This window comes from Bacillus cereus (assembly GCF_002567495.1).
Lineage (GTDB): Bacteria > Bacillota > Bacilli > Bacillales > Bacillaceae_G > Bacillus_A > Bacillus_A cereus_AQ.
On sequence record NZ_NVAP01000048.1, the window covers coordinates 56791 to 114461 of the forward strand.

Consider the following 57671-nt stretch of genomic DNA (forward strand, 5'->3'; position numbering starts at 1 on the left):
GATATGATTAAAATGTTTACATATAATAAAAATTTAGAAGAGTTAGATATCCCGACGGCTGTTGTGGCTACTGACATCTTGAAGGGGGAAAAAGTGGTTTTTACAAGTGGGCCAGTTGCAGATGCGGTGAGGGCTAGCATATCTGTTCCTGGAGTGTTTGTACCAGAAAAAATAGATGGACGATTATTAGTGGATGGTGGAGTTATTGATCGCATCCCGGTATCGGTTGTGAAAGAGTTAGGAGCCGATATTGTTATCGCTGTTGATGTATCTCCAATTAAGGTCAATGGCGATGTTACATCCATTTATGACGTAATCATGCAAAGTATTGAAATTATGCAGCATGAGCTTGTAATGAATCGGCAAATTGCATCGGATTTAATGATGCGACCAGCTGTAGAGCAATTTAGTTCACGTGCTTTTACAAACATTGAAGACATTATTCGAGTTGGAGAAGTAGAAGCGGAAAAACACATTTCAAATATTTATTTATTAATTGAGCAGTGGAAGGAGAAACATAATGTTTAAGCGTTTTCGGTTTATATATGCAATCTTAATAGGGGTTATATTGGCGATGTTACTTGTTTACGTACGTTTACCGTATTATGTAACAAAACCAGGAATGGCTGCCAAATTAGAGCCTTACGTTCAAGTTGAGGGTGGAACGAAGGAGTCTGGTGATTTTATGCTTGTTACGGTTTCAATGGGACCGGCAAATGTGGTGAATTTAATAGCGGCACAGTTTAATAAATATACACATATTTCGAAAGCAGAAGAAATATTGCAAAAAGGTGAGAGTGATGAAGAATATCAATTTCGCCAAAATTATGCGATGAAAGATTCGCAAAATGCAGCAATATATAATGCATATAAACGTGCAAATCGTACTGTTTCTTTTGAAAATAAAGGTGTATTAGTTGCTGGTGTGGCAAAGGGAATGCCGTCAGAAGGAAAGCTTAAGCTTGGTGATGTTATTATAGCTGTTGACGGAAAAACATTTGAAAAGACGGAGCAATTTATTGAATATATGACTGGGAAAAAAGAAGGCGATGTTGCAAGTATTGAGTACATGAGAAATGGAAAACAATTGAAAGAAAATTTAAATGTAAAGACGATTCCTAACGGGAATGGACGTGTCGGTATAGGTGTTTCTATTGTTACGGAAAGAGAATTAGTGGTCGATCCGAAAGTGAAAATTAATTCTCATGAAATTGGTGGACCATCCGCAGGTTTAATGTTCACATTAGAAATATATAATCAACTTGTGGAAGAAGATTTAACAAAAGGACATGAAATAGCTGGAACAGGTACAATTAATGAAAAGGGAGAAGTTGGCCCGATTGGTGGTATAAAGCAAAAAGTGGTGGCTGCTAGCGATGCTGGGGCTGAAGTGTTCTTTGCGCCAAATGAAAAAGGTGCGGAGAAATCAAATTATAAAGATGCACTCGAAGCTGCGAAAGATATTAAAACAAAAATGAAAATTGTACCAGTGGATACGCTGGATGATGCGTTAACGTATTTAGAAAAGATGGATAAGGAAAAAACCTCTCTGAAATAGAGAGGTTTTTTTATAGAAATTTTGTAGCTGTTTCATCATAGCGAACAGGATGGTGTGTTATGTCCTGTTTTAATAGTTGCGTGCGTAATGGTTCGTGCATGATGGAGAAATATACAGCGTTTGCTTTTTTCTCTATATCTAAAGCGGTATGGTCAAATGTTTTTGTATGAGTAAGGATTGGAAGCTCGATTTTTTTCTTGTTTTTTGAAAGATAAGTTTGTCCTTTTTGTGACATGCCTAGCAGGCGGATATATGGTGCGTGTTGTTCTATACTTGCGCTATGTATTTCCTCTTTTGTTGTGTTTGTTAAAATGTGTGTACAAGCTCTTTGTAATCTAGTCCATGTATAACGTTTTGTTTTTAATGCTTCCATGAATGAATAGAAGGAGGAACTGTTTTGTATTTTTGATAAAATACGATGCTCTAAACCTTCTTCTATTTCATATATATGTCGTAAGTCCCCTGGAGACATCGTCATGAGTTTATATTTAAAAAATGAAAAGTATTGTTCCCAATTATGTAATATCCCGTAGTTTTGTTTGTAATTTGCTAAAAGCGAAGTGGTTGCCTGTGGGAGAAAAGGTTCAATTGTTGTAAATGATCCTTCTTCGCTAAAGAGTTGCTTCCGAATACTTGTCGCGCTTGCAATATGTTGGTCATTAAATGTTTCATCATGATAATGAGAGGCAAATCTTTTTATAGTTTGAGCTTGTATAGAGCTATTTTGTAACAGAATTGCTTTAATATATTGGAAGCCTAAAATATTATTTGGTTGTGACATATCTATGTTTTTTTCGGATGTTAAAATGTGTGAGAAGGCATCAGATGTTGCTTTTGCATAACTATTACCAGCGTCCATGAATTGTTTTACAAGGTAGTTAAAAGTCTCTTCTTCGTTTTTTTGTACGGAGATTGTATTATAAAAATTTTCGATTTGTCCATCCTCACTACCGAAACAAATTTCAGAAACACGTAGGGCATTTAAAATGGAAATAGCACCATTTGCGAAGGTTTCAGCCTTTTGCGTTGCAAAGACGTATGGAAGCTCTACAACAAGGTCTACGCCGTTTGCTAAGGCCATTTTAGTGCGATACCATTTGGAAATGAGTGCGGGCTCACCACGCTGTAAAAAAGGACCGCTCATAACGGCAATTATTATATCGGATTGTGTTAACTTTTTTGTCTGTTGCACATGATAATGATGACCGTTATGAAAAGGGTTATATTCAACAACAATACCACCAGCTTTTATGGTAATCTCTCCTTTCGATGTAGCATCTTTTTGAAAAACATGATACTCTATATATTATTTACTATGATGACTTCATTATAGTGTAAAGAAAAAACATTGACAAATATAAAATGGCTAGCTATAATTTTGTTTGTTGCCTTGAGGTGATATGATATGAAATGGTCCATCCATCAATTGAATAAATTGAGAAATAAAGGATTGACATTGGATGAGATGGTAGATGTAAGTGAGCTAAAAGAGGTCGAGAAAGATATTCGTGAAATTAATCCTGTTCATGTAACGGGAAGAGTTGATTTTGGCTCCGGTAAGTTTACGTTTCATCTACATATAACTGGAAGCATGGTTTTACCATGTTCTCGCTCTTTAGTAGATGTGACATTACCATTTGACATTAAAACAACTGAGGTGTTCCAAACTTCACAAGAAGAATTTGAAACTGAAGCTGAAATTCATTGTTTAGAAGGAGAAGTACTTGACTTACTGCCCGTAATCAAGGAAAATATACTTTTGGAGATTCCAATGCAAATTTTCAGTGATGATGTTTCTGGTGGAGCACCGACGCAAGGTCAAGACTGGCAAGTGATTTCGGAAGAAGACAAAGAAAAGACTGTTGATCCAAGATTGGCAGGACTTGCAAAGTTTTTTGACAAATAATCGGAAGACTGGTTCAGGCCTTCATATGAAAATAACTATTTCTTTATAAGGAGGTGGGAAGAATGGCTGTACCTTTTAGAAGAACTTCTAAAACAGTAAAAAGAAAGCGTCGTACGCATTTCAAATTATCAGTACCTGGTATGGTAGAGTGCCCAAGCTGTGGTGAAGCGAAATTAGCTCACCGTGTATGTAAAGCATGCGGTACTTACAAAGGTAAAGAAGTAATCAGCAAGTAATTGCCAAAATAAACGCAGAAGATATCTTCTGCGTTTATTTTTTTTGTCTAAATCTTTAGTTGTTGTATTCTATCTTTTCTAGTAACTGCATATGTTTAATAAAAAATGCATAGGGAGGACTAGAGAGATGGCGACAACAAGACAAGATGCTTGGACTGATGATGAAGATTTGCTTCTGGCAGAAGTAGTACTCCGGCATATTCGAGAAGGTGGAACGCAACTTTCTGCCTTTAAGGAAGTTGGAAAAAATTTGTCTCGTACACCAGCAGCATGTGGGTTTAGATGGAATTCTTACGTAAGAAAGCAATATAAAGAACGTATTGAGGAAGCAAAGCAACTTCGTAAAGTAGAAAATTATGAAGTGCAAGAGACAAAGGTGTTAGAACCTATATCAATTACGTTGAATGATGTTATTGATTTCTTGCAAAATTATAAAGATGAAAACTCTTTAACTGTGTTGCAACAACAAGTTGAATCATTACAAACAGAAAGAGAGCGTCTTCTGGAGCGATTATCAGTATATGAGGAAGAGTATAGAACATTACTTGATTATATCGATCAAAAAAGAAGTGTAATGGTAGCGGAAAGAAACAATGTTCGCTCGAATGAGAAGTTAGAGAAGCTTAAGAAATAAAAAACAGCTGTTATACAGCTGTTTTTTTATTTCTTAAGCCGATTCTTCGTTTGTAACCGCATTCAAATTTGCTTCTGGATGCCAAATATAAAAATCTCCATCAGTTACTGATACGGGTTTGAAATTTAATTTATCCCAAAAACCAGCTGAATGAATACGTGCTATCGTTTTAATAGGGAATTGCAGTTGTTTCGCATGATTTACAAGCATTTGCCCGAATCCTTGTTTTTGAAAAGTTGGTAATACTTCAAGTTTATAAAGTTCTAGGTAAGGACCTGTAATTTCGAATGGTTCTCCGCCGTTTCTTTTCATGTATAGACTCATACGTGCGATTAGTGATCCGCCATAATAAATACCGTAAAATGGAGATTCACTGTCGTTTTCAATAATGTTTGCTTGCAATTCTTCCAGCATAGATAGTTCCTGGGCTCCGCACCCTTTAAATTTTTTGAATTCATCTAACGTTTTATAATTGATGAGCAAGCGCTCAACTTTTGGGAATCCCATTACATCACATCCTTTTCTTATCTTGTTGAATGCAGAAAAGTAAAAATATTTATAATAATAGTATAACTCATTTTTTTATTTTTATGAAGAAGATAGTATATTTCTTTTTTTATTTTTTTTGAGGATTTGCTAAACTAAGAGTAGAAGCGTATTAATAGGTAGTATATACATAGTGAAAAATGAGAGTATATTTGTTGGGCAGAGGACAGCGAAATTATAGGGCGTGCTCACGTGCTTTAAAAAGATATAAAGGGGGGGAAGGCAAGGGCGCTGAATGTGAATTCCTTGTGTGAAAATGAAAATTGGAATTGTCGGACCAGGTGCTATTGGTCTATTGTATACATTTTATTTACAAAAAAGTAACCAAGATGTTACGTTGTTTACTAGGACGGCTAAGCAGGCGGAAGAATTGAATGAAACAGGTGTAACTTGTATTAGAGACGGAAGATGTGAAACAGTATATCCATCTGTTTTACCGATAGAAAGTATGGTAGCGCAAAATTTAGATTATATATTTATTGCTGTGAAGCAATATCATATAGATGACATACTACCGTTTGTAGAAGGTGCATCATCATTAATCTTTTTGCAAAACGGAATGTCGCATCTTCAAAAGGTGCTGAAAATAGGGAGTGAAAATATAGCTGTTGGTATTGTAGAACATGGTGCAAAAAAAGAGGAAGGGCATATCGTTCATCATACTGGGGTAGGGGTAACGAAATTTGGAGTGGTTTGTGGCCAATCTATACATTTTAAAAAAATATTTCATTATTTTCCTGTTGCTTATTTTCCGGTACAAATAGAAACGGATTGGAAAGAGATTATGCACAAAAAATTAGTTGTAAATGTATGTATCAATCCGTTGACAGCGCTATTGGGAGTCAAGAATGGTGAATTAATCACGAATCGTTTTTTTTATCAAATGATGGAGCAAGTGTTTCAAGAGGTCGCATTTCTTATTAGAGAAGAAAAAGAAATGGTGTGGCAAATGGTACGAAATGTGTGTGAAGGAACGTCTCGTAATACATCATCTATGTTAGCGGATGTAAGAGCGAATAGACAGACGGAAATTAATGCGATTGTTGGGTATGTATTAGAAGAAGCTAAGAAACAGAAACGAACAGTTCCGACACTTCAATTTTTGTTCGATGCAATAAAAGGGTTAGAAACAAGAGTATAAGTGTTATTCTTTGCTTTTACGTGAAACATTGACTACAATGTGGATTGGTGAGAGAACTGGATACGAAAGGAAGAATTATATGGAGATAAAAGAAATCTCTGTTCCGCAACAAGGTGTTGTAGCGGACTATATGAACGGTAAAAAAGAGATACAGTCATGTTTTGATTATATGTTAACAGAAGATGCTTTTAAACAACGTTTACATGATTTGCGTGAAAGGGAGTTTTTCCGCCAAGATTTAGTAGCGCATTTATTAGAATATAATACAAAATTACAAGCGGGAGAATCTACACTTCAAAATGTAAAGGCGCTTGGAGATGAAAATACATATGTTGTTATAGCTGGACAACAAGCGGGGTTATTAACTGGACCGCTTTATACAATTCATAAAGTTATTTCAATTTTACAGCTTGCAAAGGAAAAGGAAGAAAGTTTAGGGGTTAAAGTTGTTCCTGTCTTCTGGATTGCTGGTGAAGACCATGATATGGATGAGATTAACCATACTTTTGTAACGAAAAATAAAAAAATGAAAAAGACTATTTTTTATGATCGTAATCCGAAAAAGGCGAGTGCTTCTGAGTCTGAGCTTTCTCCTGAAGACTGTAGAAATTGGATTGAAGAGATTTTTAAAACATACCCAGAAACGAATTTTACAAAGGATGTATTAAGATTTGTTGATGATGCTTTGAGTAAATCGAATACGTATGTAGATTTCTTTGCTCATCTTATTACGAAAATCTTTGCTAATTCTGGTTTAATTCTTGTTGATTCACACCATCCTGAATTAAGAAAGTTAGAAGTTCCGTTTTTCAAGCGAATTATAAGTAAGTATAAAGAGGTACAAGAGGGGCTTCGTAATCAGCAGGAAGTAATTAAAGAACTAGGATACAAACCGATTATTGAAACGAAGACTCATGCAGTACATGTATTCATGGAAATAGATAATGAACGAGTATTGCTTGAAGAGCATCAAGGTAAGTTTGTTGGAAAGGATGGGACGCATTCCTTTTCGTACGAAGAGTTGATTGAAGAAATGGAGAGAAATCCAGCACGTTTTAGTAATAATGTTGTAACACGTCCTCTTATGCAAGAGTATGTATTTCCTACGCTCGCATTTATTGGAGGTCCAGGGGAATTAGCTTATTGGAGTGAATTACAACAAGTATTCCATACTGTCGGTTTTCAAATGCCACCTGTCGTTCCTCGTCTTACAATTACGTATGTGGAGAGAGATGTAGCGACAGATTTATTCGATCTGCAATTGGAGGAAAGTGATCCGTTCTTCAATGATGTCGATAAACTGCGTGAAAACTGGTTGTCTAATCAAATAGAGGAACCGATTGATGATCAGTTTGAAAAGGCGAAAAAAGAAATTGCCGATATTCATACATCGTTACAACAATTTGTAAAGAAAATAGATTCGGGATTAAGTGCGTATGCAGGAAAAAACGAATTGAAAATTAATGAACAGATTGAACTATTAGAAAGAATGTTGAAAAGAAATGTTGAGAAAAAGCATGAAGTTCAGCTAAATAAATTCCGTCGTATACAATTCGCGCTTCGTCCATTAGGTGCACCGCAAGAGCGTGTATGGAATGTATGTTATTATTTAAATCAGTTTGGTTTGGATTTCGTTGATCGTGTAATGGAAAATCCTTTTTCTTGGGACGGAAAACATCATGTTATAAAACTATAAAATCTTGCTCTTTGGAGCAGGATTTTATTTTTATTCCGTTGAATTTACTGTGAAGTGATTTTTTTCTGAATTGTCAATCTACGAGTGTTGGATATTGTAATTGTGCAGGATACTTTAATATATGACAAAATAGCACAAAATGTAAACGTATTATTCGCTTTTTCGACAGTTTTTTATTTAAATTCCCGCAAAAGATGATAAAATTTAGTATATAATAAAAGAAAATAGCGATTTGTATAGTATGTTGCCTTTGTTGGTAAGTTAAATGAGTCGTTCTTTCGTAATTATTTCATTCTCTAAGCGTGAAATATGTGTTTAGAGGAAGGGATACATTCAACATAATTAATTGGAAAAAGAGTAGGTGCAACAATGTTTAAACACGTAACAGTGCTTTTAAAAGAAACAGTAGACGGCTTAGATATAAAGCCAGATGGTACATATGTAGATTGTACACTGGGGGGAGGAGGACATAGTTCTTATTTATTATCCCAATTAACTGAAGGTGGAAAATTAATAGCGTTTGATCAAGATGAGATAGCGATTCAAAACGCGAAAGAAAAGTTCTCTTCATACGGTGAACAGTTTATAACAGTAAAGAGTAACTTCCGTTATTTAGCTGAAAAACTGCAGGAATTAGGTATAACAGAAGTAGACGGTATTTTATTTGATTTAGGTGTTTCATCCCCACAATTAGATACACCAGAACGAGGCTTTAGTTATCATCATGATGCACCGTTAGATATGCGGATGGATCAAGATGCCCCATTAACAGCATATGATGTTGTGAATAGCTGGTCATATGAACAACTTGTAAGGATTTTCTTCCAATACGGTGAAGAGAAATTTTCAAAACAAATTGCAAGAAAAATTGAAGCTTATCGTGAGAATAAAGCTATTGAAACGACAGGGGAATTAGTAGAGCTAATTAAAGAAGGTATTCCGGCTCCTGCTCGTAGAACTGGTGGGCATCCTGCTAAGCGAGTGTTTCAGGCAATTCGTATAGCTGTAAATGATGAATTAAAAGTATTTGAAGAAGCATTGGAATCTGCCATTGAGATGGTTAAGCCGGGTGGAAGGGTTAGTGTTATAACATTCCATTCATTAGAAGATCGTATTTGTAAAACAACGTTTAAGCGAAATAGTACAACGCCGCAATTGCCGCCAGGATTACCGATTATTCCTGATGAATTTAAGCCGAAATTAAAGCTTATTACAAGAAAACCGATTTTACCTTCTGATATAGAGCTAGAAGAAAATAATCGTGCGCGTTCTGCGAAGTTGAGAATCGCTGAAAAACGATAAAAGGGAGAGAGAGGTATGACTAATTTAGCTGTAAAGTACAAACAACAAGCGCAAGAAGAGGTGCAAATTCAAACGCCCCCACAGCAGATGGTTAAGCCGAAAGTTAAAGCGAAAATTACAAGAATCGAAAAAATGTTGTATGTAGCGTTTATTGGCTTTTTATTGTATGCCTGTGTAGCGTTTATTGGAAATAAAGCGGGCCTTTATCAAGTTAATGTAGAAGCAGCGACGATAGAAGAGAAAATTGTACAGCAGCAAAAAGAAAATCAAGAATTACAAGCTGAAGTAGAGAAGTTAAGTCGCTATGAACGAATCGCTGAAGTTGCAAAAAAACACGGGCTAGAAATTAATGCGAATAATGTGAAAGGCCTCAAATAAGGCAATAGGTGTGATGGAAAGATGAAGAAGAATATGACTAAATTTCATACCAATAAGGGAGCAGGTTATTTTATGATATTTTTCCTCCTGCTCTTTTTGCTATTATTAGCCCGATTTTTTTACATACAATCAACAGGAACAGTGCATAATCAAGATTTAGATGCACTTGCTAAACAAAAGCATAGTAAAACAGGAGTTCTTGAAGCGAACCGAGGCACCATTTATGACCAAAACGGTCATGTATTAGCGCAAGACGCAAACTCTTATAAAATAGTAGCTGCGCTAAAAGGTGCTAAATCTGTTGAGAATAAAGAAGATACTGCAAAGAAAATTGCAGGAGTACTTGGAAAAGGCGAAGAGGATATTTTAGCTGCGTTAAATAAGGAAGGTAGAAGTCAAGTCGAATTTGGAACGTTAGGTAAGGATTTGACGAAAGAAAAGAAGGAACAAATAGAAGCGTTGAAGTTGCCGGGAATATCTTTTATTACAGAAAATGCAAGGGTGTACCCAAACGGTGATTTTGCATCTTACGTCATAGGTCATGCAAAACCAAATGATAATGGAACCTCGGTAGGTCAATTTGGCATAGAGAAAAGCTTGGATAAATACTTAAGTGCTTCTAACGGAGAAGTAGCTTATACAGGCGATCGCAAAGGTGTATCTCTCGATGGTGGAAAAGTGAATGTAAAGGCACCTAAAAATGGAGATAATGTATACTTAACAATGGATCAACGCATTCAAAGTTATTTAGAAGATGCGATGAAAGCAGCAAGTAAGCAATATGAACCAGAAAGTTTAATAGGGATTGTTGCAGATCCGAAAACTGGAAAAATATTAGCTATGTCTACTAAACCTAGTTATGACCCTAATGATCGTCAGATTAAATATTTCTTCAATGATGCGATTTCAAATGCATTTGAACCTGGATCAACAATGAAAATTTTTACATTAGCGGCAGCTATTAATGAAGGTGTGTACAAAGGACAAGATTATTATCAGTCTGGGACATATCAAGTCGGAAATAGGAAAATAAAAGATCATAATGGCGGTGCTGGTTGGGGTTCTATCACCTTTGATGAAGGGGTAGAGCGTTCTTCGAACGTAGCGTTTGCAATTTTAGGAGATCAAAAACTTGGTCCAGAACGTTTCCGAAAATATATTCATAGTTTTGGATTAGATGAAAAAACGAACATTGATTTATCAGATGAAGGATCAAATACAATTTTATTCGATCAGCAAATACAACAAGTGACAACAGCTTTTGGACAAGGTTCCACTGTAACACCAATCCAGCTTGTACAAGCTGCAACAGCTATTGCAAATGACGGGAAAATGATGAAACCTTATGCAATTGATAAAATTGTAGATCCGATAACAGGGAAAATAAAATTAGAACATAAGCCAGAAGAAGTAGGGAAACCTGTTACAAAGGAATCAGCAGCGCAAGTAAGACAGTTATTAGAACGTGTTGTTACATCTCCTAAAGGTACAGGGACAGCATATAAAATTGATGGATATTCAGTTGGTGGTAAAACAGGGACAGCGCAAATTCCTGATGGAAAAGGCGGCTATATGACAGGAAGACAGAATTATATATTCTCATTCTTAGGTATGGCACCGATGGACGATCCACAACTTGTTGTGTACGTAGCTGTTAAAAAGCCGAAATTAAAAGATGATGAGAACGGTGCACAGCCTTTAGCTGATATTTTTAAATATGTAACAAAAAATAGTTTAGAGTATTTAAAGATTAAGCCAAATGAAGTGAAAGATCCGAAAAAACATCTGAAAGAGCAACAAACTACTGTTCCGGATGTAACTGGTAAAACGATGGCTGAAGCTGGGAAAGCAATTGATAAAGCAAAACTTCGCCCAATCGTATTAGGTGAAGGGAAAGTACAGCAACAAGTACCAAAAGCGACTGAACAAACATTGAAAGGCGACCGAGTCTTTTTAGTGGGAGATAAGCCTACAATGCCAAATATACAAGGATGGGCACTGCGTGATGTTATGAATTTAGCGAAGACATTACAGCTTAACTTGAAACCTTCTGGTACTGGATACGTAACAGAACAAAGTGTGGCGGAAGGAACATTGTTACAGCCTGGTACAGAACTAGGCGTCACACTTGTACCGCCACTCGAACCACAACAAGAAGCAGAAAAACCGTAATGGTAAAAGAGAAGAAGTTCTAATTAAATAAGTACAAGCATATATTGGAACAAGCTAGGCGTAAGGGAGGCTTGTTCCAATATGCGTGTATCAAATGTAACAGTTAGAAAAAGACTTATTTTTATACTTATATCAGGTATACTTATTTTCACTATTATCGATATTCGTCTTGGATATGTGCAATTTTTTCTTGGGAATATGTTAACGGATCGTGCGAAAGATTCATGGAGTCGTAACATTACTTTTGAACCAGAACGTGGGAAGATTTTAGACCGAAATGGTGTGGAACTTGCCACGAATAAAAGTGCTCCAACTGTCTTTGTTGTACCGAGGCAAATTGAAAAACCAGCAGAGACTGCAGAGAAGTTAGCTGCAGTATTAGGTGTGGAAAAAGATGAGATTTATAAGAGGATTACAAAAAAAGAATCGATTGTAAGGTTAGATAAAGGCGGAAGGAAAATATCACATGACAAAGCGAAAGAGGTACGAGGATTAAGTTTGAAGGGCGTGTATATCGCAGAGGATTCTATCCGGTACTATCCATTTGGGAACTTTTTATCACATGTATTAGGTTTTGCAGGTAGCGATAACCAAGGTCTTATGGGACTAGAAAAATATTATGATAAAGAGTTAAATGGGGACAAAGGTCATGTGCGTTTTTTTGCAGATGCGAAAGGGCAAAGGATGCCTAATGTTGGTGATGATTTCAAAAAACCAGAAGCCGGTTTAAATTTAGGATTAACAATCGATGCGCGTATTACAAGGATTATGGAAAGAGAAATGAATATTGCGGAGTCGACGTATAATCCAGACGGTATGATTGCAATTGCAATGAATCCAAAAAATGGTGAAATTCTAGGTATGTCTAGTCGACCGAGTTTTGATCCAGCGGATTTTCAAAGTGTCTCTCCAGAAGTGTATAACAGAAATCTACCTGTGTGGAGTACGTATGAGCCTGGTTCAACATTTAAGATCATTACATTAGCTGCAGCATTGAATGAAAATTTAGTAGACTTAGAGAAGGATACGTTTTATGATGATGGAGCAGCTGAAGTCGGTGGAGCTAGATTGAAATGCTGGAAAGCAGGAGGCCATGGCAGTCAAACGTTTTTAGAAGTCGTTCAAAACTCATGTAACCCGGGATTTATTGAACTTGGTGATCGCCTTGGTAAAGACCGATTATTCAAATACATTCGTAATTTTGGTTTTGGGCAGAAGACTGGAATTGATTTGCAAGGTGAAGGTAGCGGGATTTTATTTAATTTAGATAAAGTTGGTCCAGTCGAGCAAGCAACAACTTCATTCGGCCAAGGGGTTTCTGTTACACCAATCCAACAAGTAGCAGCTGTAGCGGCGGCTGTAAATGGTGGAACATTGTATCAGCCGTATATAGCTAAGGAGTTTATTGATCCGAAAAATAATCAAGTTGTAAGTAAAAAGACACCTGTTGAGAAAAGAAAAGTTATTTCCAAGGAAACTTCAGAAAAAGTTCGTTATGCATTAGAGAATGTTGTAGCGAAAGGTTCTGGTAAAGGAGCTTACATTGATGGATATCGTGTAGGTGGAAAAACGGGTACTGCTCAAAAGGTGAAAGATGGTAAATATTTAGAGAATAATTATATAGTATCTTTTATCGGATTTGCTCCAGCGGATGATCCAGAGATTGTTGTGTATGTTGCTGTTGATAATCCAAAAGGGGTTACACAGTTTGGCGGAGTGGTAGCAGCTCCAATTGTCGGGAATATTCTTCGAGATGCGCTTCCTGTTATGGGAGTGAAACCGAGAAAAGAACAAGTTGAGAAAGAATATAAATGGGGCGATACACCAACTGTGGAAGTTCCGAATTTAATTGGAATGAAAAAGAAAGACTTACAAACACAACTCGTCGATTTGAAGCTTGATATAAGTGGAGATGGAGAGAAAGTAATTAAGCAATCACCAGAAGCGGGAGCTAAAGTAAAAGAAGGCTCAAAAATTAGAATTTACTTCGGGAATTAAAGGTAACATAGTACGTTTTATGGTACAATTGGTGGAAGTGAGTTCTTTATAGAACAGTTACTTAACTTGAGACAGTAAGTGTCTCATTCATAAATAGGCTAGTAGCACTTACCTCCTTATATAGGAGGTAATGTGTTGCTTACTGAAAAAAAGATAAATAAACAATGTAGAGAGGGTTTAGTGAAATGAAGTTGCATACACTTTTATCATGTTTGCATGATTTTCCAGTTGTTCCAAAAGAAAATCCAGAAATCACATCTATTGAAGCTGATTCACGTAAAGTGAAAGAGGGAAGCTTGTTTGTATGTATGAAAGGATATACGGTTGATAGCCATGATTTTGCTAAGCAAGCAGCGGCACAAGGAGCGGCTGCTATTGTTGCGGAAAGACCAATTGATGTTGACGTTCCAGTTGTACTTGTGAAAAATACTTTTCGTTCGTTAGCGGTTTTAGCTGATTATTTTTATGGTCAACCAACACACAAGTTACATTTAATCGGAATTACAGGTACAAATGGAAAGACAACAACATCGCATATTATGGATGAGATTATGCGAGCACATGGTCATAAAACAGGGCTAATTGGAACGATTAATATGAAAATCGGTGATGAAACATTTGAGGTGAAAAATACAACACCAGATGCACTAACACTTCAACAGACGTTTTCAAAAATGGTTGAACAAGGTGTGGACAGCACGGTAATGGAAGTTTCGTCACATGCGTTAGATCTTGGTCGTGTACACGGATGTGATTACGATGTAGCGGTGTTTACAAATTTAACACAAGATCATTTAGACTATCATAAAACGATGGAAGAATATAAACATGCAAAAGGGTTACTATTTGCACAGCTTGGCAATAGTTATAACCATAATCGTGAAAAGTACGCTGTGCTGAATAGCGATGATAATGTAACAGAAGAGTATATGAGAAGTACTGCAGCAACAGTTGTAACATATGGTATTGATACAACAAGTGACATTATGGCAAAAAATATTGTTATGACGAGTGGCGGGACTACATTTACGCTTGTCACACCGTATGAAAGTGTAAATGTTACGATGAAATTAATAGGTAAATTTAATGTATATAACGTACTTGCAGCAACAGCAGCAGGACTTGTTTCGGGTGTGAAATTAGAAACAATCATTGCAGTTATAAAAGAACTAGCTGGGGTTCCGGGGCGTTTTGAAGTTGTTGATGGCGGACAAAATTATACAGTTATTGTTGATTACGCACATACGCCGGATAGTTTAGAGAATGTATTAAAAACTGCAAAACAATTTGCAAAAGGTGATGTGTATTGTATCGTTGGTTGTGGCGGCGATAGGGACCGAACAAAGAGACCGATAATGGCAAGTGTTGCAACAAAATATGCAACTCATGCAATTTATACATCAGACAATCCAAGAAGTGAAGATCCAGCGGCTATTTTAGATGATATGGTACATGGTGCAAGTGGGAATAATTATGAAGTGATTATTGATAGAAAAGAAGCAATACACCATGCAATCGCTAAAGCGAAAACAGATGATATCATTATTATTGCTGGTAAGGGTCATGAAACGTATCAAATTATTGGTAAAGAAGTGCATCATTTTGATGACCGTGAAGTTGCTAAAGAAGCAATTACGGGGCGTTTAAACAACGAAGAGTAACAACGTGAGAGGAGGACTACATGTGCTTGAGCAAGGTTTATTAGTAACGGCTGGGGTAGCATTCTTAATTTCTGTTGCCCTTTCGCCGTTGTTTATTCCATTTTTAAGAAAATTAAAGTTCGGACAGAGTATTCGTGATGAGGGACCGAAGTCACATCAAAAAAAATCAGGAACACCAACAATGGGTGGTATTGTCATATACGTATCTATGATGGTGACAACTTTAATAATGGCAATTAAGTTTAATAAATTAGGTGCAGAGGTTTCATTATTATTGTTAGTAACATTTGGTTATGGATTGATTGGGTTTTTAGATGACTACATAAAGGTAGTTAAAAAAAGAAATCTTGGTTTAACATCAAAACAAAAACTAGCAGGGCAGCTTGTTATTGCAATTGCGTTCTTTTTAATTGGAAAAGGGCAAGCGTTTCACACATATATCATGATTCCAGGTACGGATGTTAAGTTTGAATTAAGCTGGGCTTATTTTGTTCTAGTATTATTTATGCTAATCGGTGGCTCGAATGCGGTTAACTTAACTGATGGTTTAGATGGTTTATTATCAGGAACAGCAGCTATTGCATTTGGAGCGTTTAGTATTATCGCAGTAGCACAAGAACAATTTGCAGTTGCGATATTCTGTATGGCAGTTGTCGGAGCAGTACTTGGATTTTTAGTATTTAACGCGAATCCAGCAAAAGTATTTATGGGAGATACAGGTTCCTTAGCTTTAGGTGGAGCTATCGCAGCTGTAGCAATTTTATTAAAACAGGAATTGCTACTTGTAATTATTGGTGGAGTATTCGTAATGGAAACTTTATCTGTTATTATTCAAGTTATTTCGTTTAAAACAACAGGAAAACGTGTCTTTAAAATGAGTCCATTACACCATCATTATGAATTATGTGGTTGGTCAGAATGGCGCGTTGTTGTAACGTTTTGGTCTGTAGGATTTTTATTAGCTGTGTTAGGAATTTATATCGGGGTGTGGATGTAATTGAAAACTGTAACTGAATTTCAAAATAAAAATATTCTTGTATTAGGCATTGCAAAGAGTGGTTATGCAGCGGCTACTTTGTTACAAAAATTAGGGGCGAATGTCATTGTAAATGACGGGAAGCCTTTAGCAGACAATGTACTTGCTGCAGAATTACAAGCAAAAGGAATGGACGTTGTATGCGGTGGCCATCCTTTAGAATTATTAGAGAGAAATATTTCTCTTGTTGTTAAAAATCCAGGAATCCCGTATTCTAATCCAATATTAGTTGCTGCGAAAGAAAAGCAAATTCCAATTGTTACGGAAGTTGAATTAGCATATTGTATTTCAAAAGCACCATTTGTTGGAATTACAGGGTCTAATGGTAAAACGACGACAACAATGCTGACATTTGAAATGTTAAAAGAAGGACAAAAGCATCCTGTTATTGCAGGGAATATAGGAACTGTGGCTTGTGAAGTAGCACAGGATGCAAAAGAAAATGAAGTTGTAGTTACAGAACTTTCATCGTTCCAATTGATGGGAGTAGAATCGTTCCAACCTAAAATTGCAGCGTTCTTAAACTTATTTGAAGCCCACTTAGATTATCATGGGACGAAGAAGGAATATGGTTTAGCAAAAGCAAATATTTTTAAAAACCAAACAGAAAACGATTATAGTGTAATAAATGCGGATGATGCAGAGGTGATGGCTTTATCTGCGGATACTAAAGGCCAAAAAATCCTGTTTTCGACAACGAAAGAAATTGAAGATGGCGCGTGTATCAGAGATAACGCTCTTTATTTCAAAGGAGAAAAAGTTGTTGAAGTAAGCGATATCGTTTTACCTGGTCAACATAATCTAGAAAATATTTTAGCTGCGGTGAGTATTGCGAAGTTATTAGGTACTTCTAATGAAGCAATTACGGTCGTGTTAAAACGTTTTACAGGTGTAAAACATCGTTTGGAATATGTAACAACGATCAACAACCGTAAGTTTTATAATGATTCAAAAGCAACGAATATGTTAGCGACTGAGAAAGCACTATCTGCGTTCACACAACCGATTGTGTTACTAGCAGGTGGGCTTGATCGCGGAAATGAATTCGATGATTTAATTCCGTATTTCAAAAATGTAAAAGCGATTGTAACATTTGGACAAACAGCTCCAAAACTAGTAAGAGCGGCAGAAAAAGCGGGATTAGATATAATTGAAAGTGTCGATACTTTAGATGAAGCAGTGGTGAAAGCTTATGCTCATTCTAAAGATGGTGATGTTGTTCTTCTTTCTCCAGCATGTGCAAGCTGGGATCAATTTAAAACATTTGAAGAAAGAGGAGACATTTTTATACAAGCTGTGCATAAACTTATATAAAGTAAATCAAAACATCAGTAGGCTAACACCTACTGATGTTTTGTTACATAGGGCAAAAGGTTCTGCCTAAAGAGGTGGTGTTTGTGGGTAATGAAGAAAACGCCTGATTTTATTCTCATCATCGTAACACTTTCATTGTTGACAATCGGAATGATTATGGTTTATAGTGCGAGTGCAGTTTGGGCCTCTTATAAAATGGGGGACTCATTCTTTTTTGCAAAAAGACAATTACTGTTTGCGAGTCTTGGTGTAGTAGCTATGTTTTTTATTATGAAAATTGATTATTGGGTGTGGCGTACGTATTCAAAAGTAATTTTGCTAGTTTGCTTTATTCTTCTTATTCTCGTTCTTATTCCTGGAGTAGGTCTTGTTCGAGGAGGAGCACGAAGTTGGATTGGAATCGGAGCATTTTCGATTCAACCGTCAGAATTTATGAAGTTTGCGATGATTATTTTCTTGGCAAAATTTTTAGCGGAACGGCAAAAATTAATTACATCTTTTAAACGTGGTTTATTACCGGCTCTTAGTTTTGTGTTTCTTGCTTTTGGGATGATTATGTTACAGCCAGACCTTGGGACAGGAACGGTAATGGTTGGGACATGTATCATTATGATATTTATTTCGGGAGCGAGGGTCTTTCACTTTGCAATGTTTGGTTTGATTGGTGTAGCAGGATTTGTAGGGTTAATTGCATCAGCACCGTATCGAATGAAACGCATTACATCATATTTAGATCCGTGGTCAGATCCGCTTGGAAGTGGATTTCAAATTATCCAATCATTACTCGCAATTGGACCTGGTGGATTATTTGGGCTTGGACTTGGACAAAGTAGACAAAAATTTCTTTATTTACCCGAACCACAAACAGACTTTATATTTGCGATCTTATCCGAGGAATTAGGTTTTATTGGTGGTTCATTTGTGTTATTATTATTTAGTCTATTATTATGGCGCGGGATTCGTATCGCATTAGGAGCGCCAGATTTATATGGTACGTTTTTAGCAGTAGGTATTGTGGCGATGATTGCGATTCAAGTAATGATTAATGTTGGTGTTGTAACAGGACTGATGCCCGTTACGGGTATTACCTTGCCGTTTTTAAGTTATGGTGGATCAAGTTTGACATTAATGTTAATGGCAGTGGGTGTATTATTAAATATAAGTCGCCATTCTCGCTACTAAACCCTGTTTATAAGACAGGGTTTTTCGTATGTGTGTAAAAATGCAATATGTATATAGAAATAAATACAATGGAAATAAGAAAAGAGAAGCGGAGGAGTTAGTAGTGCGTGTATTAGTAAGCGGTGGGGGTACTGGTGGTCATATTTATCCAGCTCTTGCTTTAATTAGAGAAATAAAAAAGTTAAATCCAGAAGCAAGATTTTTATATATTGGTACGGAAAATGGATTAGAGAGTACAATCGTTCCAAAAGCAGGTATACCATTTCAATCTATTGTTATAAGTGGATTTAAACGAAAAATATCACTAGATAATGTGAAAACGGTGATGCGTTTTCTAAAAGGTGTACAGGATAGTAAACGATATATTCGTCGTTTTAATCCAGATATCGTAATTGGAACGGGTGGATATGTATGTGGACCAGTTGTATACGCTGCAGCAAAATTAGGTATTCCAACTATTGTACATGAACAAAATAGTGTACCAGGTGTAACGAACAAATTTTTAAGCCGTTATGTTGATAAAGTTGCTGTTTGCTTTGAAGCAGCTGTAGAACATTTTCCAGAGTCAAAAGTGGTAATGACAGGTAATCCACGAGCATCAGAGGTAATGGATCAAAATGGAATGAAAGGGAAACGTTCAGTTGGGCTTTCTCTTCCTAAAAAGTCTGTACTTATATTTGGTGGAAGTCGTGGGGCTAGACCGATTAACGATGCCTTCGTTGAAGCAATTGAACAGTTTGGGAACAAAAGCTACGAAATACTATATGTAACAGGTGAAGTACATTATGACAAAGTGATGGAAGCCGTGAAACAAAAAGGGAATCCAAACAATGTTATTATTAAGCCGTTCATTCATAATATGCCAGAGGTACTAACTGGCGTAGACCTTGTTGTTTCAAGGGCTGGAGCAACAACACTTGCAGAATTAACAGCGTTAGGAAAGCCAAGTGTGTTAATACCGAGTCCGTACGTAACGAATAATCATCAGGAAAAGAATGCACGTTCAGTTGTTGATAAAGGAGCGGCAAAAATGTTACTCGAAAAAGATTTAACAGCTGAAACGCTTATTCGTGATATTGATGAAATTTTATTAGATGCACAAACGTTACAAAATATGAAGCTAGCTGCTAAACAACTAGGTATTCCAGATGCAGCAAATAAGCTGTATGAAGTAATGAATACACTTGTGAAAAAATAATGTCTAGCTTTAATCAGTGGGAAGTGATCCTTTCCCGTTGATTATTATCCTTCACCAATCGAGTGTTTACGGGCAGCCCGACTTTAGCCTAATTTCTTTGTTGTCGCCTAATTTTGATTTAGGAGTCGTACTGCCCGCAAATAGAGGGATAACGTTAGGTGAACGCCCTGCATATTATTGTCATAAGGAGACTTAATATGGGGGAGATTGTCTATGGAACAATTAGTAAATGAGCTTATAGAAGCAGATGTTGGTCGCGTTTTAGTTAACGAGTCGTTAGCACGTTATACAACTATGAAAATAGGTGGACCAGCGGACATTTTAATTGTGCCAAAGCATGTAGCCGGTATTGAAAAAACGTTACAGTTAGTAAAGCAATACAAAACGAAGTGGACTGTAATTGGTCGCGGTTCAAACCTTCTTGTATCTGATCAAGGTATAGAAGGTGTTGTTATTCGTCTAGGAGAAGGATTAGATCACTTAGAGGTCGAAAAACATAAGGTAAGAGTTGGTAGTGGATATCCTCTTATTAAATTGTCAACTTTACTTAGTCGTCAAGGGTTAGCTGGATTGGAGTTTGCAAGTGGTATTCCAGGAAGTGTCGGTGGTGCAGTATATATGAATGCAGGTGCACATAAATCAGATATATCCAATGTATTATCGAAGGCTCTTATTCTGTTTGAAGACGGTACAATTGACTGGTTAACGAATAAAGAACTGGAGTTTTCTTATCGGGCATCTGTATTGCAAACGAAACGTCCTGGTATTGTTTTAGAGGCGGAGTTTCAATTACAGGCGGGAGAACGTGAAGAAATTGTACGTAGCATGCAAAATAATAAAGATTACCGCCGTGAAACGCAACCATGGAACCACCCTTGTGCAGGAAGTGTATTTCGGAATCCAATCCCACATTTTGCAGGAGATTTAGTTGAAAAAGCAGGGCTTCGCGGTTATAGAATAGGTGGAGCTCAAATTTCTGAAATGCATGGCAATTTTATTGTTAATACCGGGGGAGCTTCAGCACAAGATGTATTGTCCTTAATTGAATTAATAAAACATACAATTAAGGATAAATTTGATTTAGATATGCACACAGAAGTAGAAATCATTGGAAGATAACGGTTATTCGTTCCGCTCATTATCATTTATGTTATAATAAGAAGATAAGAACGGCATGAGGAACATGCCGTTCTTTATGTTACATAGGGGGATCGTACATGAATAATAGTAAAGTGATTAAACTACAAGATCGTGTACCAAAATTAAAAAATCAAAAGAAAAAGAACAAAAAAAATGTTAATCATCGATTGATTTTATACATATCAATTTTATTTTTATTAGTGCTCTTTTTAATTTATTTTCGGTCGCCGCTTAGTAATATAAAAAAGATTAGTGTGTTTGGAAATCACTATATGACGGATGAGCAAGTAATGAAGGATTCCGGCGTAACATATGATACAAGTTATTTCCGAGTGACAGCACATAAAGCTGAAGAAAACTTAACGAAGCGAAAAGAAATTAAAGCAGTAAATGTAAAAAAACGTTTTCCAAACAAGATTGATATTCATATCGAAGAATATGTAACGATTGGTTATATAAATAAAGAAGGAAAATTACAACCGTTATTAGAGAATGGAAAAACGCTTGATATACTACCGAATGGAAAACTTCCTGTGGCAGCACCGATTTTCGAACCTTTTAAAGAAGAGAAAATGAAGGAATTAATCGCTGAACTAGAAAAATTAACACCAGCTATTTTAAAATCTATTTCGGAGATTCGCTATTCACCAACGAATGCGAATGAAGACCATCTTACTTTATATATGAATGAAGGTTATGAAGTGAGCACTACGATTCAAAATTTCGCAAAACGTATGGAAGCCTATCCGCTTATTTTAAAAACAATTGAGCCAGGTAAGAAGGTATTAATTGACTTAGAAGTAGGTGCATATACGAAAGAATTAGGTGCGGAAGAAAAAAAAGAATAGAACGGTAGTTTTCGCTGCTTATAGTAGAAAAAACGAAACAAACGTTCTATTATGTGTATACGAATTTAGAAGAATGGTTCATTTGATGAAAAATATGTAAAAATTCTTAGATTCATACTAGTATTGGTACAAGTTTCACTTTTCTATGAGTACATCTTAGTGTAGACTTATACTTGGCGGTAAACTTTACACTCGAAATAGAATTATTTCAAGATAAGCAGTTATTCACAGTTTACTGCGATATTCTTAATTGAATGTTAAATAAAAATAAGAAAAATATAGGGTTAAAAAAGGGAAACGTATAAAGACGTTGAATATTTTTCTTATAAATAGTAAAGTTGCGATTGTTGTTCCATATATTGAGTTGTATGGTATAAATAAAGAAGGAGGTGCCAAAGAATGAACAGCAATGAAATATATGTTAGTCTTGACATCGGTACATCCAATGTTAAAGTCATCATTGGTGAAATGGTTAATGACAGCTTAAACATTATTGGTGTTGGAAATGTAAAATCAAATGGTTTAAAGAAGGGATCGATAGTTGATATAGATGAGACTGTTCGATCAATTAAAAAAGCAATTGAACAAGCTGAGCGCATGGTGGGAATCCACATTGAGCAAGTTGTAGTAGGTGTCAATGCAAACCAGGTACAGCTACTTCCATGTCACGGAGTAGTCGCTGTTTCAAATGAAGATCGTGAAATCGGAAATGAAGATGTCTTACGCGTTCTAGATGCAGCACAAGTTGTGTCAATTGCTCCTGAACGTGAGTTTATTGATGTGGTACCTCGACAGTTCATCGTAGACGGTCTTGACGAGATTAACGATCCACGTGGGATGATCGGTGTAAGATTAGAAATGGAAGGTACACTTATTACAGGATCGAGAACTTTACTACATAACCTACTTCGTTGTGTAGAGAAATCAGGTCTTGAAATTGTTGATATTTGTCTTCAACCTTTAGCAGCTGCGACAGTTGCCTTGTCTTCAGATGAAAAAAACAGAGGTGTAGCCCTTGTTGATATTGGTGGAGGTTCTACAACTTTATCTATTTTTAAAGATGGAGAGTTACAAGCGACGAGCGTATTGCCATTAGGTGGAGACCATATAACGAAGGATATTGCGATTGGATTGAAAACTTCAACAGAAAATGCAGATCAAATTAAGTTGAAATATGGACATGCTTTTTATGATACAGCATCTGAAGAAGAAATGTTTACAGTTCCTATTATGGGAAGTGACCAAACAGAACAATATTCACAATTGGAATTATCCGATATTATCGAGGCTCGTGTAGAGGAAATTTTAATGTTTGTTCAAGAAGAAGTGCGTAAGCTAGGTGTAAAACAAGTTGCTTCTGGTTATGTACTAACTGGCGGAATTGCTTCTATGCCAGGTGTTCTTGATCTTGCATATGATATTTTACATGAAAATGTTCGTATAGCAACTCCTGATTATATTGGTGTGCGTGAGCCTCAATATACAATTGGCGTTGGATTAATTAAGCACTCTTATCAAAAGGCTAAATTACGTGGGAAAAACGTGCAGGAAAAGCAGGAGCATTTTGAACCAGTCCCTGCGCCAATGCCGGTACAACAGCAACCTGCGAAACAAAAAACTCGTAATCAAAGCAATGATAATCAAAATGATGACCGCATGATGTCAAAAGTAAAACGTGTATTCCGTTATTTATGGGATTAAAATTGGACACGAAAAATGAGGTTCTAGGGGGATTTCGACATGTTAGAGTTTGATACTACTCAAGATCAATTAGCAAATATAAAAGTTATCGGTGTCGGCGGTGGCGGAAACAATGCTGTAAACCGTATGATTGAACACGGCGTACAAGGTGTAGACTTTATCGCTGTGAATACTGATGCACAAGCATTAAATCTATCAAAAGCTGAAACGAAAATGCAAATTGGTGGAAAATTAACGCGTGGACTTGGTGCAGGCGCAAACCCTGAAGTAGGGAAAAAAGCTGCAGAAGAAAGTAAAGAACAGATCCAAGAAGCACTTCGTGGTGCGGATATGGTCTTCGTAACTGCTGGTATGGGTGGCGGAACTGGAACTGGTGCGGCTCCAGTTGTTGCTCAAGTTGCAAAAGAATTAGGTGCGTTAACAGTTGGTGTGGTAACACGTCCATTTACATTTGAAGGACGTAAACGTGCAACGCAAGCAGCATCTGGTATTGCAGCATTTAAAGAAAATGTAGATACTCTTATTGTAATTCCAAACGATCGCTTATTAGAGATTGTTGATAAAAATACGCCAATGTTAGAAGCATTCCGTGAAGCTGATAACGTATTACGTCAAGGTGTTCAAGGTATTTCGGATTTAATTGCAACACCAGGTTTAATTAACTTAGACTTTGCAGACGTAAAGACAATTATGTCTAATAGAGGTTCTGCTTTAATGGGTATTGGTTCTGGTAACGGGGAAAATCGTGCCGCTGAAGCTGCGAAAAAAGCGATTTCTAGTCCATTACTAGAAACATCTATTGATGGAGCTCAAGGTGTTATTATGAACATTACGGGTGGAGCTAACTTAAGCTTATATGAAGTACAAGAAGCGGCAGATATTGTAGCTTCAGCTTCAGATCCAGAAGTAAATATGATCTTCGGTTCTGTTATTAATGAAGGATTAAAAGATGATATCGTTGTAACTGTAATTGCAACTGGTTTTGATGATAGCATTGCAACTCAACCACCAAAACCAATTATCCGTCCGAATTCGAACCACACGCAACAACAGCAACAACCAGTAGCTCAACCTTCAAAACAACGTGAAGTAAAACGTGAAATGAAGCGTGAAGAGCCAGTTGTACATGAGCGTCATTCAGATTCAGATGATATCGATATTCCAGCATTTTTACGTAACCGTCGTAGACGATAAAAGAAAAGGAGCTTTCATGCTCCTTTTTTGTTTTCTAAATGGAAAAGACCTGCTAAGCAGGTCTTTTTTTTCGTATATTTCAACGTATCTGGTCAAAGCTTAGTTAATGTTTCCGAATAGGGAAACCCACCAATTAAAATTTCAAATTATAAGCTGTAGTGTATGTTCATTCATTTTAATTACAAATATTTTAGTTGATCTTGTTGGTGAAAATAAGAGTATATCATTCTATGAATTTGTACTTTTATTTTTACCGACAGATTATGTCTAGAAATCACAAAATAACAAAAAAACACCTCCGCAAATTGACACACTTTCCTATTGGATATGCATTATACTAGTCTCAACTTGAAAAAAGAGGTGAATTGTTTGGTTGTTTACGCCGACGTTGTTTGGTTGTTAAACGCCTGCATTGATTTTCTTTTGCTTTTATTAACAGCTACCGTGTTAAAAAAGAAGATCAAAAGATGGAGGCTTGTGTTAGGGGCATTTATAGGTTCAACTATTGTTATTTTTGCCTTTACTCCTTTTGCTTCTATGATGACACATCCAATTATGAAACTACTGTACTCGTTACTTATTGTGTATACAGCATTTGGGTTTACAACGTTTAGAAATTATGCACAAACTGTTTTTACTTTTTACTTTGTAACCTTTATGGTTGGCGGAGGATTAATTGGAACTCATTTCTTTTTGCAAACAAATGAAATGGTAAATGGATTGGTTCAATCTCAGTCAGTTTCTTACGGTGATCCAATTAGTTGGTTATTTGTTATTTTTGGTTTTCCGGTAATTTATTATTTTTCTAAAAAGCGTATTGAAAGCGTAGAGGTCACGAAAATACACTATGACCAAATTGTGAAAGTGAAAATTCAATTAGCCGAAGAACAACTAGAACTGGCAGGTTTAATTGATAGTGGGAACCAACTTTACGACCCATTAACAAAAACACCCGTTATGATTATGCATGTTTCATCATTAGAACATTGCTTACCAGCTTGGTTAACAGAACAAATTTATTCCAAAACAGAAATTCCTCAAATACCAGAAAATGATTCTGGTTGGGCGACAAAGTTACGCTTAATTCCTTTCCGTGCAGTAGGAGTAGAGAGTCAATTTTTGTGGGCGATTAAGCCTGACAGTGTGCAAGTTGACTATGAAGGTAGTTCTATTGTTGTAAACAAGGTATTAATTGGATTAAATACACAACAACTGTCTACCAATGGAGAGTATCAATGTATTGTTCATCCAAAAATGTTGATTTCACAAAAGATGGTAATTGCTTAATAATGAGAGGCGGGATAATATGATGAAATTAAAATTTTATTTAGTATACCTTTGGTATAAAGTATTGCTGAAATTAGGAATTAAGACCGATGAAATTTATTATATTGGTGGAAGTGAAGCGTTGCCACCACCGTTAACGAAAGAAGAAGAGGAAGTTCTTTTGAATAAATTGCCAAAAGGGGATCAGGCAGCAAGGTCATTACTGATTGAACGTAACTTAAGGCTCGTTGTATATATAGCAAGAAAGTTTGAAAATACCGGGATAAATATTGAAGATTTAATTAGTATAGGAACAATCGGCCTTATTAAAGCGGTAAATACATTTAATCCAGAAAAGAAAATAAAATTAGCAACATATGCATCGCGTTGTATAGAAAATGAAATTTTAATGCATTTACGCCGGAATAACAAAAATCGTTCAGAAGTTTCTTTTGATGAACCGCTAAACATTGATTGGGATGGGAATGAACTGTTGTTGTCTGATGTGTTAGGTACAGATGATGATATTATTACAAAAGATTTAGAAGCTACTGTAGATCGTCACCTTTTAATGAAAGCATTGCACCAATTAAATGATCGTGAAAAACAAATTATGGAACTTCGGTTTGGGCTTGCTGGAGGAGAGGAAAAGACGCAAAAAGATGTGGCGGATATGCTCGGGATTTCACAGTCATACATTTCGCGTTTAGAAAAAAGAATTATAAAAAGATTACGAAAAGAATTTAATAAAATGGTGTGAAGAATAAGACCAGCCGTTATGTAGGCTGGTCTTATTCTATTTGGTTGTATTAGGAAAGATGATTTAAATGAAAAATGGCGAAAAAACCACATGCATAAAATCCCCTTCAAAGGAAATACTTTACACTGTACAGCAACTCCCGATAGGAGGGAACACTTTGACGAGAAACAAAGTAGAAATTTGCGGTGTTGATACAGCTAAACTTCCAGTATTAAAAAATGAAGAGATGCGTAAATTATTTCGTGAAATGCAAAGTGGAGAGATAAGCGCAAGAGAAAAATTAGTGAATGGAAACTTACGTCTTGTACTGAGCGTCATCCAAAGATTTAATAACAGAGGAGAATATGTTGACGATTTATTTCAAGTTGGTTGCATCGGACTTATGAAATCAATTGATAATTTTGATTTAGGTCAAAATGTAAAATTTTCAACGTATGCTGTGCCGATGATTATTGGGGAAATACGCAGATATTTGCGTGATAATAATCCGATTCGCGTATCGCGCTCACTGCGAGATATTGCGTATAAAGCGTTGCAAGTAAGAGAAAAGTTGATTGCAGAAAATTCAAAAGAACCAACAGCAATGGATATTGCAAAAGTGCTAGAAGTAACTCATGAAGAGATAGTATTTGCTTTAGATGCGATTCAAGACCCAGTTTCATTATTTGAGCCGATTTATAATGATGGGGGAGATCCTATCTTTGTTATGGATCAGTTAAGTGATGAAAAACAAAAGGACGAGCAGTGGGTTGAAGAACTAGCATTGAAAGAAGGAATGAAGCGTTTAAATGATCGAGAGAAAATGATTATTAGAAAACGTTTCTTCCAAGGAAAGACACAGATGGAAGTCGCAGAAGAAATTGGGATTTCTCAAGCACAAGTATCGCGTTTAGAGAAGTCAGCTATTAAACAAATGAATAAGACGATTCAAGGATAAGGTCTCACCAATTATGGTGAGACCTTTTTATATGTAATATGGTTTGCGCTCATAGTAGGGGGTTAATGTTCATATAATGAAATTAGCATAGGTTTTTAGTATAGGTGGCTTCGTAAATACGAGAAACAGCTTCCAATTCGTCATATAAGGGAGAGGATAAAAGTGATACGAATTTCGGAGTTACAGATGAAGGATGTTATAAATGTTTCAGATGGAAAAAGGATTGGGAATATTGGAGATATTGAAATTGATATGAACACAGGGAAAATCTGTTCTGTTATTATTTCCAAACAGACACGTATGCTAGGTATTTTTGGAAAAGATGTTGAAATTGTAATTCCTTGGAAGGAAATTGTGAAAATTGGGGAAGATGTCATACTTGTAAGAGTAAATCCTATTAATTCTGTAACAGAATCAATACAAACACCGACAATTTCATAAAGAATATTACAAATTCCTCTTTTTTTTCTGTTGGTATTATGAAAAAATAAAAGTATGGTAAAATAGACAGGAAGTACCATACTTTTTTCTGTTATTTTAATTAAAAGGAGCCGCTTTGTTATGAGAGAACCATTTAAATATGTGGACGGTATACTATATTTACAAGCGTGGAAAGAACTTGGAAACATTACTGCTGGATTTACGACAAAAGATGGTGGGATAAGTACGGGCTCCTTTCATACGATGAATTTAGGATTACATGTGAATGATATCGTGGAGAACGTTCATGAAAACAGACGCATTTTAGCAAATAAGTTACAAAAACCATTAGAAAACTGGATTTGCTCTGAACAAGTTCATGATCATCATGTTGAAAAAGTAGGACAACAGGAAAAGGGAAGTGGCGTCTATTCATATGAGGATGGCATTTCAAAAACAGATGGCATTTATACGAGTAATGAAGATGTTCTTTTAACGTCTTGTTACGCGGATTGTGTCCCGCTCTATTTTTATGCACCATCACATGGTATGATAGGACTTGCGCATGCTGGGTGGAAAGGCACTGTAAAAGAGATTGCAAAGGAAATGATTCAAAAGTGGAATGCAGAAGGTATTTCAAGTGATGAAATTCATGTTGCAATTGGGCCGTCGATCGGATCTTGTTGTTACGTTGTGGATGATCGTGTATTAACAGCAGCACAGGAAGTAGTTAACGGTGCTGTTCCTCATCAAAAAATTTCTGATGGACAGTACGCAATTAATTTAAAAGAAATTAATCGTATATTATGTGTACAAGCAGGCATAAAAGAAGAGCATATTGTAATGTCATCTCTTTGTACAAGCTGTGAAGAGCAACTATTTTTCTCTCATCGTCGTGATCAAGGTAAGACAGGAAGAATGTTGAGTTTCATAGGTTTTAAGGAGGAAGGAAGCAAGTGACAGTACAAGAAAATTTAGTAATTGTAAACGAAGCTATTAAAGAATCTTGCGCTCGAGCTGGACGCTCGTTGTCAGATATTAAACTTGTTGCAGTTACAAAAACTGTAGGGATTGAAAAAACAAACGAAGTAATTGAAGCTGGAATTACCGATTTAGGTGAAAATAGAAATGAAGGTTTCTTACAGAAATACGAACATTTCGGTTCAAAACCAAATTGGCATTTTATTGGATCTTTACAAACAAGAAAAGTAAAAGAAATCATTAATGAAATTGATTATTTACATTCGTTAGATCGTCTTTCTTTGGCGAAAGAAATTCAGAAACGTGCTGATAAGAAAGTGAAATGCTTTATTCAAGTGAAAACCTCATCTGAAGAAACGAAGCAAGGATTGGCAATAGAAGAGGTTGTTTCTTTTATTCAAAGTTTGCAAGAATTCGATAAAATTGAAGTGGTTGGACTAATGACGATGGCTCCATTTACAGAAGAAGAGGAAGAAATCAGACGCTGTTTTAAAGAATTACGTATGCTACAAACAAAGGTGCAGGAGCTAGAGTTATTACATGCGCCATGTAAAGACTTATCAATGGGAATGTCCAACGATTACACGATTGCAATAGAAGAAGGCGCTACATATATTCGTTTGGGAACGATTTTAGTAGGAAAAGCGTAAAAGGAAGGAGAATCTTATTATGAGTTGGTCAAAAGTAAAATACTTCTTTTTTGATACACCGGAAGAAAAAGAAGCAGCTCAATATGGTTATGAAAAGGAGCAAACAGACATGAAAAAGCAGCAAGATCCACCAGAACAACAAGATGTTACGTTTCCGAAAGCGCAACCGAAGCAAAATGTTGTGAGTATTGAAACAGCAAAACAATCTTCAAAAGTTGTTTTATTAGAACCACGCACATATTCGGAAGCACAAGGGATTGCGGACCACTTAAAAGGTAGACGAGCTGTTGTAATTAATTTGCAGAGAATGTCTACTGATCAAGCGGTACGTATCGTTGACTTTTTAAGTGGTACTGTATACGCTATAGGCGGGGACATTCAAAAAATAGGACCGAAAACATTTATGTGTACACCTGAAAATGTTGATATTGTTGGTGCAATTTCAGAGTTATTCGGTGAAGAAGAAGAAACAAATATAAAGAGGTGGTAATACGCCATGACAACAGTATTTATGGTGTTAAGTTATGCTATCGAGATTTACTCGTGGGCACTGATTATTTACATTCTCCTATCATGGTTTCCTGGTGCAAAGGAATCATCGTTTGGAGAGTTCCTTGCGCGTATTTGTGAACCGTATTTAGAACCATTCCGCAGATTTATTCCGCCGCTTGGTATGATTGATATCTCTCCAATCGTTGCGATTTTTGCGTTAAAACTTGCTAAAACTGGTTTGTTCAGTTTATTCGCCTATTTCTTATAGTAAGAGGTTAAATACATGAGCATTTACGAACATTTTAGGCCTGATGAGGAGGTCTTTGTGGATAAAGTGCTAGAGTGGAAGCGATCGGCGGAGTATCATCAAGTGAAATTAACGGATTTCCTTGATCCTAGGCAGCAACAAATTGTTTCTATGGTAATAGGGCAAGGTGATGTTGCTGTGCAATTTGGTGGTGCAACGCCTAATGCAGAGCGTAGAAGAGCACTCATTTATCCAGACTATCTAGAATTAAATGAAGAAGAATTTCAAGTAGAAGTATTAGAAATTGACTATCCTTCCAAGTTTTATACGCTAGAACATAGGCAAATATTAGGTACATTTATGTCACTTGGTTTAACGAGAGAAAAATGTGGTGATATTTTGCTGCAAGAAAATCGTGCCCAAATTGTAGTTGCGAAAGAAATCGTATCGTATATTGAGATGAACTTACAATCAATAGGGAAAGTAAAAGTCTCTTTAGCATCAGTGCAAGGAGAACAAATTCTACAGATACATGAAACGTGGGGAGAGAAATCTGGAACGGTTTCTTCACTTCGTTTAGATGTTATGCTAGCTGAAATGTTACATATATCCAGACAGAAAGTACAACCTTTAATAAAAAATGGTTTAGTAAAAGTCAATTGGAAAACAGTGGAGCAAACCTCTTATGAATGTTATCCAGGAGATGTTTTTTCTGTTAGAGGATATGGACGAAGTAAATTATTTTCTGTAGAAGGTAGAACAAAACGCGACAAATGGAGAATTTTGTATGGTATACTAAAATGATTGGTTTTTTAGAAGGAAATCCTCCTATTTTGTCGAAGAAAAGATATAATTGAAAGAGGAAATTTAGATAACTACTTGGAGGTGGCGTTGTGCCGTTAACACCATTAGATATTCATAACAAAGAATTTGGTCGCGGATTCCGTGGCTATGATGAAGATCAAGTAAATGAGTTTCTTGATCAAATTATCAAAGATTATGAATTGGTCATTCGTGAGAAAAAAGCTTTAGAAGAAAAAGTTGCGCAATTAGAAGGAAAGTTAGATCATTTCTCTAATATTGAAGATACGTTAAATAAATCTATCGTTGTTGCACAAGAAGCAGCGGAAGAAGTAAAACGTAATGCGCAAAAAGAAGCGAAATTAATTGTGCGTGAAGCTGAAAAGAATGCAGATCGTATTATTAACGAAGCATTAGTAAAATCAAGAAAAGTTGCTTTTGATATTGAAGAGCTAAAGAAACAAGCGAAAGTATTCCGAACTCGTTTCCGTATGTTATTAGAAACACAGCTTGAAATGTTAAACAACGATGATTGGGATAAACTAATTGAGTTAGAAGACGAAGTAGATGAGCTGTTGAAAAAAGAAGAAACAGTGTAAGCTTGACGTTTTTCTCATTATTACATATAATTTTAAACAACATATTTATTAAGAAAAACGAAGATAGGGATAAGTACCTTTTCAAACCTTATATAGCGAACTGAGGATGGTGTAAGCTCAGGATAAGGAGATAGTGGGAATATCACCCTGGAGTTCCTCGCTGAACAAATAAAGTAAGCGTAGGCGTGTATTCGCGTTAAGAATATAAAGAGGATTTTATACATATGTATATGATCTACTAGGGTGGTACCGCGGGAGACTTTCTCGTCCCTTTTTGGGATGAGAAGGTCTCTTTTTTATTCCGTTTTTTAAGTATTTCTTTTATACATGTAAGGAGGAATTGAGCATGGAGTACAAAAATACATTACTGATGCCAAAAACAGAGTTCCCAATGCGTGGGAATTTACCAAAACGTGAGCCTGCAATGCAAGAAAAATGGGCTGAAATGAATATTTACGAAAAAGTACAAGAACATACAAAAGGTCGTCCTTTATTTGTATTGCATGATGGACCTCCATATGCGAATGGTGACATTCACATGGGACATGCATTAAATAAAGTATTAAAAGACTTTATTGTTCGTTATAAATCAATGACTGGTTTCAGTGCGCCATATGTTCCAGGATGGGATACGCACGGTTTACCAATTGAACAAGCTTTAACAAATAAAGGTGTAAAACGTAAAGAAATGACAGTTGCTGAGTTCCGTAAGTTATGTGCAGAGTATGCATATGAACAAGTAGAACGTCAACGTGAACAATTTAAGCGTCTAGGTGTACGTGCAGATTGGGATAATCCATATATTACTTTAGAGCCAGCTTATGAAGCACAACAAATTAAAGTGTTTGGTGATATGGCGAAAAAAGGTTATATCTATAAAGGGCAAAAACCAGTTTACTGGTCTCCAACAAGTGAATCTGCTTTAGCAGAAGCTGAAATTGAATACCAAGATAAAAAATCAGCATCTATTTACGTAGCATTCCCTGTAAAAGATGGAAAGAACGTATTAGAAGGTGATGAAAAGTACATCATTTGGACAACAACACCTTGGACATTACCTGCTAACTTAGGTATTTCTGTTCACCCAGAGCTTGAATATAGCATTGTAAAAGTAAATGATGAAAAATATATTATTGCTTCTGAGCTATTTGAGACAGTTGCAAAAACGTTAGAGTGGGAAAATGCTGAAGTTGTAAAAACAGTAAAAGGTAGCGAACTTGAGTATACAGTTGCAAAACATCCATTCTACGATCGTGATTCATTAGTAATGCTAGGAGATCACGTGACAACAGATGCAGGTACAGGTTGTGTTCATACAGCACCAGGACACGGGGAAGATGACTTCGTTGTTGGTAAAAAGTATGGATTAGAAGTACTTTGCCCAGTTGATGATAAAGGTGTATTAACAAATGAAGCACCTGGATTTGAAGGCTTATTCTATGATAAAGCTAACAAGCCAATTACAGAAAAATTAGAAGAAGTAGGCGCGTTACTGAAATTAACATTCATTACGCATTCATACCCACATGATTGGAGAACGAAAAAACCAATTATTTTCCGTGCGACAGCACAGTGGTTTGCATCTATTGAAGCATTCCGTAAAGAATTAATAGAAGCTGTAGCGGAAACAAAATGGGTACCAGCATGGGGAGAAACTCGTCTTCATAATATGGTTCGTGACCGTGGTGACTGGTGTATTTCTCGTCAGCGTGCATGGGGTGTGCCAATTCCGGTATTCTATGCTGAGAATGGTGATCCAATTATTACGGATGAAACAATTAACCATGTAGCAGATTTATTCCGTGAACACGGTTCTAACGTATGGTTTGAGCGTGAAGCGAAAGATTTATTACCAGAAGGATTTACACATCCAGGTAGCCCAAATGGCGAATTCCGTAAAGAAACAGACATCATGGATGTATGGTTCGATTCAGGTTCTTCTCACCAAGCTGTATTAGAAGAGCGCGAAGATTTACAGCGTCCAGCTGATTTATATTTAGAAGGATCTGACCAGTATCGTGGTTGGTTTAACTCTTCATTATCAACAGCAGTTGCTGTAACAGGTAAAGCTCCATATAAAGGTGTACTAAGCCATGGTTTCGTATTAGATGGTGAAGGCCGTAAAATGAGTAAGTCGATTGGAAACATCGTCGTACCGAAGAAAATTATGGATCAATTAGGCGGAGACATTTTACGTTTATGGGTATCTTCTGTTGACTATCAATCTGACGTGCGTATTTCAGATGATATTTTAAAACAAGTAGCAGAAGTGTATCGTAAAATCCGTAACACATTCCGTTTCTTATTAGGAAACTTAGATGACTTTAAGCCAAGTGAAAATACTGTGGCAACGGCTGAACTTCGTGAAGTGGACCGTTATATGTTAGTGAAGTTAAATGACTTAATTACAAAAGTAAAAGAAGCATATGAAACATACGACTTTGCTGCTGTGTATCATGCAATTCATAACTTCTGTACAATCGATTTAAGTTCATTCTACTTAGATTTTGCAAAAGACATTTTATACATTGAAGGTGCAAACCACGAAGATCGTCGTGCAATTCAAACTGTATTATATGATGTGCTTGTTGCATTGACAAAACTTGTAACGCCAATCTTACCGCATACAGCTGATGAAGTATGGCCATACATTCCAGGTGTAACAGAAGAAAGTGTACAATTAACTAATATGCCAGAAGTTGTACAATTAGATGATGCGGAAGCATTAAAAACAAAATGGGATGCATTTATGACATTGCGTGATGACGTATTAAAAGCGTTAGAAGTAGCTCGTAATGAAAAGGTAATCGGTAAGTCATTAAATGCAAGCATTACGCTATATCCAACTGTAGAAATGAAAGCTATGTTAGAGTCTATTAGCGAAGATTTAAAGCAACTATTCATCGTCTCTGAGTATAAACTTGGTGGTATGATTGAAGAAGCGCCAGTAGAAGCGCCGAAGTATGAGCATACAGCGGTTGTTGTTGCTCAAGCAACTGGTGAAACATGTGAACGTTGTTGGGTAGTTTCAGAAACAATTGGTAAAGATGCTGAACATGAAACATTATGTGAGCGTTGTGCAACAGTTGTGAAAGAAAACTATGTAAAATAATAAAAAATGACTGCGCGTAAAGTGCAGTCATTTTTTTATTGACGATATATTGAAATAACATTCACTCTCTTTCCTATGAAGGAAAAATGTGTGTGAGGTAAGCTTGGAAATTTCGGACACACTAATCGTACATTGCAGCTGGGAGGAATGTACACGTGAATGAAATTTATATGGAAATAAAAGATGAATTACAATTGATGAGAAAAGAGTTGCGAGAGAGATTAGCAAAAGAGGTTATGCACAAATATGATACAGAGTTTAGCCAAGAACTTGGCTATGAAATTAAGGAAGAGATAAAGAAAAAACTGTTATTACATGATATAAAAGAGGATTTAAAGGATGTAGAACGTGCGCTATTTAAAATGGAAATAGATATGTATGGCATTTGTGAAGAAACAGGGAGAGTCATCTCAGCAAAACAAATGAAAATTATGCCGACTGCCCGAACAATTCATGAATTTTTCTATGAAAAGGTAAATGTATGAATACGCACAACGATATTATAGTACCTTTTTTTAATTTATTTTATTCTTCTATAAAGGTTCATTGTGAAAAGGTAGCAGCTATGCTAAAATTTTGAGGTACACTGTCTTTGTGGGGGAAATGAAAATGATATATTATGTAATAGCGTTATTTGTCATTGCTATCGATCAAATATCGAAGTGGTTAATTGTAAAGAACATGGAATTGGGTACGAGTATACCGATTATCGACAATGTATTATACATAACATCACATCGAAATAGAGGAGCTGCCTGGGGTATTTTAGAAAATAAAATGTGGTTCTTCTACATTATTACAGTTGTTTTTGTAGCGTTTATCGTATTTTATATGAAAAAGTATGCGAAAACAGACAAGCTTCTAGGTATTTCGTTAGGCCTAATTTTAGGCGGGGCAATTGGTAACTTTATTGATCGTGTATTTAGACAAGAAGTAGTGGATTTCATTCACGTGTATATTTTCTCGTACAACTATCCAGTATTCAATATAGCGGATTCAGCATTATGTATTGGTGTTGTATTAATTATTATTCAAACATTATTAGAAGGCAAGAAAGCGAAGGAGTAATTGAATGAGTGAAGTAGTACAAGTAACAGTTGCAGAAGAGCAAAAAAATGAGCGAATTGATAAATTCGTTGCAGGGATAAATAATGAGTGGTCACGTTCACAAGTACAGCAATGGATTAAAGATGATGTTGTGACAGTAAACGGGAAAGCAGTAAAAGTGAATTATAAAGTAAAAGAAGAAGATGAAATTACAGTAACGATTCCTGAACCGGAAGCGTTAGATATTCAACCAGAAGATATGAATTTAGAAATTTATTATGAAGATGCAGATGTGCTTGTTGTAAATAAGCCACGTGGTATGGTTGTACATCCAGCACCAGGGCATACAAGTGGTACGCTTGTAAACGGTCTTATGCACCACTGTACAGATCTATCAGGTATCAACGGTGTAATGCGTCCAGGTATCGTGCATCGTATTGATAAAGATACATCTGGATTATTAATGGTTGCTAAAAATGATATGGCGCATGAATCACTTGTGAATCAACTTGTAGCAAAAACAGTAACAAGACGTTATAAAGCAATTGTGCACGGTGTTATCCCGCATGATAAAGGAACTATTGATGCGCCAATTGGTCGTGATAAGAAAGAGCGTCAAAGTATGACAGTTGATGAAAATGGTAAGAACGCTGTTACTCACTTCCAAGTGTTAGAACGTTTTAAAGACTTTACACTTGTAGAATGTCGTCTAGAAACGGGACGTACGCACCAAATTCGTGTTCATATGAAATATATTGGCTATCCACTTGCTGGAGATCCGAAGTATGGTCCGAAGAAAACGTTAGATATGAATGGGCAAGCACTTCATGCAGGTATTTTAGGCTTTGATCATCCTCGTACTGGTGAATATATTCAGTTTGAGGCACCGATTCCAGAAGTGTTTGAAGAAGCATTAAATATTTTACGGAAATAGTATTGACAAATCATAAGAAAACTGAGATACTGACAACAGTTAAATAATGATCCTTTAACACAGCCCCGTGAGGTTGAGAAGGTAACGGTTTGAAATACTTAGGGTATGATGTACCCTTTTTTCAAAAGTCCTCTCGCACACGCTGAGAGGACTTTTTTTATACCATTACTCTCACGCAAGAAAAAAAGCTTGGAGGTGTAGAGCATGCAAGAGAAAGCTGTCGTTTTAGATGACCAAATGATTCGCCGCGCTTTAACACGAATTAGTCATGAAATCGTGGAACGAAATAAAGGTGTCGATAATTGTGTTCTTGTCGGAATTAAAACTCGTGGAATTTTTATTGCACAACGTTTGGCAGAACGAATTGGTCAAATTGAAGGAAAAGAAATGGAAGTTGGAGAGTTAGACATTACATTATATCGTGATGATTTAACACTACAATCAAAAAATAAAGAACCACTTGTAAAAGGTTCTGATATCCCTGTAGATATTACGAAGAAAAAAGTTATCCTCGTGGATGACGTATTATATACAGGAAGAACAGTTCGAGCAGCAATGGATGCTCTTATGGATTTAGGTAGACCATCTCAAATCCAACTGGCGGTTCTTGTTGATAGAGGTCATCGTGAATTACCAATTCGCGCTGATTACGTAGGAAAGAACATTCCAACATCAAGTGAAGAGCGTATCGAAGTTGATTTGCAAGAGACAGATCAACAAGATCGAGTAAGCATATACGATAAGTAAAGCCCTTTTAAATGTAGTCCTGTGAGGCTGCCAAAGGGTCTTGGCTTTCATATGTCAAATTTGGCATACGAAAGTGTAGGACTCTTTGTGCACAGGCACAAAGAGTTTTTTTATTGCAAAGATTTAAACTGAAGGAGGATGTAACAATGGAACAAAAGCCAGTGTTAGACGTTAATGAAGTACCGAAACCGGGAAAATGGTTATTTTTAAGTATACAACATTTGTTCGCGATGTTTGGATCAACAGTGCTTGTTCCGTTTTTAACAGGATTGAATCCGTCAGTAGCATTAATATCAAGTGGATTAGGAACGCTAGCGTTTCTTCTTATAACGAAAGGTCAAGTACCAGCATATTTAGGATCATCATTCGCCTTTATTGCACCGATTATAACAGCGAAAACAGCAGGTGGACCTGGAGCAGCAATGCTTGGTGGTTTGCTAGCAGGACTTGTGTACATCTTAATCTCACTCGGAATTAAGAAATCAGGGTCAGAGTGGATTATGAAATTACTTCCGCCAATCGTAGTTGGTCCAGTCGTAATGGTAATCGGTTTAGCACTAGCGCATACAGCGGTTAACATGGCAATGAACGGTGCGGATGGTAAGTACAGCTTTACACACTTTTCAGTAGCCTTAGTAACATTAGCAATTACGATCATTTGCTCCATATTCGGAAGAGGGTTCTTCAGTATCATACCAGTTTTACTAGGAATTATCGGGGGTTACATCTTCGCATACTTCCAAGGGCTAGTCGATTTAAAACCAGTAGCTGAGGCGAAATGGTTTGTCGTACCTGATTTCACAGTACCGTTTGTAACATATACACCGGAGTTTTCATGGAAGATTGTACTCTTAATGGTACCCGTTGCGCTTGTAACAATTTCAGAACATATTGGACATCAAATTGTACTTGGAAATGTTATTAAAAGAGATTTAATTGAAAAACCAGGTTTACACCGTTCAATCTTCGGTGATGGGATAGCAACATTAATCGCATCACTAATCGGTGGACCGCCGAATACAACATACGGTGAAAATATCGGTGTACTAGCAATTACGAGAGCATATAGTGTATACTTATTCATCGGTTCAGCAGTATTCGCGATCATGTTCGGATTTATCGGTAAGATTTCCGCACTGATTCACTCCATACCAACACCGGTTATGGGTGGTGTATCAATCTTACTATTCGGTGTAATTGCATCAAGTGGGTTACGCATGATGGTTGACGAAAAAACAGACCTAAGTGACAAACGAAACTTAATGATTGCATCAGTTATACTAGTAATTGGTATTGGTGGAGCAGTACTTCATGTAGGAGATTCATTCCAAGTAGAAGGAATGGCGCTTGCAGCGATTGTAGGTGTACTGTTAAATCTACTACTACCAGAAACAAAACAAATTAAACAAACTAAGCAGATTGCTTCATAAAAATAACCTTTTAATTCAGTCCAGTGAGACAGAAAAGGGTGGCTTCTTCCTTGCACCCTAGTCTCACACGGCTAGGGTATTTTTATGCAGATATTGTTATATAAATACAAAAGTGATAACATAAAAATCAGAAAGATGAGGGATGACGATGAACCATTTGTTAACGATGAGTGAATTATCGGAGCAAGAAATTTCAGAAATCCTAAAAGACGCAGAAGATTTTGCGAATGGAAAAGAAGTTAAAACAACAGAGCAAACATTTGTAGCAAACTTGTTCTTTGAGAATAGTACGAGAACGAGGTTTAGCTTCGAAGTTGCTGAGAAGAGATTAGGACTTGACGTTTTAAACTTTTCAGCAGATTCATCTAGCGTACAAAAAGGAGAAACGTTATACGACACGATAAGAACACTGGAATCAGTCGGAACAAAAGCGGTTGTCATCCGCCACGAGCAAGATCGCTACTTTGATGAATTAAAAGATCAGGTGAATATCCCAATCTTAAACGCAGGAGATGGCTGTGGAAACCATCCAACGCAGTGTCTATTAGACCTCCTTACAATTAAACAAGAGTTTGGAAGCTTTGAAGGTTTAAAGATTGCAATAGTAGGAGATGTTCGTCATAGCCGAGTAGCACGATCTAATGCAGAGGCATTAACGAAACTGGGTGCGACAATTTACTTCGCAAGCCCAGAAGAGTGGAAAGATGAAGACAACACATTTGGAACTTACAAAGACTTAGATGAACTTGTTCCAGAAGTGGATGTGATGATGTTACTGCGTGTACAGCATGAACGTCATGATCATTATGAAACAGACATTATGAAAGAGTATCATGAGAAACACGGATTAACAGTGGAAAGAGAAAAGCGTATGAAAGAAGGAAGCATTATTATGCATCCAGCTCCAGTAAACCGTGATGTGGAAATTGCAAGTGAACTTGTTGAGTGTGAGCGTTCACGTATATTTAAACAAATGGAAAATGGAGTTTACGTAAGAATGGCTGTACTAAAACGCGCCTTACCAAATGTATTAGGAGGAATGAAACATGAATTATTTGTTTAAAAATGGTCGTTATATGAATGAAGAAGGAAAAATCGTAGCAACAGATCTTCTCGTACAAGACGGTAAAATCGCTAAGGTAGCAGAAAATATTACGGTAGATAATGCTGAAGTAATCGATGTGAACGGAAAGTTAATCGCACCTGGATTAGTAGATGTACACGTACATCTTCGTGAACCAGGTGGTGAACATAAAGAAACAATTGAAACAGGTACATTAGCAGCGGCAAAAGGTGGATTCACTACAATTTGCTCAATGCCAAATACACGCCCAGTACCAGATTGCAGAGAACATATGGAAGACCTGCAAAAACGTATTAAAGAAAAAGCGCATGTCAACGTACTACCATACGGAGCAATTACAGTACGTCAAGCTGGTTCTGAAATGACAGATTTCGAAACGCTAAAAGAACTTGGAGCATTTGCTTTCACAGATGACGGTGTAGGCGTGCAAGATGCGAGCATGATGTTAGCGGCTATGAAACGTGCAGCAAAATTAGATATGGCAGTAGTTGCGCACTGTGAAGAGAATACGCTTATTAATAAAGGTTGTGTACATGAAGGGAAGTTTTCTGAGAAACACGGATTAAACGGTATCCCATCAGTATGTGAATCTGTACATATTGCAAGGGATATACTGCTTGCTGAAGCAGCAGATTGCCACTATCACGTATGTCACGTAAGTACGAAAGGTTCTGTACGTGTAATCCGTGATGCGAAACGCGCTGGAATTAAAGTAACAGCAGAAGTAACGCCACATCACTTAGTGTTATGTGAAGATGATATCCCATCAGCTGATCCTAACTTTAAAATGAACCCACCGCTTCGTGGAAAAGAAGATCATGCAGCATTAATTGAAGGTTTATTAGATGGAACGATCGATATGATTGCAACTGACCATGCACCGCATACAGCAGAAGAGAAAGCACAAGGAATTGAAAGAGCACCATTCGGAATTACTGGTTTTGAAACAGCATTCCCGCTTCTATACACAAACCTTGTGAAAAAAGGAGTTATTACGCTAGAACAGTTAATTCAATTCTTAACAGAAAAGCCAGCTGATACATTCGGCTTAGAAGCAGGTCGCCTAAAAGAAGGTAGAGCAGCTGATATTACAATCATTGATTTAGAACAAGAAGAAGAGATTGACCCAACAACATTCTTATCAAAAGGAAAAAATACACCATTCGCAGGTTGGAAATGCCAAGGATGGCCGGTAATGACAATCGTTGGTGGTAAGATCGCATGGCAAAAGGAGAGTGCATTAGTATGAAAAGACAACTTATCTTAGAAGATGGAACAGTATTAATTGGAACAGGTTTCGGAGGCGAAATCGAAAAGTCAGGTGAGGTTGTATTTACAACAGGAATGACTGGATATCAAGAAACATTATCTGATCCATCATATTGCGGTCAAATCGTAACATTCACGTACCCATTAATCGGAAACTACGGCATTAACCGTGACGATTTTGAATCCATTCACCCATCTGTAAATGGTTTAATCGTAAACGAAATTTGTGATCACCCATCAAACTTCCGTAATGAAATTTCGTTAAATGATTACTTAAAAGAAAGAAACATCCCAGGATTAGCAGGAATTGATACGAGAAAATTAACAAGAAAAATTCGTCAATATGGTACATTACGTGGACGCCTTTGTAACATGGATGCAGATGTAGAGTACATTGTGAGCCAATTAAAAGCGACAGTATTTACAGATCATGTGAAACGTGTATCAACGAAAGATCCATACCCAAGTCCAGGTCGTGGTCATAGAGTTGTACTAGTAGACTTCGGAATGAAGCATGGTATTTTACGAGAATTAAATAAGCGTGACTGTGATGTAATTGTAGTACCTTACAATACAACAGCAGAAGAGATTTTACGCCTTAGCCCAGATGGAATTATGTTAAGTAATGGACCTGGAGACCCGAAAGATGTACCAGAAGCAATTGAAATGTTAAAAGACATTATCGGTAAAGTTCCTTTATTCGGGATTTGCTTAGGACATCAGTTATTCGCACTAGCATCAGGTGCGAATACAAGTAAGTTAAAATTCGGTCACCGTGGTTTAAATCATCCAGTAAAAAATCTTGCAACTGGAAAAGTAGCAATTACATCTCAAAACCATGGTTACGCAGTAGAAGAAGAATCAGTTGAAAATACAGAACTTGAAATTACACATGTTGCTTTAAACGATGGAACAGTAGAAGGTCTTCGTCATACGAAGTTCCCAGCATTTACAGTACAATATCATCCAGAAGCTTCAGCAGGACCAGAAGATGCAAATGATTTATTCGAAGATTTCTTAGCAATGATTGAAAACTTCAAGAAAGAAGGGGAAGAGTTATGCCAAAACGCCTAGACATTAACACAATTTTAGTAATCGGATCAGGACCAATTGTAATTGGGCAAGCAGCAGAGTTTGACTACTCTGGTACACAAGCTTGTCAATCTCTTAGAGAAGAAGGTTACAAAGTAATCCTTGTTAACTCTAACCCAGCAACAATTATGACAGATACTGCAACAGCAGATAAAGTATACATTGAGCCTTTAACATTAGAATTCGTAAGCCGAATCATTCGTAAAGAACGTCCAGATGCAATCTTACCAACATTAGGTGGTCAAACAGGTTTAAACATGGCTGTTGAACTTGCGAAATCAGGCATACTTGAAGAGTGCGGAGTTGAAATTTTAGGAACAAAATTATCAGCAATTGAGCAAGCGGAGGATCGTGATTTATTCCGTACATTAATGCAGGAATTAAATGAACCAATTCCATCTAGTACCATTATTCATACGCTAGAAGAAGCACATGAATTTGTAAAAGAAATTGGATATCCAGTTATTGTTCGCCCAGCATTTACAATGGGGGGAACAGGTGGCGGAATCTGTAGTAATGAAGAAGAACTAATTGAAATCGTATCAGGTGGATTAAAACATAGTCCAGTAACACAATGTTTATTAGAAAAGAGCATTGCTGGTTGTAAGGAAATTGAATATGAAGTAATGCGTGATTCAAATGATAACGCGATTGTAGTATGTAACATGGAAAATATCGATCCAGTTGGAGTTCACACAGGTGATTCTATCGTTGTAGCACCGAGCCAAACGCTAAGTGATCGTGAGTATCAAATGTTGCGTAACACTTCATTACGAATTATTCGAGCATTAGGAATTGAAGGTGGATGTAACGTTCAGCTTGCACTTGATCCACATAGCTTCCAATACTATGTAATCGAAGTAAATCCACGTGTAAGTCGTTCATCTGCACTAGCATCTAAAGCAACTGGCTATCCAATTGCAAAATTAGCAGCGAAAATTGCAGTCGGCTTAACATTAGATGAAATTATAAACCCAGTAACGCAAAAAACATACGCTTGCTTCGAGCCAGCATTAGACTATGTTGTTTCAAAAATTCCGCGCTGGCCATTTGATAAGTTTGAATCAGCGAACAGAACACTGGGTACACAAATGAAGGCAACTGGTGAAGTTATGTCAATTGGACGTAACTTAGAGCAATCATTATTAAAAGCGGTTCGTTCTTTAGAACTTGGTGTTTATCACTTAGAATTAGACCACTTAAAAGAACTTGATAAAGAAACGATGAAAAAACGTATCATTAAAGCAGATGACGAGCGACTATTTATTGTAGCAGAAGCAATTCGTCAAGGTGTAACGAAAGAAGAAATCAACGAATGGTGTGAAATGGACTTCTTCTTCTTACAAAAAGTTGAAAACATCGTAAACATGGAACGTGAAGTAAAAGAAAATGTAGGAAATATAGAAGTATTACAATCAGCGAAAGAAATGGGCTTCAGTGACCATTACATCGCCAATGCTTGGAACAAAACAGAGCGTGAAATTTACGATATGCGTAAAGAAAGCAATATAACTCCTATTTATAAAATGGTAGATACTTGTGCGGCAGAGTTTGAATCTGCAACACCATACTATTACAGCACATATGGTGACGAGAATGAATCGGTTAGAACAGATCGTAAGAGTGTTGTCGTACTAGGGTCTGGTCCAATCCGTATCGGTCAAGGTGTTGAGTTTGACTACGCAACAGTTCACTCTGTATGGGCAATTAAAGAAGCTGGGTATGAGGCAATCATTGTTAATAACAATCCAGAAACAGTTTCAACAGACTTCAGTATTTCTGACAAATTATACTTTGAACCATTAACAATCGAAGATGTAATGCACATTATCGATTTAGAAAAGCCAGAAGGTGTTATCGTCCAATTCGGTGGACAAACGGCAATTAACTTAGCTGCTAAATTAGAAGCTCACGGTGTGAAAATCTTAGGAACATCACTTGAAGATTTAGACCGTGCAGAAGATCGTGATAAGTTTGAAGCAGCTCTAACACAGCTTGGTATCCCGCAACCAGTTGGTAAAACAGCAACGACTGTAGAGCAAGCAGTAGCAATCGCTGACAAAATTGGCTACCCAGTATTAGTAAGACCATCTTACGTACTAGGTGGACGCGCGATGGAAATCGTATATCGTCAAGAAGAACTGCTGCACTACATGAAAAATGCGGTTAAAGTTCACGCAGATCACCCAGTATTAATCGATCGTTACATGGTTGGTAAAGAAATTGAAGTAGATGCAATTTCAGATGGTGAGAATGTATTCATTCCAGGTATTATGGAACACATTGAACGCGCTGGAGTTCACTCTGGTGACTCAATCGGAGTATATCCACCGCAAAGCTTATCTGCAAAGCTGAAAGAACAAATTATTGAACATACAATTGCACTTGGAAAAGGTTTAAATATTGTTGGATTACTAAATATCCAGTTTGTAGTATTTGAAGATCAAGTGTATGTAATTGAAGTAAACCCACGTGCGAGCCGTACAGTACCATTCTTAAGCAAAATTACAGGTGTACCGATGGCGAATGTTGCAACGAAAGTTATTTTAGGTCAAAATCTTGTAGAGCAAGGATACGGAACTGGTTATCATCCAGAAGAGAAAGAAGTGTATGTAAAAGCACCGGTATTCTCGTTCGCGAAACTACGTTCAGTTGATACAACATTAGGACCTGAAATGAAGTCAACAGGGGAAGTAATGGGGAAAGACTTAACGCTTGAAAAAGCATTATACAAAGGATTAGTTGCTTCTGGAATTAACATCCCAACGCACGGATCAGTAATCATCACAGTAGCGGATAAAGATAAAGAAGAGGCGATGGAAATTGCAAAACGTTTCCATGAAATCGGCTATAACTTATTAGCAACAGCTGGAACAGCACAAACATTAGCAGAGCAAAATATTCCAGTGCAAGTTGTAAACAAAATTGATTCTGAAGACTACAACTTACTTGATATTATCCGTCAAGGAAAAGCACAGTTTGTAATCAATACATTAACAAAAGGTAAACAACCAGCGCGTGACGGTTTCCGCATTCGCCGTGAATCAGTAGAAAATGGTGTGGCTTGCTTAACATCACTTGATACAACGAGAGCAATCTTACGAGTATTAGAATCTATGACATTCTCAGCTCATTCAATGAAAGAAATTACGCAAACAAAGCGTCACGAGGTGGTACATGCATGATGCAAAAGCAAAATATGATCGTCGTTAACCAAAAAGAAATCGCAAAAAACATTTACGAATTAGTGCTTCAAGGAACGTTAGTACAGCAAATGAACGAACCAGGGCAGTTTGTACACATTAAGGTAGCAGAGGGCATTGCGCCCCTTCTGCGCCGCCCAATTAGTATTTGTAATGTAGATCAAGAGAAGAACGAATTTACAATGCTATATCGTGCCGAAGGACAAGGGACAAAAACATTAGCAACTAGAAAACAAGGTGAAATGGTAGATGTACTAGGACCATTAGGACACGGTTTTCCTGTAGAAGAAGCAGAAGCTGGTCAAACAGCTTTATTAGTAGGCGGGGGAATTGGTGTACCACCACTTTATGAATTATCACAGCGCCTTGTTGCAAAGGGTGTACGTGTTATTCACATCCTAGGTTTTCAAACGAAAGATGTTGTTTTCTATGAAGAAAAATTTGCAGAACTTGGTGATACGTACGTTGCGACAGTAGACGGTACACACGGTACAAAAGGATTTGTCACAGATGTAATTGATAATTACGGAATTGACTTTGATATTCTTTATTCATGTGGTCCGTTAGCGATGCTTCGTGCATTAGAAGGACGTTACAAAGAGAAAAAAGCCTATATTTCATTAGAAGAACGTATGGGTTGTGGTATTGGAGCTTGTTTCGCATGTGTATGCCACTTACAAGAAGATCCAAGTGGACATTCTTACAAGAAGGTGTGTAGCGACGGACCAGTATTTCCAATCGGGGAGGTTGTACTATGAACAGATTGCAAGTTGAATTACCAGGATTATCATTAAAAAATCCAATTATACCGGCATCTGGATGCTTTGGATTTGGTCGTGAATATGCACAGTTTTACGATTTAAGTGTACTAGGATCAATCATGATTAAAGCGACGACAGAACAACCACGTTATGGAAATCCAACGCCTCGTGTTGCTGAAACACCAGGTGGCATGTTAAATGCAATCGGACTTCAAAACCCGGGATTAGACAAAGTCATGAATTCTGAATTACCATGGTTAGAACAATTTGACCTTCCAATTATTGCGAACGTTGCAGGCTCACAAGCTGAGGATTACGTAGCGGTTGCAAAGGAAATTTCTAAAGCACCTAATGTCCATGCACTAGAATTAAACATTTCTTGTCCGAACGTAAAAACAGGTGGTATCGCCTTCGGTACAAATCCTGAAATTGCTGCTGATTTAACGAAGCGAGTAAAAGAGGTTTCTGAAGTACCTGTATACGTGAAATTGTCACCGAACGTGGCAAACATAGTGGAAATTGCAAAAGCGATTGAAAATGCAGGTGCAGATGGTTTAACGATGATTAATACATTGCTTGGTATGCGTCTAGATTTAAAAACAGCTAAACCAATTTTAGCAAACCGTACAGGTGGGCTATCAGGTCCTGCGATTAAGCCAGTTGCAATTCGTATGGTACATGAAGTAAGCCAAGCGGTTAACATTCCAATTATCGGAATGGGTGGTATTGAAACGGCAGAAGATGTAATTGAGTTCTTCTATGCTGGTGCAAGCGCAGTTGCAGTAGGTACAGCGAACTTTATCGATCCGTTCGTATGTCCGACAATTATTGAAGAGTTACCAGCATTATTAGATGAATTAGGATTTGATCACATTTCGGAATGTCAAGGAAGGAGCTGGAAGTAAACATGTCACAGTCGTTAATCGTTGCATTAGATTTTCCAGGGAAACAAGAAGTAGAACAATTCTTACACCATTTTGAAGGGGAAGAGTTATTTGTCAAAGTAGGTATGGAGTTATTTTACAAAGAAGGCCCTGCAATTATTACGTACTTAAAAGAAAAAGGACATAAGATTTTCCTAGATTTAAAACTTCATGATATTCCGAATACAGTAAAAAGCGCTATGCGTAGCCTAGCTAGTCTAGATGTTGATATGGTAAATGTTCATGCTGCTGGGGGAAGTAGCATGATGAAAGCCGCGATTGAGGGATTAGAGGAAGGTAAGCAAGAAGGAAAAGAGAGACCGATTTGTATTGCAGTTACACAACTAACAAGCACTTCGGAAGCTATGATGAAAAAAGAGATTGGCATTGAGAAAACGTTAGAAGAAGCGGTTGCTCATTATGCAAAATTAACGAAGGAAAGTGGACTTGATGGCGTTGTTTGTTCAACACTTGAAGTTCCAAAATTACGTGAAGTATGTGGAAATGAATTTGTAACAGTAACACCGGGGATTCGTCTTGCAAGTGATGATGTTAATGACCAAGTGCGCGTAGCAACACCGAAACGTGCGAGGGAACTTGGCTCAAGCTACATCGTAGTTGGACGTAGTATTACAAAAGCAGAAAATCCGCTTGAAGCGTATAAAACAGTAAAACAACAGTGGGAAGGTGTAACAGTATGAAAAAAGAAATCGCATCGCATTTATTAGAAATTGGAGCAGTATTTTTACAACCGAATGATCCATTCACATGGTCTTCTGGTATGAAATCACCAATTTATTGTGATAACCGTTTAACTTTATCTTATCCAAAAGTACGTCAAGCAATTGCAGCTGGATTAGAAGAGCTAATTAAAGAACACTTCCCAACTGTAGAAGTTATTGCAGGAACAGCAACTGCTGGTATTGCGCACGCTGCATGGGTAAGCGATCGTATGGATTTACCAATGTGCTACGTACGTAGTAAAGCAAAAGGCCACGGTAAAGGGAACCAGATCGAAGGAAAAGCTGAAAAAGGTCAAAAAGTAGTAGTAGTTGAAGACTTAATTTCAACTGGTGGTAGTGCAATTACATGTGTAGAAGCACTTCGCGAAGCTGGCTGTGAAGTATTGGGAATCGTATCAATCTTCACATACGAGCTTGAAGCAGGAAAAACAAAACTAGAAGAAGCTAACGTAGCATCATATTCTTTAAGTGATTACAGTTCATTAACTGAAGTTGCAGCAGAAAAAGGTATGATCGGACAAGCTGAAACGAAGAAATTACAAGAGTGGCGTAAAAATCCAGCTGACGAAGCTTGGATCACAGCGTAACACGAAAAAAGACGACTGCGGGGGAACGCGGTCGTCTTTTTATATCATTGTTAAAATTTCATGTAAAGAATATATAGTAGGAACATCACACTTACGTTGCGAGTTATCTCGATTTAACCATATCCCTTGCATTCCAGCTGCTGTACTACTAATTGCATCAGTCTCTAATCGATCGCCAATATAATAGCAATCTTTCATTTCAAGATTCGATTGTAATACGGCTCTGTGAAAAATTTCAGGGTCTGGTTTTGATATACCGATTTCACTAGAAGTGAAAATATATTTGAAATATTGTAGAATGTTTAGAGCTGTTAATTTTTCGATTTGTTGCTCATAGTCTCCATTACTGATGATACCTAATGAGTGTCCTCTTCGCTGCAAGCTTTGTAATGTATAGAGTACATCTTCAAACGCGATCCAGTTTTTCTTGTATAGTTCTATATATTGATTGAATCTATGCTGAGATTCCCGGGGGGATAAGTCAACTCCATATACTTTAAATAAATGGGACATTCGCAATCCTTGTTGTTCTTGAAAAGATAATTCTTTGGATAAAAATTTGTTGAAATATTGTTCGGATAATTCATGCCATAGTTTTATATTCTCTAATTCGTTTCCTGAAAAAATATCATTATACTCTTGGAAGAAATATGAGATACCATTTTTCTCAGCAGTATCGTAATCAAGTAAAGTTCCATCAATATCAAAGAAAATCATATTACAATCTCCTCGCTAATAACTATTTAGCGTTTTCTGCAACTTCATATCCTCTTACAAACAATAAAGTCATATAAGAAACAATAAATGAGAAGATGCTATACATGCCAACCCAAAAGAAAAATTTTGGAGTGAAGGCGATAACACCTATTATTAAAAAACTAGCAAACGTTACAATCGGCATTACGTAATACGTTTTCGTCTTGCGCGTTCCAATAACAGAAACGATAAAGATAAGTAATGGACAAATTAATAAGACGAAAATCAATTCATTCATAGTTATGTCCCCTTTTCTAATTGCAGTAATCGGTTTCTCGTAAATGTTTTGAAATAAATACTCTCCTAATATAATTTCGCTAAGTGATAACGAATCCCTCTTAAAAATCAGTAATTCATGATGAATTTTACAATGAAAAAACGTAAGCAAGATAACACTTACTTACGTTATAAAATAAACATCGCAACGATTGTGGTGACAAGTAAGCCAATCACAACTGGTAAAAAGTTTCGGCGTGCAAGTTCAAATGGATCTACCTTGCAAATCGCAGCAGCAGGAATAAGCGCCCATGGAATTAACGTCCCGCCCCCAGTCCATATAGCTGCAATTTGCCCGAGTGCTGTTAATGTAGCTGTTCCATGTCCGAGTGCTGTGCCGAAAAGGTTTGCAATCGAACCAGCAAGCGATATACCGGAAAAACCAGATCCATCTAAGCCTGTTATGACACCAACAATAGTTAATGTTCCCGCCGATACATATTGATTTAAAGGAACAGTTTGAGATAAGGCGATTCCTAAGTCATTAATGATTCCATGTGAACCTTTCGGTAAATAGTCTCCAATAATCTTTACAAATCCGCTATCTCCTAAATAAAAGAGTGCAGCAATTGGGATAACTGGACCGAAGATTTTAAATCCGAATTGAAGCCCTTCTATAAAATAATCGGTCGTTTTATTCAGTCCATTCCCTTTATAGGTGATGAGAGAAATGATGATAATCATAATAACAGTCGTCCCGCCGATAAGTGCAGTTGCGTCGCTTCCTTGTAGTTTAAAGTGAATCATGCAAAGGATATCAATGATATATATGATAGGAATACATATAGCGAGCCATTTCTTTATGCGAGGAGATAATAAAATAGTAGTTTTAGATGGTTCCGTTGATGAAGAGGTGTCTTGCAATGATAATCCTGTATGAAATTCTTTTCGTAAGAAGAAAAAAGCGACGGAAGTTGTAACAACGCCCATAACGATAACGAGGGGAACACTGGCAGAAACGACGCTGGAAACAGGAAGGCCAGCTGCGTCTGCGGTTAATTTCGGTGCACCTTGAATAACGAAGTCACCAGATAAGGCAATGCCGTGTCCAAATAAGTTCATAGCAATCGCAACTCCAATTGGAGGAAGACCGACGCGTACAGCGACTGGTAATAAAATAGCCCCCATTAAGGCGACAGCTGGAGAAGGCCAAAAGAAGAAAGAAATGGTCATCATTAAAAGGCCGATAATCCAGTAGGCGAGTGTAGGGGTACGAATCATCTTTGTAAATGGTGAAATCATCGTATCATTTATGCCAGTATGAACGAGTAGGTTACTCATCGATACGATAATGGAAATGATTAATATAGTTGGTAATAGTTCAGTGATAGCGTAAATGAAGCTTTGAAAGATCCCGCTAATGGCAAGTGGGATAGAACTTGTAGCGGTTAATGCTAATAAAAAGATAAAAACGATACAAATGATCGTCGTGTCTTTTCGGAGAATAAAAAAGGTAATAATAGTGAGTAAACAAAGAATATAGAGGGCGTGTAAAAGTGTTAATTCAACTCCCATCACATTCACATCCTTTAGGCATTCGTGTAGTTTATTGTATGAAAGCAGTGAAAGTATGTGAGTATAGGAAAAAAGAAAAAGTGAAATTTCATGTACTGTAATGGCAAGGATGGAAAATGGATGTTACAATACAATTAATCCTAAAAATGGAATTCAAGGAGGGCTTATGCGCAAAAAAATTGGATTTTGGGGATTTATCATATCTTGTAGTCTATTAATCATTTTAAATCTGTTTACAAACAATGAATGGATCAGTATCATACCTGTTTTCGGGTTTGTTTTTGTACTGTTATATAACTGGGATGATATGAAAGAATATAGTAAGAAAAGTATTGGAATTATGCTAGGTATCATTGGTGTTTGCTCACTTTCTGTAGGGTTTATTTTAATAGAAGGGCAGAAACAGATGGAGAAAATATCTATTTTTCAAGAATGGATGTCGTCTGCAAAAGGTCTTTATATTGTAATTGTAGTAGTTATTTTTCTGAAAATTGTTATAAGTATAGCAAGTTACATATTAAAGGAGAGGTAGAATGGGGGAGTACGAATGAGAGAGAAAATAGGGTATTATGGTGTGCTCGTTTGTTTACTATTATCAGTTATTTCAGGGCAATTTCTTAAAAGTGAATGGATACCGATTATATTATGTATAGGAGTATTGATTTTTGCACCTATGTATCGCTGGAATGAATGGAAAGCATATAGCCGAAAAAGGAAAATTGTTTTCAGCATCGAGTTTGTCATTATAATTAGCACAATTCCGTTTTTGTTATTGAAAGGAAATGAGATCATAGACGGAATTGTAATGTTTCAAGGGTGGTTATTTATTGCGAAATTGATATATTTAATATGCATTTTAACGTTGGTAGCGGTAGTCGCCAAAAAAGTAAATGAAAAGCTATTCGCTAATGAATAAAAGAAAATGCCACCTTATTCGGTGGCATTTTCTCATTTTACTGAAGGAGCTTTTTGCATCTTTTTAATTAAACGAATTTGTCCGCGATGATTGATCTCATCTTCAAATACGTGAAACCATTTAAAATAGTTATTTGCTGGTTTGTCATACCAAAAGTCTGTCGTTTTAAATAGCCATTCATCAGGTAACGATTGAAAAGTCTCAATCGTTTTGGAACGTACTTCTTGTAATGTGTTTATGTAAAATTCTATAGAGTTGCCTTTTATTTTCTCGCGTCCAAGATCTCCTAACTCAATCGCAGGTAACCACCGTTCTAACTCAGCCTCCGTTGGTTCACGGTCTTCAAAAGTATGAATCTGGTAGTAAAATTCAATAGCGGCCATATGGTACAATAACATGCCGACTGAATTTGCTTCTTCATCATACAAATAATCAAGTTCTTCAATTGTTAAACCCTCCACCGCTTGCATTGTTGTATAGCGAGCGTAATTCATCATGGAAACAAGTTTGGAAAATTCAGGCTGTAAACCATCTATTTTATCAATTACAAAGTTCAATTAAAATTCCCCCTCTTTAAACGATGACTCCAGAGAAAGAATTCTATGTGCAGCGAAAAACTCCTTTTAAAAAGGTCATGATTTTAACAAGGTATGACAATTAGTTCTCGATTTGATTTTGTAATAACTTCATATCCATCTTTTGTGATGACAATATCATCTTCAATTCTACAACCGCCCCAGTCTGGTATATAAATGCCTGGTTCCACTGTAACAACCATACCTTCTTCTAAAGTAGCTTTACTTTCTTGGGATAAGCGGAGAGGTTCATGAATTTCTAACCCAAGACCATGACCAGTAGAGTGTCCAAAATATTGGCCGTATCCATGCTCAGTAATGTAATCTCTCGTTATATCATCGATACTTTTCGCAGTTTCCCCAGGTTTAATCGCTTCCGTCCCACGTTTTAACGCTTCTCGTACAATATTGTATATCTTTTTGAATTCTTCTGATGGTTCCCCAATTGCTACAGTACGTGTTATATCAGAACAATATCCATCGTAAAGTGCACCGAAATCTAATGTAACGACGTCGCCTCGTTCGATTATTTTATTTGATGCAACTCCATGAGGAAGTGAAGAACGGACGCCAGAAGCTACAATGATTTGGAATGAAGAGGATGTAGCCCCTTTTTTTCGCATGAAAAATTCTAACTCATCTCGTACATCATTTTCACTTATTCCTGGTTTTAGAAACGTAAGGATGTGGTGAAATGCTTCGTCAGCAATATTAGCTGCGATTTTCATTGTTTCTATTTCAGGCATGTCTTTAATGATACGAATATTTTCGATGATTTCGCACACTTGAACTATTTCCGCATGTACGTATTTTTGTAAGTTTTTATATTGTTGCAATGTCATGTTGTTTTCTTCAATTCCGAGTTTTTGAATGTTTAATTTCGATACTTGATTTGCAATTTCTTTTTCTAAATTTCCTGTATGCATAATAATTTCAGCATCTTTTATTTGTGATTTCGCTTGATCTACATAGCGAAAATCAGTGATAAAAACAGCTTTATCCGCAGAGATTAAGACGACGCCAGCACTACCTGTAAAGCCTGTTGCATATTGGCGATTTTCTTTTTTTGTAATCAGTAATCCGTCAATTTCATAGTTTTGAAGTTGATTTTGGATTTTATTAATTTTCAAAGTCATATTAATTCCCCCTATTCACAGTATTGAATAAAGCAAATAGCGTGCCAAAATGTATATTTGAAGAAAAGATAGTAGGGAAGACATGTATTTTAGGGGGAGGTAAAAAAATAGCCCGCCATTTGCGGGAGATGGTTTGTTCATAAAATCCAGATTGCTTCAATAAATAGTAGGGGGATGAAAAAATATTGATTGGAGTTACACTTGTACTTTATTTACATACTGTAAAAAAATTTATACAAATGTGAAATGACACTGTCAATTTTTTTGACAATATTGAATGGATATAGCAACTAAATTGAAAATAAATAAAAAATGCGCTGCTTATAAGCAACGCATTTTTATATTTACGCTTTTAATTTCATTACAGTATCAGCATCAGGTGTTACATATACAGTTTGCTGATTGTCATATGTAACAAATCCAAGTTTTGCACCACTCGGTTTTTTTACATGACGTATTTTTGTGAAATCAACGGGTACAGAACTAGACTCTTTTGCTTTACTGTAATAAGCGGCAATTTTTGCAGCTTCTAACACAGTTTCTTCAGCAGGTTCTAAAGAACGAATGACAACATGAGAGCCAGGTATGTCTTTCGTATGTAACCAAATTTCATCACGACGGGCAAATTTTGTTGTTAAATAATCATTTTGCTTATTGTTTTTCCCAACGAAAATCTCTGTACCGTCACTAGCTACATATTTATCCAATACTGGTTTTGTAGGTTTTTTCTTTGCATTTTTCGTCTTACGATTACGCACATATCCTTCTTCTGCTAATTCCTCACGAATTTCTTCAATATCTTTTGAAGAAGCAGCTTCCATTTGTTGAAGTAAGCTATCAAAATAAAGAATTTCCTCATTGGTTTTTTCGATTTGTTCTTCTACAACAACAACTGAATTTTTTGCTTTTTGGTATTTTTGGAAATAGCGTTGTGCATTGTCAGATGGTGTTTTTAAAGGATCTAATGTGATTTTTACAGTTCCGCCATTTTCATCGTAATAATTAACGACCTCAATATCTTTATCGCCTTTTTTTAAAGCATACATATTAGCTGTAAGTAGCTCTCCAAATAGTTGATATTTATCTGCTTTTCCAGCATCTTGTAATGTTTTTTCAAGTTTAATAAGTTTTTTCTCATTTTTATTTTTTTCGTTTTGCATAAAGCGTTCTAAATCATGAGCTTGTTGTTTTACACGGTCTCGCTCCGCTTTTCCGAAAAAGAAACGGTCTAACAATGTACTAACAGATGAGAATGTTTTTTCTTCTCCTTGCAAGTGTGTAAGAGGGAAAAGATAAAAGAATTCTTTCCCGTTTGCAGTAATCATTGTTGGCGAATATGTATGAGTTAGCAATGGTTTTTGTATGGAGAAAAACGCTGCACATAATGCTTTTTCATTTGCCATACCTGCTTTATTTACAACTTCTTTTGCAAATAATGGAGAAACTCCCATAAATGCTCCGACAATTTGTTTGTCCATGTTTCCAGATAAAAAGTCTAGCGGTCTAATAAAATCATCTTCTGTTTCGATAAGAAGCGGATTAACCTTATGTTGTGCTGGTGGGGCAACATATTCAGCTCCAGCATACACAGTACGATGGCGGTTTACCGCTAAAGATATGTGTTTTAAGCTATCTAAAATAACATTTGTTTTCGTATCTACTAAGATAATGTTACTGTGTCGTCCCATTATTTCAATTACTAATGTTTTTAATGATTCGTCTCCGATTTCATTACGACTGCGAACTGTAATTTGAATAATACGTTCTAAGTCGATTTGTTCAATCTTTTCAATAAACCCACCCTCTAAATGTTTACGAAGAAGCATACAAAACATCGGCGGTATTGCTGGCGAATCGTAGTTTTGATTCGTTAAGTGCATACGCGCATATGTAGGATGAGATGAAAGAATTAGTTTTTGATTCTTTCCATTCGCTCGAATATGTAATAAGATCTCGTATTTTGAAGGTTGATATATTTTGGAAATTCTTCCTGTGTAAAGAGAATTTGCAATTTCATGTGTAATCGCTCTTGTAAATAATCCATCGAATGCCATAAATGAACACTCCTTTCTAACTAAAAGTTAATTATAGCATTTTTTTGGACGAGGCTGAATAAGCTTTCAATAGAGTATGTCTGGAATCAGGAGGTCGATAGCAGGATGAACTGGTATGGAATGCGAGCACATGAAGTGGAAGAAAGAACGAATACAAATGTAAAGGTTGGTCTTACAGAGAAAGAAGCAGAAGGGCGAATAAAGAAATTTGGTACAAATGAATTAGAAGAAGCAAAAAGGCCTTCTGCACTAATGGTATTTTTAGCGCAATTTAAAGATTTCATGGTACTTGTTTTGTTTGGAGCAACAATTGTTTCTGCATTTTTAGGTGAATACATTGATTCTATTGCTATTGTTGCCATTGTTATTATCAATGGTATTCTCGGCTTTTTTCAAGAAAGAAAAGCTGAAAAATCATTGGAAGCTTTAAAGGAACTAGCCGCCCCGCAAGTTACTGTAATGCGGAATGGGAAGTGGGTAAAAGCACCATCTAAAGCACTCGTTTTAGGTGATATTATTAAGTTTTCCAGTGGTGATCGTATTGGGGCTGATGTGCGTCTTGTTGAGGCATCAAGTTTGTATATTGAAGAGTCTGCTTTGACAGGGGAGTCCGTACCTGTGCAAAAGAAGGTAGAAGCATTGCAAGGGCAAGAGGTTGCAATTGGTGATCAAAAAAATATGGCTTTTATGGGGACAATGATTACGCGAGGATCTGGAACAGGCGTTGTTGTAGCAACTGGTATGAATACAGCGATGGGTCAAATTGCAAATATGTTACAAAATGCAGAGCAAATGGAAACGCCACTGCAAAGAAGGTTAGAGCAACTCGGAAAAATATTAATTATTGTGGCTCTTATTTTGACAGCACTCGTTGTATTAGCTGGCGTGTATCAAGGGAATGAAGTATATCATATGTTTTTAGCTGGCGTGTCGTTGGCTGTTGCGGCTATTCCAGAAGGATTGCCAGCAATTGTTACAGTAGCTTTATCGCTTGGTGTACAGCGTATGATAAAAAAGAGAGCAATTGTAAGGAAGTTACCAGCCGTAGAAACATTAGGCTGTGCTTCTGTTATATGCTCTGATAAAACGGGAACAATGACGCAAAACAAAATGATGGTAACACATATGTGGTCAGGCGGAGAATTGTGGAAAGTGACAGGGCAAGGGTATGAACCTAATGGCTCTTTTATGAAAGGTGAAAAAGAAGTAAATCCAGCTAAGACAAAAGCACTTTATCAACTACTTACATTTGGTTCACTATGTAACAACGCAAATATTATTCAAAAGAAAAAGACGTACGTATTAGATGGAGATCCAACAGAGGGAGCGCTTGTAGCTGCAGCAATGAAAGCTGGGATAACACGTGAGGCATTGAAAGGGAAATTTGAAATTATTCGTGAATTTCCATTTGATTCAACTCGAAAAATGATGAGTGTTATTGTACGAGATCGAGAGGGGAAGAAGTTTGTTGTTACGAAAGGAGCTCCAGACGTTCTCTTGCAAATGAGTCAAACGAT

Annotated in this window: 55 protein-coding genes and 1 other annotated feature (2 of these 56 only partly in view); of the genes, 47 read left to right on the forward strand and 8 right to left on the reverse strand. The window is 36.7% G+C overall.

The features are described from left to right. Positions 1–528, forward strand: the 3' portion of a protein-coding gene (locus COK05_RS23635) for a patatin-like phospholipase family protein (protein WP_000662588.1). The gene continues 264 nt to the left of window position 1, outside the view; 528 of the gene's 792 nt are visible here — the last part of the coding sequence; the start codon falls outside the window, past its left edge; it ends in the stop codon at positions 526–528. Next, complete coding sequence (locus COK05_RS23640; RefSeq protein WP_098614487.1) at positions 521–1558, forward strand: SepM family pheromone-processing serine protease; 1038 nt, start codon at positions 521–523, stop codon at positions 1556–1558. Before COK05_RS23635 ends, COK05_RS23640 begins: the two co-directional genes overlap by 8 nt. Positions 1559–1568: 10 nt before the next feature. Here the strand turns inward: COK05_RS23640 and COK05_RS23645 are convergent, their stop codons facing one another. Continuing rightward, the gene (locus COK05_RS23645; protein ID WP_255290350.1) at positions 1569–2750 is read right to left on the reverse strand and encodes a nucleotidyltransferase; all 1182 of its coding nucleotides are present in this window, start codon (positions 2748–2750) and stop codon (positions 1569–1571) included. A gap of 213 nt (positions 2751–2963) precedes the next feature. Between COK05_RS23645 and COK05_RS23650 the strand changes: the two genes are divergently transcribed. From COK05_RS23650 to COK05_RS23660, 3 genes are all read left to right on the forward strand, one after another. Continuing rightward, positions 2964–3464 (forward strand): YceD family protein, encoded by a 501-nt coding sequence (locus tag COK05_RS23650; RefSeq protein ID WP_000872146.1) that lies wholly within the window; start codon positions 2964–2966, stop codon positions 3462–3464. Between the two features lie 62 nt (positions 3465–3526). Further along, complete coding sequence (gene rpmF, locus COK05_RS23655) at positions 3527–3700, forward strand: 50S ribosomal protein L32 (RefSeq protein WP_001984764.1); 174 nt, start codon at positions 3527–3529, stop codon at positions 3698–3700. 127 nt (positions 3701–3827) lie between these two features. Beyond that, positions 3828–4334 carry an RsfA family transcriptional regulator gene (locus COK05_RS23660; RefSeq protein WP_098614489.1) on the forward strand — a complete coding sequence of 169 codons (507 nt, stop codon included), beginning with the start codon at positions 3828–3830 and terminating at the stop codon, positions 4332–4334. A gap of 33 nt (positions 4335–4367) precedes the next feature. On the opposite strand, the gene COK05_RS23665 is transcribed toward COK05_RS23660, so the two are convergent. Continuing rightward, on the reverse strand, positions 4368–4841 hold the full coding sequence (locus tag COK05_RS23665) for an N-acetyltransferase (protein WP_098614490.1): 474 nt from the start codon (positions 4839–4841) through the stop codon (positions 4368–4370). Between the two features lie 295 nt (positions 4842–5136). Here COK05_RS23665 and panE point away from each other — a divergent pair, with 295 nt between their 5' ends. From panE to pyrE, 39 genes are all read left to right on the forward strand, one after another. Beyond that, the gene (panE, locus tag COK05_RS23670; protein WP_141539236.1) at positions 5137–6021 is read left to right on the forward strand and encodes a 2-dehydropantoate 2-reductase; all 885 of its coding nucleotides are present in this window, start codon (positions 5137–5139) and stop codon (positions 6019–6021) included. Positions 6022–6100: 79 nt separating this feature from the next. Continuing rightward, positions 6101–7717: a bacillithiol biosynthesis cysteine-adding enzyme BshC gene (gene bshC / locus COK05_RS23675; protein ID WP_098614492.1), complete on the forward strand. Its 1617-nt coding sequence runs from the start codon at positions 6101–6103 to the stop codon at positions 7715–7717. Positions 7718–8086: 369 nt separating this feature from the next. After that, the gene (gene rsmH, locus COK05_RS23680; RefSeq protein WP_098614493.1) at positions 8087–9019 is read left to right on the forward strand and encodes a 16S rRNA (cytosine(1402)-N(4))-methyltransferase RsmH; all 933 of its coding nucleotides are present in this window, start codon (positions 8087–8089) and stop codon (positions 9017–9019) included. A gap of 15 nt (positions 9020–9034) precedes the next feature. Continuing rightward, positions 9035–9397: a cell division protein FtsL gene (gene ftsL, locus COK05_RS23685; RefSeq protein ID WP_098614494.1), complete on the forward strand. Its 363-nt coding sequence runs from the start codon at positions 9035–9037 to the stop codon at positions 9395–9397. Positions 9398–9418: 21 nt separating this feature from the next. Beyond that, the gene (locus tag COK05_RS23690) at positions 9419–11569 is read left to right on the forward strand and encodes a penicillin-binding protein (protein ID WP_098614495.1); all 2151 of its coding nucleotides are present in this window, start codon (positions 9419–9421) and stop codon (positions 11567–11569) included. Between the two features lie 81 nt (positions 11570–11650). Then, on the forward strand, positions 11651–13567 hold the full coding sequence (locus tag COK05_RS23695) for a stage V sporulation protein D (RefSeq protein WP_001266234.1): 1917 nt from the start codon (positions 11651–11653) through the stop codon (positions 13565–13567). Between the two features lie 185 nt (positions 13568–13752). Continuing rightward, complete coding sequence (gene murE / locus COK05_RS23700) at positions 13753–15228, forward strand: UDP-N-acetylmuramoyl-L-alanyl-D-glutamate--2,6-diaminopimelate ligase (RefSeq protein ID WP_098614496.1); 1476 nt, start codon at positions 13753–13755, stop codon at positions 15226–15228. Between the two features lie 22 nt (positions 15229–15250). Beyond that, complete coding sequence (gene mraY, locus COK05_RS23705; protein WP_098614497.1) at positions 15251–16225, forward strand: phospho-N-acetylmuramoyl-pentapeptide-transferase; 975 nt, start codon at positions 15251–15253, stop codon at positions 16223–16225. Then, positions 16226–17578 (forward strand): UDP-N-acetylmuramoyl-L-alanine--D-glutamate ligase, encoded by a 1353-nt coding sequence (gene murD / locus COK05_RS23710; RefSeq protein ID WP_098614498.1) that lies wholly within the window; start codon positions 16226–16228, stop codon positions 17576–17578. A gap of 90 nt (positions 17579–17668) precedes the next feature. After that, positions 17669–18760: a stage V sporulation protein E gene (gene spoVE, locus COK05_RS23715; RefSeq protein WP_098614565.1), complete on the forward strand. Its 1092-nt coding sequence runs from the start codon at positions 17669–17671 to the stop codon at positions 18758–18760. 103 nt (positions 18761–18863) lie between these two features. Then, positions 18864–19958: an undecaprenyldiphospho-muramoylpentapeptide beta-N-acetylglucosaminyltransferase gene (murG, locus tag COK05_RS23720; RefSeq protein WP_098614566.1), complete on the forward strand. Its 1095-nt coding sequence runs from the start codon at positions 18864–18866 to the stop codon at positions 19956–19958. Between the two features lie 213 nt (positions 19959–20171). Continuing rightward, complete coding sequence (gene murB / locus COK05_RS23725) at positions 20172–21077, forward strand: UDP-N-acetylmuramate dehydrogenase (protein ID WP_098614499.1); 906 nt, start codon at positions 20172–20174, stop codon at positions 21075–21077. A 98-nt stretch (positions 21078–21175) separates the two neighbouring features. After that, positions 21176–21946 carry a cell division protein DivIB gene (gene divIB, locus COK05_RS23730; RefSeq protein WP_098614500.1) on the forward strand — a complete coding sequence of 257 codons (771 nt, stop codon included), beginning with the start codon at positions 21176–21178 and terminating at the stop codon, positions 21944–21946. Positions 21947–22345: 399 nt separating this feature from the next. Then, entirely contained in the window at positions 22346–23647 is a 1302-nt protein-coding gene (gene ftsA / locus COK05_RS23735; RefSeq protein ID WP_098614501.1) for a cell division protein FtsA, read from the forward strand. Positions 23648–23686: 39 nt separating this feature from the next. Then, positions 23687–24841 (forward strand): cell division protein FtsZ, encoded by a 1155-nt coding sequence (ftsZ, locus tag COK05_RS23740; RefSeq protein ID WP_098614502.1) that lies wholly within the window; start codon positions 23687–23689, stop codon positions 24839–24841. Between the two features lie 369 nt (positions 24842–25210). After that, entirely contained in the window at positions 25211–26128 is a 918-nt protein-coding gene (gene spoIIGA / locus COK05_RS23745; protein ID WP_141539231.1) for a sigma-E processing peptidase SpoIIGA, read from the forward strand. Positions 26129–26147: 19 nt separating this feature from the next. Then, a complete protein-coding gene (gene sigE, locus COK05_RS23750; RefSeq protein ID WP_000976948.1) occupies positions 26148–26867 on the forward strand; it encodes an RNA polymerase sporulation sigma factor SigE in 720 nt (239 codons plus the stop codon). Between the two features lie 157 nt (positions 26868–27024). After that, the gene (gene sigG / locus COK05_RS23755; RefSeq protein ID WP_000197755.1) at positions 27025–27804 is read left to right on the forward strand and encodes an RNA polymerase sporulation sigma factor SigG; all 780 of its coding nucleotides are present in this window, start codon (positions 27025–27027) and stop codon (positions 27802–27804) included. Between the two features lie 162 nt (positions 27805–27966). Further along, the gene (locus COK05_RS23760; protein WP_141539232.1) at positions 27967–28245 is read left to right on the forward strand and encodes a YlmC/YmxH family sporulation protein; all 279 of its coding nucleotides are present in this window, start codon (positions 27967–27969) and stop codon (positions 28243–28245) included. Between the two features lie 120 nt (positions 28246–28365). Further along, complete coding sequence (gene pgeF / locus COK05_RS23765; RefSeq protein ID WP_098614504.1) at positions 28366–29184, forward strand: peptidoglycan editing factor PgeF; 819 nt, start codon at positions 28366–28368, stop codon at positions 29182–29184. Then, positions 29181–29855, forward strand: coding sequence for a YggS family pyridoxal phosphate-dependent enzyme (locus COK05_RS23770; protein ID WP_098614505.1), 675 nt, complete (start codon positions 29181–29183; stop codon positions 29853–29855). The genes pgeF and COK05_RS23770 overlap by 4 nt, the downstream gene beginning before the upstream one ends. Before the next feature lie 19 nt (positions 29856–29874). Beyond that, entirely contained in the window at positions 29875–30345 is a 471-nt protein-coding gene (locus tag COK05_RS23775) for a cell division protein SepF (protein ID WP_000119129.1), read from the forward strand. A gap of 6 nt (positions 30346–30351) precedes the next feature. Beyond that, a complete protein-coding gene (locus COK05_RS23780) occupies positions 30352–30615 on the forward strand; it encodes a YggT family protein (protein ID WP_098614506.1) in 264 nt (87 codons plus the stop codon). Positions 30616–30630: 15 nt separating this feature from the next. Next, positions 30631–31398: an RNA-binding protein gene (locus COK05_RS23785; protein WP_098614507.1), complete on the forward strand. Its 768-nt coding sequence runs from the start codon at positions 30631–30633 to the stop codon at positions 31396–31398. 89 nt (positions 31399–31487) lie between these two features. Beyond that, positions 31488–31994 (forward strand): septum site-determining protein DivIVA, encoded by a 507-nt coding sequence (gene divIVA / locus COK05_RS23790; RefSeq protein WP_001131611.1) that lies wholly within the window; start codon positions 31488–31490, stop codon positions 31992–31994. A 51-nt stretch (positions 31995–32045) separates the two neighbouring features. Then, positions 32046–32269: a binding site (T-box leader), on the forward strand. 71 nt (positions 32270–32340) lie between these two features. Next, positions 32341–35106, forward strand: coding sequence for an isoleucine--tRNA ligase (gene ileS2, locus COK05_RS23795; protein WP_098614508.1), 2766 nt, complete (start codon positions 32341–32343; stop codon positions 35104–35106). A 155-nt stretch (positions 35107–35261) separates the two neighbouring features. Then, positions 35262–35591, forward strand: a complete 330-nt coding sequence (locus COK05_RS23800) for a TraR/DksA family transcriptional regulator (protein WP_098614509.1) — start codon at positions 35262–35264, stop codon at positions 35589–35591. A 124-nt stretch (positions 35592–35715) separates the two neighbouring features. Then, a complete protein-coding gene (gene lspA / locus COK05_RS23805; RefSeq protein WP_098614510.1) occupies positions 35716–36174 on the forward strand; it encodes a lipoprotein signal peptidase LspA in 459 nt (152 codons plus the stop codon). 4 nt (positions 36175–36178) lie between these two features. Beyond that, positions 36179–37087, forward strand: coding sequence for an RluA family pseudouridine synthase (locus COK05_RS23810; RefSeq protein ID WP_098614511.1), 909 nt, complete (start codon positions 36179–36181; stop codon positions 37085–37087). Positions 37088–37291: 204 nt separating this feature from the next. Further along, positions 37292–37834 carry a bifunctional pyrimidine operon transcriptional regulator/uracil phosphoribosyltransferase gene (gene pyrR / locus COK05_RS23815; RefSeq protein WP_001156491.1) on the forward strand — a complete coding sequence of 181 codons (543 nt, stop codon included), beginning with the start codon at positions 37292–37294 and terminating at the stop codon, positions 37832–37834. A gap of 146 nt (positions 37835–37980) precedes the next feature. Next, on the forward strand, positions 37981–39264 hold the full coding sequence (gene uraA / locus COK05_RS23820; protein ID WP_141539233.1) for a uracil permease: 1284 nt from the start codon (positions 37981–37983) through the stop codon (positions 39262–39264). A gap of 148 nt (positions 39265–39412) precedes the next feature. Beyond that, entirely contained in the window at positions 39413–40327 is a 915-nt protein-coding gene (pyrB, locus tag COK05_RS23825; protein WP_098614513.1) for an aspartate carbamoyltransferase, read from the forward strand. After that, positions 40311–41597 (forward strand): dihydroorotase, encoded by a 1287-nt coding sequence (gene pyrC / locus COK05_RS23830; protein WP_098614514.1) that lies wholly within the window; start codon positions 40311–40313, stop codon positions 41595–41597. Before pyrB ends, pyrC begins: the two co-directional genes overlap by 17 nt. Further along, positions 41594–42691, forward strand: a complete 1098-nt coding sequence (locus tag COK05_RS23835; protein WP_098614515.1) for a carbamoyl phosphate synthase small subunit — start codon at positions 41594–41596, stop codon at positions 42689–42691. The genes pyrC and COK05_RS23835 overlap by 4 nt, the downstream gene beginning before the upstream one ends. After that, complete coding sequence (gene carB, locus COK05_RS23840; protein ID WP_098614516.1) at positions 42676–45894, forward strand: carbamoyl-phosphate synthase large subunit; 3219 nt, start codon at positions 42676–42678, stop codon at positions 45892–45894. The genes COK05_RS23835 and carB overlap by 16 nt, the downstream gene beginning before the upstream one ends. After that, entirely contained in the window at positions 45891–46670 is a 780-nt protein-coding gene (gene pyrK, locus COK05_RS23845) for a dihydroorotate oxidase B electron transfer subunit (RefSeq protein ID WP_000983359.1), read from the forward strand. The genes carB and pyrK overlap by 4 nt, the downstream gene beginning before the upstream one ends. After that, positions 46667–47578 carry a dihydroorotate oxidase B catalytic subunit gene (pyrD, locus tag COK05_RS23850; protein ID WP_098614517.1) on the forward strand — a complete coding sequence of 304 codons (912 nt, stop codon included), beginning with the start codon at positions 46667–46669 and terminating at the stop codon, positions 47576–47578. The genes pyrK and pyrD overlap by 4 nt, the downstream gene beginning before the upstream one ends. Before the next feature lie 2 nt (positions 47579–47580). Next, the gene (gene pyrF, locus COK05_RS23855; RefSeq protein ID WP_000083510.1) at positions 47581–48297 is read left to right on the forward strand and encodes an orotidine-5'-phosphate decarboxylase; all 717 of its coding nucleotides are present in this window, start codon (positions 47581–47583) and stop codon (positions 48295–48297) included. Continuing rightward, on the forward strand, positions 48294–48926 hold the full coding sequence (gene pyrE / locus COK05_RS23860; RefSeq protein WP_098614518.1) for an orotate phosphoribosyltransferase: 633 nt from the start codon (positions 48294–48296) through the stop codon (positions 48924–48926). The genes pyrF and pyrE overlap by 4 nt, the downstream gene beginning before the upstream one ends. Positions 48927–48965: 39 nt before the next feature. Here the strand turns inward: pyrE and COK05_RS23865 are convergent, their stop codons facing one another. The 3 genes from COK05_RS23865 to COK05_RS23875 form a co-directional block, all read right to left on the reverse strand. Continuing rightward, the gene (locus COK05_RS23865; protein WP_098614519.1) at positions 48966–49643 is read right to left on the reverse strand and encodes an HAD family hydrolase; all 678 of its coding nucleotides are present in this window, start codon (positions 49641–49643) and stop codon (positions 48966–48968) included. Positions 49644–49665: 22 nt separating this feature from the next. Continuing rightward, positions 49666–49920 carry a YbeF family protein gene (locus COK05_RS23870; RefSeq protein ID WP_001003934.1) on the reverse strand — a complete coding sequence of 85 codons (255 nt, stop codon included), beginning with the start codon at positions 49918–49920 and terminating at the stop codon, positions 49666–49668. Between the two features lie 167 nt (positions 49921–50087). Continuing rightward, entirely contained in the window at positions 50088–51473 is a 1386-nt protein-coding gene (locus tag COK05_RS23875) for a hypothetical protein (RefSeq protein ID WP_098614520.1), read from the reverse strand. Between the two features lie 100 nt (positions 51474–51573). Between COK05_RS23875 and COK05_RS23880 the strand changes: the two genes are divergently transcribed. Both COK05_RS23880 and COK05_RS23885 read left to right on the forward strand, forming a co-directional pair. After that, positions 51574–52005: a YoqO family protein gene (locus tag COK05_RS23880; protein WP_141539234.1), complete on the forward strand. Its 432-nt coding sequence runs from the start codon at positions 51574–51576 to the stop codon at positions 52003–52005. A gap of 15 nt (positions 52006–52020) precedes the next feature. Next, the gene (locus tag COK05_RS23885) at positions 52021–52389 is read left to right on the forward strand and encodes a YoqO family protein (protein ID WP_098614521.1); all 369 of its coding nucleotides are present in this window, start codon (positions 52021–52023) and stop codon (positions 52387–52389) included. A gap of 32 nt (positions 52390–52421) precedes the next feature. Here the strand turns inward: COK05_RS23885 and COK05_RS23890 are convergent, their stop codons facing one another. The 3 genes from COK05_RS23890 to COK05_RS23900 form a co-directional block, all read right to left on the reverse strand. After that, the gene (locus COK05_RS23890) at positions 52422–52946 is read right to left on the reverse strand and encodes a DinB family protein (protein WP_098614522.1); all 525 of its coding nucleotides are present in this window, start codon (positions 52944–52946) and stop codon (positions 52422–52424) included. An 83-nt stretch (positions 52947–53029) separates the two neighbouring features. Further along, on the reverse strand, positions 53030–54100 hold the full coding sequence (locus COK05_RS23895; RefSeq protein WP_098614523.1) for a M24 family metallopeptidase: 1071 nt from the start codon (positions 54098–54100) through the stop codon (positions 53030–53032). Positions 54101–54444: 344 nt separating this feature from the next. Further along, a complete protein-coding gene (locus COK05_RS23900; protein WP_098614524.1) occupies positions 54445–56154 on the reverse strand; it encodes an Rqc2 family fibronectin-binding protein in 1710 nt (569 codons plus the stop codon). A 105-nt stretch (positions 56155–56259) separates the two neighbouring features. On the opposite strand from COK05_RS23900, the gene COK05_RS23905 reads away from it, so the two are divergent. Continuing rightward, positions 56260–57671: the 5' portion of a calcium-translocating P-type ATPase, SERCA-type gene (locus tag COK05_RS23905; RefSeq protein WP_098614525.1), read on the forward strand. 1312 nt of this gene lie beyond the right edge of the window; the window shows 1412 of its 2724 coding nt (coding positions 1–1412); its start codon is at positions 56260–56262; its stop codon lies beyond the right edge, outside the window.

What these genes read in the sequence shown, in the direction of transcription:
- COK05_RS23640 (WP_098614487.1), top strand. Translation starts at nt 521, where the DNA reads ATGTTTAAGCGTTTTCGGTTTATATATGCAATCTTAATAGGGGTTATA.
- COK05_RS23650 (WP_000872146.1), top strand. Translation starts at nt 2,964, where the DNA reads ATGAAATGGTCCATCCATCAATTGAATAAATTGAGAAATAAAGGATTG.
- rpmF (WP_001984764.1), top strand. Translation starts at nt 3,527, where the DNA reads ATGGCTGTACCTTTTAGAAGAACTTCTAAAACAGTAAAAAGAAAGCGT.
- COK05_RS23660 (WP_098614489.1), top strand. Translation starts at nt 3,828, where the DNA reads ATGGCGACAACAAGACAAGATGCTTGGACTGATGATGAAGATTTGCTT.
- COK05_RS23665 (WP_098614490.1), bottom strand. Translation starts at nt 4,841, where the DNA reads ATGGGATTCCCAAAAGTTGAGCGCTTGCTCATCAATTATAAAACGTTA.
- panE (WP_141539236.1), top strand. Translation starts at nt 5,137, where the DNA reads ATGAAAATTGGAATTGTCGGACCAGGTGCTATTGGTCTATTGTATACA.
- bshC (WP_098614492.1), top strand. Translation starts at nt 6,101, where the DNA reads ATGGAGATAAAAGAAATCTCTGTTCCGCAACAAGGTGTTGTAGCGGAC.
- rsmH (WP_098614493.1), top strand. Translation starts at nt 8,087, where the DNA reads ATGTTTAAACACGTAACAGTGCTTTTAAAAGAAACAGTAGACGGCTTA.
- ftsL (WP_098614494.1), top strand. Translation starts at nt 9,035, where the DNA reads ATGACTAATTTAGCTGTAAAGTACAAACAACAAGCGCAAGAAGAGGTG.
- COK05_RS23690 (WP_098614495.1), top strand. Translation starts at nt 9,419, where the DNA reads ATGAAGAAGAATATGACTAAATTTCATACCAATAAGGGAGCAGGTTAT.
- COK05_RS23695 (WP_001266234.1), top strand. Translation starts at nt 11,651, where the DNA reads ATGCGTGTATCAAATGTAACAGTTAGAAAAAGACTTATTTTTATACTT.
- murE (WP_098614496.1), top strand. Translation starts at nt 13,753, where the DNA reads ATGAAGTTGCATACACTTTTATCATGTTTGCATGATTTTCCAGTTGTT.
- spoVE (WP_098614565.1), top strand. Translation starts at nt 17,669, where the DNA reads ATGAAGAAAACGCCTGATTTTATTCTCATCATCGTAACACTTTCATTG.
- murB (WP_098614499.1), top strand. Translation starts at nt 20,172, where the DNA reads ATGGAACAATTAGTAAATGAGCTTATAGAAGCAGATGTTGGTCGCGTT.
- divIB (WP_098614500.1), top strand. Translation starts at nt 21,176, where the DNA reads ATGAATAATAGTAAAGTGATTAAACTACAAGATCGTGTACCAAAATTA.
- ftsA (WP_098614501.1), top strand. Translation starts at nt 22,346, where the DNA reads ATGAACAGCAATGAAATATATGTTAGTCTTGACATCGGTACATCCAAT.
- ftsZ (WP_098614502.1), top strand. Translation starts at nt 23,687, where the DNA reads ATGTTAGAGTTTGATACTACTCAAGATCAATTAGCAAATATAAAAGTT.
- sigE (WP_000976948.1), top strand. Translation starts at nt 26,148, where the DNA reads ATGATGAAATTAAAATTTTATTTAGTATACCTTTGGTATAAAGTATTG.
- pgeF (WP_098614504.1), top strand. Translation starts at nt 28,366, where the DNA reads ATGAGAGAACCATTTAAATATGTGGACGGTATACTATATTTACAAGCG.
- COK05_RS23775 (WP_000119129.1), top strand. Translation starts at nt 29,875, where the DNA reads ATGAGTTGGTCAAAAGTAAAATACTTCTTTTTTGATACACCGGAAGAA.
- COK05_RS23780 (WP_098614506.1), top strand. Translation starts at nt 30,352, where the DNA reads ATGACAACAGTATTTATGGTGTTAAGTTATGCTATCGAGATTTACTCG.
- COK05_RS23785 (WP_098614507.1), top strand. Translation starts at nt 30,631, where the DNA reads ATGAGCATTTACGAACATTTTAGGCCTGATGAGGAGGTCTTTGTGGAT.
- ileS2 (WP_098614508.1), top strand. Translation starts at nt 32,341, where the DNA reads ATGGAGTACAAAAATACATTACTGATGCCAAAAACAGAGTTCCCAATG.
- lspA (WP_098614510.1), top strand. Translation starts at nt 35,716, where the DNA reads ATGATATATTATGTAATAGCGTTATTTGTCATTGCTATCGATCAAATA.
- COK05_RS23810 (WP_098614511.1), top strand. Translation starts at nt 36,179, where the DNA reads ATGAGTGAAGTAGTACAAGTAACAGTTGCAGAAGAGCAAAAAAATGAG.
- pyrR (WP_001156491.1), top strand. Translation starts at nt 37,292, where the DNA reads ATGCAAGAGAAAGCTGTCGTTTTAGATGACCAAATGATTCGCCGCGCT.
- uraA (WP_141539233.1), top strand. Translation starts at nt 37,981, where the DNA reads ATGGAACAAAAGCCAGTGTTAGACGTTAATGAAGTACCGAAACCGGGA.
- pyrB (WP_098614513.1), top strand. Translation starts at nt 39,413, where the DNA reads ATGAACCATTTGTTAACGATGAGTGAATTATCGGAGCAAGAAATTTCA.
- pyrC (WP_098614514.1), top strand. Translation starts at nt 40,311, where the DNA reads ATGAATTATTTGTTTAAAAATGGTCGTTATATGAATGAAGAAGGAAAA.
- COK05_RS23835 (WP_098614515.1), top strand. Translation starts at nt 41,594, where the DNA reads ATGAAAAGACAACTTATCTTAGAAGATGGAACAGTATTAATTGGAACA.
- carB (WP_098614516.1), top strand. Translation starts at nt 42,676, where the DNA reads ATGCCAAAACGCCTAGACATTAACACAATTTTAGTAATCGGATCAGGA.
- pyrK (WP_000983359.1), top strand. Translation starts at nt 45,891, where the DNA reads ATGATGCAAAAGCAAAATATGATCGTCGTTAACCAAAAAGAAATCGCA.
- pyrD (WP_098614517.1), top strand. Translation starts at nt 46,667, where the DNA reads ATGAACAGATTGCAAGTTGAATTACCAGGATTATCATTAAAAAATCCA.
- pyrF (WP_000083510.1), top strand. Translation starts at nt 47,581, where the DNA reads ATGTCACAGTCGTTAATCGTTGCATTAGATTTTCCAGGGAAACAAGAA.
- pyrE (WP_098614518.1), top strand. Translation starts at nt 48,294, where the DNA reads ATGAAAAAAGAAATCGCATCGCATTTATTAGAAATTGGAGCAGTATTT.
- COK05_RS23865 (WP_098614519.1), bottom strand. Translation starts at nt 49,643, where the DNA reads ATGATTTTCTTTGATATTGATGGAACTTTACTTGATTACGATACTGCT.
- COK05_RS23870 (WP_001003934.1), bottom strand. Translation starts at nt 49,920, where the DNA reads ATGAATGAATTGATTTTCGTCTTATTAATTTGTCCATTACTTATCTTT.
- COK05_RS23875 (WP_098614520.1), bottom strand. Translation starts at nt 51,473, where the DNA reads ATGGGAGTTGAATTAACACTTTTACACGCCCTCTATATTCTTTGTTTA.
- COK05_RS23880 (WP_141539234.1), top strand. Translation starts at nt 51,574, where the DNA reads ATGGCAAGGATGGAAAATGGATGTTACAATACAATTAATCCTAAAAAT.
- COK05_RS23885 (WP_098614521.1), top strand. Translation starts at nt 52,021, where the DNA reads ATGAGAGAGAAAATAGGGTATTATGGTGTGCTCGTTTGTTTACTATTA.
- COK05_RS23895 (WP_098614523.1), bottom strand. Translation starts at nt 54,100, where the DNA reads ATGACTTTGAAAATTAATAAAATCCAAAATCAACTTCAAAACTATGAA.
- COK05_RS23900 (WP_098614524.1), bottom strand. Translation starts at nt 56,154, where the DNA reads ATGGCATTCGATGGATTATTTACAAGAGCGATTACACATGAAATTGCA.